A 56,493-nucleotide genomic window follows, 5' to 3' on the forward strand; every position below is an offset into this window, starting at 1 on the left:
AGCGCGGTTTTCGTTCAAGAATAGATGTTTGTTCAGAGAGGCGTGCTGTCCAGAAAGCGCCTGAGAACATTGCCCGTCACCTGACTGACGTTGTTCCGATAGCCTGCATGCGAAAGAGCGCAGACCCAGGCGATGGAGCCAGTCGAAAAGACAGCGCCGCCGTTGGCCGTAGGGAAGAAAGCGAGGTCAGCCCTCACTTGCGCATTTTGGTCGCCCATGATGCCGCGATGCAGCGTGCGCAGTTCTTCAGGGGTCGGCGTTCCGCCGTAACCGAGGCGGTCGGCCGTCGCCAGCCATACCAGGCCGGGCGGCGAGCCCAGCGTTGGTTCGACGCGATCGATTTCGATGCCAGCCGCGCCATTGCCGCGCAGGCCGAAATCGCCCAGCGGCGCGTCGAGATCGACGCCCTCTGTCAGCCACGCTACAGAGGGGTCGCGAGCGCCGTCGAGCCAGCGGTAGAAAGAGGATTCTGTGAATACCTGTCCATCGAAACCGACGCCGAGCAGGCGCTGAGGCGGGCGTCCGTTGCTCCGCCACGTACAGGACGGTTCTCCGGTAAAAGCAAGCGCGGTTTCTCCCGCTTCTCCCTCCCAGGTGCGCAATCCGCTCATGCCGCGTCGCATCTCGATCGTATGCGGCAGCGTCGGATGATAGGCGATGCGCCAATAGAATCCATTGCCGCCAAGATACATGTGGCGACCGCCGCCTTGCTGATAAGCGTCGAAAGCGTCCCATATTTCCCGACTGATATATTCGGGATGCGAGCCTGTGATGACGCAGGCGTAGGGCGCCAGCGTCTGGACGCCATGGCGATGGATATCGTCGTCGGTAATGATATCGTAGGACTGCCCCAATTCCTCGAGCCAATCGAGCAAATGCGTGTCGTTTCCATAGTTGAAAACATTGCCGCGCGGCCGCGTATTAAGGATGGGGCGACGGGCCGTGCTGATGCTCCAGCCGCTTCCGTCGTTGTGGGTGTCGTAGGTGGAGAGGCCGAGCTCGCGATGCTCCTGGAGGTAGAGATCGTCGTGCGATAGCGTGAGCAGCCCCTCCAGCATGGCTTCGGCATGCACCTGGTCAAGACGAAGCGCGCTATTGGCGTAAGCTAGGAAAGTGCCCGTGCTAGCGACGAAGGCGAGCCGCGACTGAGGCTTGCCGAGTTCCGCGCGCACAAAGAACGCGACAAAGCTTTCCACCGGGTCGGCGTTCCCCTGCCTGGCTCGCAACCGCAGCGCATAGAAGCCGCTGCGCCAAGCGCTTGGCGTCGTCAGATGAAGCGTGGGGGCCCAACCAGCGTCCGCCATGTCGTCGCTATGGAAATGGATGGCTCCATATTGCGATGGCGCTTCGGTCCAGCGTTCGCTGCTTCCATTCCAATTGACCCCCGTCATCGCGCGCGTCGGCATCTGGCGCAACACGCCGTGCAGTCGATGCGCCGAGAGATCGCGCACCTGATCGGTCGGGATATCCTGAGAGAAGTCCCAGGCGGCGATCAGAAGAGGATCGGCGGCAGCGGGCGTGGCGGCTTCGCAAAGGCGATGCAGCCCATCGATCGATAGCGCGGCGGCGTAGACGCGCGGGCGATCGATCTTTCCGTCGTAGAAGGCTTCGCAAAGGGCCGCGTCGCCAGCGTCTTTGGCGCGGGCGGCGATGACGAGCGGAGTATCCATGGGCCAGGAAAGCGATGTCGGCCCTTCGCCCTCGACGACAACGCTGCGGTCGCGTCCGGCTTGTGGGTCGAGGCTGCGGACCATCACGCTGATGCGTCCGGTAGCGGGATCGTAGGCGCCGCCGGCCAGCACCCATTCCCGGGTCAATAGAGGAAGCCGCGACGCGACGCGCCAGGACTGGCCCTTGGCGGCCAGCACAAACTCAAGACAACCATCGGCGTCGAGGCCAAGCCGCCAGCCGGCCTTGATATCTTCCCGCCAGCGCGACAGGATCGTCTGCGGACGGGCGCCGGGCAAGGTCGGCCAGAGAAAAGCGCCGACGGTGAACGCGCCAAGCTTCGCCAGCGTCGGCGAATCTGGAATGATGGCGCAAGAACCGGGATAAATGGGCTGATTGGCGAGGGCGACCGGTCCGTTGATCGCGCAGTCGAGTTCCGTCAGCTTCAGACCCGGTCCGTTCGGATCCGGGTCTGCGCATCGCACGCGCACCAGCGTCGCCTCGGCGCCGTCTAGCGTTTTGCTCGACAGGTGGAAAGCGATCGGCTCGCCGGGCGAGACGATCAGCGGCCATGCATAGCCCAGAACGGCCGTTGTATCGGTCATGCCATTGGTTCCTTGAACGATGGGGGCAGGGAGGTCCCGGTCAGCGCCTCCCAACGCCGCTTGAATACTTCCCACTCCGCTTCGGCGATGGAGGTGAAGACCTGGTTGGACAGAATCTCGATCGGCTTGCCGCGCATCCGCGGCAAGCGGCCAAGCGCCCATCGTCGTCCGGGCTCCTTCACGACGAGCACGTAGCGGCCGCTCGCCTCGGAATCGCCGGACCAGCGCATGCGATGCAGGAGCTTTTGCAGCTCATCCCCATGGGGGCCGCGTGGCTTACGGCGGAATTCCTCGACGAGATCGAGGCGGCTCGCATCGATCGGCCAATGAGCGGCCGCCGTATAATTGACCAACATGGTCGGCTACCGCGTCAGCCAGGACACCCAGCGCTCGCGCATCTTGGCGCGCTCGCTGGCGATCCACGCATAGTCGGCGATGATCAGCTTCTCGTAATTTTCGGGATAGCTTGGCCGATAGCGCCGCTCTTCGGGAGGCGCTTGCGCGCTCGCTTCCTTATTGTTCGAATCGAAGCTGACCTCGGTGCTGAACGGCAGGTGCTCGGTGGGGTTCTGCACGAAGAAGTCCAGGAATTTTAACGCGTTCTGCATATTCGGGCTGCCCTTGAGCACGGCCCAATTGCCCGTGTCGCGTATGGACCCGTTCCAGGTGAAATCGAAGTCGCCGCTCTTGGTCAGCGGCACGGCGCGACTGGAATAAAGCATGCTCATGACGGCGTCGCCGCCGCGCAGCACCTGCATCGAATTGTCGCCGCTCTTCCACCACACCGCGACCTGCGGCTTGATGGCGTCGAGCTTCTTGTAGGCGCGGTCGAGATCCATCGGAAACAGCTTGTCGCGCGGCACGCCATCGGCGATCAGCGCCGCCAGTGGGACCCACCATTCGCGGTCGCCCGTGTCCGGCAGGGAGCGCGGCCCGGGGAATTTGGCGGTGTCGAAGAAATCCGCCCAGGATTGAGGGCCGCCGTTGGGGAAGGCTTTCTTGCTCCAGGTCAGCACCATGCCGCCCACCGTGCGGATCAACCCTTTCGGGCCGCAACTGTTGGGCAAGGCATGGGCGACGATCCCCGGCATATTGGCGCAGTCGAGCGTCTCAAGAATGTCCGCTTGCTGGATAAGATCCGGAGGCGTGGCCGTCACAACGTCGAACGGCACGTTGCCGGTACGCTCGCCGGCGATGGCGCGCGCCCATTGGTCCGGGATTTCAATCGCGACGGCGCGGATACGGATGCCGGTCTCAGCTTCGAAGCGCTTGTAAAAATGCGTCTGCAAGCTGTTGGTCATCAGGCCGCCCGTGGTGGCGACAATGACCTCGCCTGGGTCGGCTCGGGCGCTTCGAAGCGCGGGAAAAGCGGCAACAGCTCCCGCTGCTGCGATCAGGCTACGGCGTGTCATCCTCATGGGTGCTCTCCTCCTGTTCGATGGCGCAAAACTAACTTCGGCTCATGCCGCGCCTCAAGAAATGCCCTGCCGTCAGCGCGAGCAAGGTCAATCCCGTGAGCATGGTCGCCACGGCGGCGAGGGTCGGCGAAATATTGTAATCGATATCCTCGAACATCTTGCGCGGCAGCGACTTGTGATCGAGATCAGAAATGAAGAACGAGATGACTGGCTCATCGAAGGAGATGATGAAGGCGAAGAGCGCCGCCGACACGACGCCGGGTGCAATCAGGGGCAATGTCACGTGAAAGAAAGCCCGTAGCGGTCCCGCTCCGCAGGATAGAGCGGCGCGTTCAAGATCGGCGTCGAAGCGATAAAGGGACGCCAGCAACGTGAATATGACGAAGGGCAGGGCGAGCGCCGTATGCGCGACGACAAAGCCGACGGTCGTTCCCGTCAGGCGCAGCCGGTCGAAGACGAGGAACATCGCGATGGCGAGCGCGATATTGGGCACGATCACCGGCCCGACAACGAGAAGTTCGAACAAGGACTTGCCCGGCAAGCGGCCGCGCACCAAAGCAAGGGAGACGAGCGTGCCGACGACGGTCGCGACGATCATCGTCAGCACGGCGATCCTCAAGCTGAACAGCGTCGAGTCGACCCATTCCGGATCTGCGAAGAATTCAGCGTACCAGTGCAACGTGAAGCCGTTGGGCGGGAAGTGCAAATAACGATCCGGACCAAAGGACATCGGAATGATAAGAATTGTGGGCAGCAGCAGGAAGACGGTCACGGCATAAGCCACGGCGCTGACGGTCATGATTCCGGAAGATGTGCGGCGCCGCCTCATACCTGTCCCACGAAGCGATCGAGCCTGATGAGGCGGTTGAAGATCAAGACGAGGCAGAGAACAAAAGCAAGAAGCACGCCGATGATGGCGCCCGAGAAGGGCCAATCGAGCAACTCAGTCACCTGTTGCTGCACCAAAGTCGCCAGCATCATTTGCTGGGGGCCGCCGACGAGCGCCGGCGTCACAAAAAAACCGAGCGCAAGGAGGAACACCATAAGGCATCCCGACGCGACGCCGGGAAGCGTCAGCGGCAAGACCACATGGCGGAAGGCGGCGAAGCCGCCCGCTCCCAGAACCTGGGCTGCTCGCATATAATCGTCAGGGATGCCGCGCAACGCGGCGTAAAGCGGCAGAACCATGAAGGGCAGGAGGACATGGCTCATCGCCAGAACCACCGCGCCTTCCGTGTAGAGGAACTGCACGGGGGCGTCGACCAGGCCGAGCGCGGTGAGGATCTGATTGACCACGCCATTGCGCTGCAACAGCACGAGCCACGCATAGGTGCGCACCAGCACCGAAGTCCAAAGCGGCAAAAGAACGGCGATCAGCAGAAGCCCGAGCAATAGACCGCGGCTGCGCGCGATCAGCCAAGCGAGCGGATAACCAAGCAGTAGCGCCGCGATCGTCACCAGAGCGGAAATGCGCAACGTGCGCAGCATGACGCGCAGATAGACCTCTTGGTCGAAGACCCTCGCGTAATTGTCGAGATTGAATTTGGGAACGGAGAGGCTCTCGTGCAGCAGGGTAAAAAGCGGCAGAAGAAAAGCGAGAATCATCACCAGGATGAACGGCGTCGCCAACAGCAGGCTCGCCGCGGGACTGTAGGTGCGGCCGCCGAGCGTGAAGCTTGTGGGCCGCTTTGTCATGATGTGGGATAAGCCCGCGCATCCTGCGGGCGCCATGTGAGGGATAGGTCCGCGCCAGGCCGCGGTTCCGCTGTTTCATCGCCCGCCGAGAGCCTCGCGCGCAGAATCGGCCCCTTCGTGCGCAGCATCAATGTCGTGACGCTGCCCGCATAGATCGCTTCCTCCACCGTTCCGCCGACCCCGCCCGCCGCCGCCGGTCCGAGCCGGACGCGTTCCGGGCGGACGGCGAGGCGGACTTGGGTTCCCTTGCGAAGCGGGGTCGCCGCGCAGGCCTGGGCGATTTCGCCGCCTTCAAGCTGGACCGCGAGTTGTTCGTTGGCTGCGGCGTCGCTTGTCGCGATTCCGGGCCAGAAATTGCTCTCGCCGATGAAGCCCGCGACGAATTCGGTCGCCGGCGCCTCATAGAGATCTTTCGGGGCGCCGATCTGCTGGAGCGCGCCGAGGTTCAAGACCGCGACCCGATCGGCCATCGTCAGAGCTTCGGTCTGGTCATGCGTGACGAAAATGACCGTGACGCCAAGTTTGCGCTGAAGATGCTTGATCTCGATCTGCATTTCTTCGCGCAGGTTTTTATCGAGCGCAGAGAGGGGCTCGTCCATCAGCAGGACCTGCGGATTGTAGACGATGGCGCGCGCGAGCGCGACGCGTTGCTGCTGTCCTCCCGACAATTGCGCTGGCCGGCGGTCCCCGTAGCCATCGAGACGGACCGTCTGAAGAGCCGCGCGCGCGCGCTTCTCGCGCTCGGCTCGCCCGACTTTGCGCATTCTTAGGGGAAAAGCGATGTTGTCGAGGACGCTCATGTGCGGAAATAGCGTGTAGCGCTGGAACACCATGCCAAGGTCACGCTTGTCAGGCGACATCCAGGTCACGTCGCGGCCGCTAATCTCGATGCGTCCGGAATCGGGAAAGTCGAATCCGGCGATGTTCATCAAGATTGTCGTCTTGCCGGAGCCCGACGGACCCAAAAGCGCCAGAAATTCACCGCCGCGGACATCAAGGCTGACGCCATTGACCGCCACGACATCGGCATAGCGTTTGACCAGGTCGCGCACCGCCACCTGACCCGCGGATCCGACGGCAATCGATGAATTTCGTCGCTCGTGCAAATACTTGCTCATCGAGAGTGTCAATTCGTAATATATAATATATCTTACTCTCTCCGCTCCGCAACCAAAAAGACGCTGGGCCTGATCGCAGCCCTTTTGGCGCCGGATGAGGCGATGCGATGACAGAGAGGTTCTCCTTATGGCGAAGAGCAAAACTCGATCGACTGGACCGGTCGCCATCGTCACGGGCGGAACGCACGGCATTGGGCGCGCGAGCGTCGAATTACTATCAGAGTCAGGTTGGCAAGTCGTGTTTCAGGGGCGCAGCGAGCGGGCGGGTCTCGAGCTTGAAGCAAGCCGCGCGGGCTTGAGCTATGTGCCGGGCGACCTTACGGAAGAAAAAATCATCCAGCGTCTGGTGGCCCGCGCCGAAGAGCTTGGCGAGGGACGTATTGCTGGCCTTGTGAACAACGCCGGCGTCGGCGTTCGCAAGCGCTTCGAGGATTGTGAAGCGTCGGATTGGGATAAGCTGTTCGCGATCAACGCCCGCAGCGCGTTTCTGGTGACGCGCGCGGCGTTGAAGGGCCTCAGAGCGGCGCGCGGCTCTGTTGTGTTTATCTCCTCGGTGGCGGGCCGCGGCGGCGAGGATGGGCTGTCGGTCTACTGCGCCACGAAGGCGGCATTGATCGGGCTGGCCAAAGCGCTCGCCATTGAACTTGGAGAGGAGGTCCGCTTCAATGTTCTGTGTCCGGGCCAGATCGCCACGCGCATGATGGCGCGCGTGGTCGAGGCGCCCGATCTCCTCGCCGCGGTCTCCAGCCGCATTCCGATGCGGCGCCTCGGAGAGGCGGGCGAGGTCGCCTCCGCAATCTCATTTCTTCTGTCTCCCGCGTCGTCCTTCATCAACGGCGTCGTCTTCGCCGTCGATGGCGGCGAGACGGCCGGCATCATGGGTGTCGCCGCGCCGAGCCCTCAACCGCGCAAGCGACGAAGCAAGGCGTCAGTGGGAAACTGACGTTGTTGACGCTATAAATATATCATATATTATCTTAGCGATTGATCGACTGACACAGGTGTGCGGATGACCCGGGTTGATTCAGCACTGAATTTGACGCGGGACGCCGATCTGCGTCGGCGCGCGACGAAAGTCATTCCTGGCGGCATGTGGGGGCATATGAATGTCGCCCGTCTCCCGCCGGGCTATCCCCAATATTTCAGCCAAGCGCGCGACTGTCGGGTCTGGGACGTCGATGGCAATGAATATGTCGACATGATGTGTTCCTTTGGCCCGATCATTCTCGGCCATGCCGATCCGGATGCGGAAAACGCCGCCGCCCAGCAGCGCAGCCGCGGCGATACGATGACAGGGCCGGCCGAATGCCAGGTCGAGCTTGCAGAGCTTCTCGTCGATACGCTCCCTCATGCCGACTGGGCCTTGTTCGCCAAGAACGGGACCGATGCGACGACATCCTGCGTCACCATCGCGCGGGCGACGACGCAGCGCCGCAAAATTCTTGTGGCGAAGGGCTCCTATCATGGGGCTGTTCCTTGGTGCTCGCCTTCCCTCGCAGGCGTCACGGCCGAAGACCGCGCCCATATCCTGACCTTCGAATACAACGACGTCGAAAGTCTCGATCGCGCCGCGCGCGAAGCAGGATCCGATCTCGCGGCGGTGCTCGTTACGGCGTTCCGCCACGACGCAAGGCGCGATCAGGAAATGCCGAGCGCCGCTTTCGCCCTCGCGGCGCGCAGGGTCTGCGACAACGCGGAGGCGGCGTTGATCCTCGACGACGTCAGGGCTGGTTTCCGCATCGATATGAGAGGAAGCTGGGAGCCATTGGGCGTCCGGCCCGATCTCTCGGCTTGGAGCAAGGCCATCGCTAATGGCTATCCGCTCGCGGCCATTACAGGAAATGATCGTTTCCGAGAGGCGGCGCAGCAGGTCTATCTCACCGGTTCGTTCTGGTGCGAAGCATCGCCTATGGCCGCCGCCATTGCGACGATCAACAAGCTCAAGGCGACAAACGCCATCGCGGTGATGGAGGCGTCGGGCAGGCGGCTTCGCGAAGGCCTGGCGGAGCAAGCGCGCCGCCATGGGCTGTCGCTGAAACAGACAGGTCCGGTGCAGATGCCGCAAATTCTGTTCGAAGACGACCGGGATTTCGCGCTCGGCAATCAATTCGTCCTAGAGACGCTCCGGCGCGGCGCCTACATGCATCCCTGGCATAATATGTTCTTGTCAACGGCGCATGGCTTTAAAGAGATCGACCGGGTTCTCGAAGCGACGGACGGCGCCCTGAAGGTCGTTGCGCGATCGATGGGGCGATAGCGGTCCAGGAATATGACGAACGGCTGGCGTTTTGGCCCACAAGCCGTCGGAACGGGAGGAAGGGTCTTTCTGTGCATGGCGAATTGATCAAGGAGCGTCAGCCGGCGTCGCATATTCATGACCCTGACGAGTTGCACGCGATCGCCCAGGAGCTTCGTCGACAGGTGATCCGGATGATCGCCCCGACAGGGCAGGGTTATGTCCAGCAAGGCCTCGGCGCCGCCGATCTTTTCGCTGCGCTTTATTTTTCCGAATTGCGGCTTGATCCTGCCGATCCGACATGGCCTGACCGCGATCGTTTTCTGCTATCGACAGCGCATAATACCGCGATCTTCTACGCGACGCTTGCGGCGCGCGGCTGTATCCCGGACGCGCTCCTTGCGACCTATACGCAGGATGGTTCGCCGCTTGAAATCAACGCCTCCGAAAGGCTTGGGCCTGCGATCGAGGCGACCTGCGGCTCGCTCGGTCAGGGCTTGTCGGTCGGCGTCGGGATGGCGCTTTCCGCGCAGCGTCGTGGACGCGGTTATCGCGTCTACGTCATGCTTGGCGACGGCGAGATGCAGGAGGGTCAGGTTTGGGAAGCGGCTATGGCGGCTGGCAGCCATCGCCTTTCGAATCTTTGCCTCATCCTTGATTACAACAAGATGCAGGTCGGAGGGCATATCGACGCCGTCGTCGATATGAATCCGATCGCTGAAAAATGGGCGAGCTTCGGCTTTCGTGTCGATGCGGTCGACGGCAACGATTTGGAAGCGATCTTGGCGGCGCTGGAACGGGCGCGCCGCCATGAGAAGGGCCCAACCTGCATCATTGCTGAAACGCTCGTCGGCAAGGGAGCGCCTTCGCTGGAAGGCGTGCTTGGCCATACGATGCGGCTGCCGCCCGAACTTGCGCAACGCGCGCTCGCTGAATTGTCGGGAGAACAATTATGACCGCGACGGCGAGCAGCGAAAGCGCCAAGGTCGAGGATTTCATCGCCTGCGGCGCGGCCGACGCCATTCCGCGCTTTTATGGCGATGCGCTCGTCGAAGCTGCGCGGCGCGATCCGCGCATCGTGTGCCTGTGCGCCGACCTCCGCGGCTCGACCGAAACGGATCTTTTCGCCCGCGAACTGCCCGATCGTTTCGTCGACGCCGGCATTGCCGAGGCCAATATGATCGGAATGGCGGCGGGCATGGCGCGTTGCGGCGACATTCCTTTTGTCCATTCCTTTTGCGTGTTTGTGACGCGCCGATGCTACGATCAGGTCGCCGTCCAGGTCGCCTATCCCGCGTTGCCCGTAAAGATCGTGGGCTTCCTTCCCGGCCTGACGACGATGCTTGGCGTTTCGCATCAAGCGATCGACGACATCGCATTGATGCGGGCCCTCCCGAATATGACGATCATCGAGCCCTCGGGTTCTGAGCAACTGGGCGCGGCGGTCGAGGCGGCTCTCACGGTCGATGGGCCCGTCTATCTCCGGATGAAGCGCCCGGACACAGCGATCCCCGGTCTCCTGCCGCGCAGCCTGACGCCAGGCAAAGGAGAAATCTTGCGGCTAGGGCGCGATGGCGTGATCATCGCCTGCGGCGTGATGGTCGCGGCCGCTATGGAGGCGTCGCGCCGCCTTGCCGCAAATGGCATTGACGCCGGCGTCGTGAACATGCCGACCATCAAACCGTTGGATGAGACCCTGGTCGTCGAATCCGCGCGCCGCACAGGACTGATTGTCGTCGCCGAGAATCACTCGATCATCGGCGGCCTCGGATCGGCGATCGCCGAGACGCTGCTGGAAGCGGGCGTTTCTACTGGTTTTGCACGCGTCGGCATCCAAGATCGATTCGCCGAAGGAGGGTCGACGCCCTATCTTCACGCGAAGTTTGGCCTCACAGCCGACGCCATCGTGGAAGCCTATGAACGCGCCGCCGGCAGGCGGAAGGCGATGCTTGCGTCTTCGTCCGCGGCGTGAGGAGGACGGCGTGCGCAACATGATCCGGACACGCGTCAAGCCAACTTCTCCCCGCGGGGCGCGCTGATGGCCCTGCTGTTTGGCGTTATCGCCGATGATCTGACGGGAGGGCTTGAGGTTGCGGCTATGCTGCGCGCCCAAGGCATAGGCTGCGATTTCGTCAGCGATCCGTCGCTGGTGAAATCGTCTGCGCAAACAGAGGCGATCGTCGTCGCGTTACGCACACGCGTTGCGCCCAGGCGCGAGGCGGTCGAAAGTTTCAGAAGCGCCGCGCAGCATTTGATCGACTGCGGCGCCCGGCAGATATTTTTCAAATATTGCGCAACCTTCGACTCGACTGATGAAGGCAATATCGGTCCTTGCGCCGATGTCTTGCGTGAACTCACTCATGCTCGCCAGACCCTGTTCTGCCCGTCCTACCCTGAGGTCGGCCGGCGCGTGTTTCAGGGTCATCTCTTCGCGGACGATCAGCTTATCTCTGAATCGCCTAGGCGTTACGATCCTCTCACCCCCATGACCGATCCCAACCTGGTGAGGGTTCTGCAACGGCAGACGAAGACGCGGGTCGGCCTGCTGCCGCAGCAGGTCGTGCGCGCGGGACTCTTGGCGATGAACGTCTGGAGCGCGGACATGCTGTCGCAGGAGAAGCCCTTCGCGATCGCCGACGCGGCGACGCCGGAAGATCTTGAGGCGATCGCCGAACTGACGGTCGACTGGCCGTTGATGACCGGGAACTCGTCGATCTCGGCCTATTATCCAAAGTTCTGGCGCAAGCAGGGCTTGAGCGACGCCAGCGGCGCGATCGGGTCGACGCTGCCTCCCGTAACTGGTGGAGGCGTCGTATTGTCTGGGAGCTGCGCGGAAAGGTCGCTCAGGCAGCTCGAGATATTCGGCTTACATCGGCCGGTGCGGATTATCGATCTCCAGGGCGCCGCCAATCGCGATGCCGCGCAGGACGCCGTCGATTGGGCCATTCCGCTTCTCGGCGAGGGACCCGTGGCGATCGGCACCTCCGCTCCCGCTGATGTCGTCCGGAATGTTCAGTCGCAGATGGGACAGCGCGAGGCGGCGAACATGGCTGAAACAATCCTCGGGCGCATCGCTGTAAAGCTTCGCGAGGTGGGGGTGACGCGCTTCCTGATCGCTGGCGGCGAGACGTCGGGAGCCGTGTTGGAGCATTTGAACATTCGTCGCCTGCGCGTCGGCGCCTATAAAGCGCCTGGCATCGCCCAGGCCTTATCCGAAGGCTCCCCCACAATGGCCTTCTGTCTGAAATCCGGGAAGCTCGGACCAGAGAACATGTTCTTACCTATGCTGGAAAGCATGGCGCGCGGCGAGAATTAGAATCTGCTCAGACATCGACAGAACGCGCTGTCGATTCGCCTTTTTTCGTTGCGGGACCGCCAATGTCAGAAAACTTCTCCGATGAAGGCTCTTTGCGCCTGGAGCTATGCGCAACCTATCGCGAACTCGAAAGGCTCGGCCTTAGCAGCGGCAGCGCCGGCAATGTGAGCGCGCGTTGGGGAGAGGGCATGTTGATCAGTCCAGCCGGCGCTACCGGGGCAAATATCACCCCGGAATGTTTCGTTCGAACGGCGCTCGACGGCGCGGTTTCCGGCGCCGGCAGACCGTCGAGCGAATGGGCGATGCATGCTGATATCTATCGCCGTAAAGCGGCCGCCTGGGCCGTCATTCATGCTCACCCCGACGCCTGCGTCGCTCTGTCATGCCAGCGCCGCGCCATTCCAGCCTTCCATTACATGATCGCCTCATATGGCGGAAACGACGTTCCCTGCTCGGAATATGCGCCGTTCGGCTCGCTTGAACTCGCAATTGTCGCCACCGACGCCCTCAAAGATCGGACCGCCTGCCTTTTGGCCAATCACGGGATGATCTGCCACGCCAAAAATCTCAGCGACGCGTTGGCGAACGCCTTGAAGCTCGAAGTTCTCGCTAGGCAATATATCTTGTCGCTGCAGATCGGCCCTCCCGTTATCCTGACCAGCGAGGAAATGGCCGTTGTCCGCGAGCGCTACAAGTCGTACGGCCGGTGAGACACGGGGCGTAGTGAAGTTTCCACTAACCGTGCGTTTCAGACCGTACTGTCCTCGTCATCCCATATTCATGGAGAGGAAATCGGGATAGAGAAGTTCGAAGGCGCTGTCCGCTTCGGAATCTCCAGTTTCTTTGGCGACGATCGCGCGTGAACTGATGATCAAGTGGTCGCGCATGGCCACGGCGGCGGCGGATGGATCCTGGGCGGCGATCGCGTCATAGATGCGTTTGTGGTCCTCTGAGATTTCCGCCATTCCACGCGTGAAGCCGCCGGAAGTGCCGTTGGCGATCATCTGCTGGTCGAACAGATTATCCAGGATGCCCGCAAGCCGGCGGCTGCCGGAAATCAGCGCGATGGATCGATGAAAGCGGGCGTCCGGCTCCAGATGCGCGCGGACGTTTGGGGAGTTGGTTCGATAGGCGCTTTCTACTTCCTCGAGGGCGTGGCGCAACCTCTTGATATCGGCCGGCGTCGCTCGCTTTGCAGCCTTATAGGCCGAAGGCACTTCAAGGAGGACGCGAAGGCTGAATATCTCCTCGAGATCATGCACGGTCGTCTCTAATATTCGAGCCCCGCGATTGCGCTCGAAACTGACCATGCCTTGCTCTTCGAGCTTCAATAAAGCTTCGCGCACGGGCGTTCTTGAAATTTTCAGCTTTTCGGCAATCTCCTGCACGGAGTGGAGGCTTCCAGGAGCCAATTCTCCCAAAATGATCGCATTGCGAACGATCCCGAATACTTTGGTCGCCAGGCTCTGATGGCGTATCTGCGAATGATCCATGAACACCTGCGTCATCTTGCGCCGTTCAGGCGCGGCGCTTCACTCTTGGAAGGCTATTGCACGAAACGTGCCTTGCTTCTTTATCGATGATGGGCAGCCCTGATCGCCCCGGCCTGCACAGCAGCAAGGCAGGATGAACTGCTCAAAGAACGCGCATCGAATGTCAAATTTGTTGCACAAAGCGGCATTGACTCGCCGGTAGAGTGTGACATGCTACTCTCATCGGATGGCGTTTGATAGGCATAAAATGCGTGTGGCGGTCGCTCAGTTAGGTGCAACAAAGGGCGACGCCCGTCGCAATGCGAATGCGGCGTGCAACATGATTGAGAGGGCTGCGGCCGAAGGGTGCGCACTGGTGGTGCTTCCCGAATGCTGCCTCACGGGTTACGTCTTTGCGGACCGTATCGCGTTGGAGGCGGCGGCGCTGGATATGGACAGCGCGGAAGTCGCGTCCGTAATCGACGCCTGTAAAATGGGGGCCATCCACGCGGTGGTCGGCCTGTTAGAGAAGGTGGGCGGCGCGGTCTACAACACCGCGCTTCTCATAGGTCCGGATGGAATCATCGGGCGCCACCGCAAGCAGCATCTGCCTTTCCTGGGAGGCGATCGTTTCGTCGACCATCCCGATGGAATCGACCCGTCGGTGTTTTCGACCGCGATCGGCGCGATCGGGATCGCCATTTGTTATGAAATCCGATTTCCGGAGATCATCCGGACGCTCGTACTGAGCGGCGCCGAAATCGTCGCACTGCCCACGAACTGGCCGAACGCCTCACACATTCTCGCTGATCATTTCACGCCTGTGAGAGCCGCGGAGAATTTCGTTTATTTCCTTGCCGCCAACCGGAACGATTCAGAGGAAGGCACGGAATTCATGGGGGCCAGCCAAATCGTTGATCCGCTCGGCGCCGTCCTGACGCACGCTGGCAAGGAGACGGGCCTGTTTGCGGCGGACATCGATCTTGCCCGCTCGCGCAACAAGACGATCGTCTTTCAATCGGGCGAGTTTGAGATATCGCCCTTCAAGGACAGAAAGCCGGATGCCTATCGGCTTTGAACCGATGGCCAACACTGAGGAATTCAACGAGCCGGGAGAAAGCCATGTGCGTTGCATGTTATGTCGACGAGGCGATGAAAGCGAAGATCGTCGCCTACAACGCCGAGTTTCATAAGGTCTCCAAGAGCCCTTATGGGAAAGACGATGAGATCGGCATGCTGAACCTCATTGATGCGCGCTCGCGCTCGGCGATCCTGAGCCGCGCCGACGCCTCAAAGGTGTTTGATCTGTCCGTCGATCATTTCGTCGGCATGCCCGGCTGGTTCGGCGCGGGCGACCAGCCTTATCAGATATGGATGACGCATACGCCGGCCGGCGAAATCGTCGACAACAGCATGGGGGTGAGCCTGGAGGCCAACCAACTCGTCGGCTATTCCGGCGATAGCATCTCGATGTACACCCATTGCGGGACGCACATCGATACGTTCAACCACTTCGGTTACAACGGCCAAATATTCAATGAATTTAGCGCCAAAGAACATCTAGGCAGCCGGGTGTGGGACAGGTGTGGGGCGGAAAAGCACCCGCCGATCTTCGCACGCGGCGTGTTGCTGGATGTCGCCGCCCTGCATGGCGTTCCCACCTTGCCGCCGAGCCACGCGATCGGCGAAGAAGACCTGAAGGGGTGCCTGAAGCGGCAGAGCCTCGCGCTCAAACCGGGCGACGTGGTGCTGATCCATACCGGACAAATGAAGCTCTGGCCCGACATCGCCTTCGTCGCCAATACGCCGGGCCTCAATCGGCAGGGCGCCGAATTCCTGGCCAAGAACGGCGCAATCATGATCGGCGCCGACAACCTGACGCTGGAGCAGACGCCGTCCGCGGAGCCGGTGAATTTCTTCCCGGTCCACACTTATCTCTTGGCCGAGGCGGGCGTTCCAATTCTGGAGATGGCCTATCTCGACGAATTGGTTGAGGAGCGCGTCTACGAGTTCGCCTTCTTCGGGGCGTGCATCAAGCTGCGTGGAGCGACGGGCGCTCCGATGCGCCCCGTCGCCATGCCGCTGACGAACTAGAGAGTTCGGCGGGACACGTGACCCCTAATGTCGTTTCCGCAAACCCGTTGTCCGCCCAAGCCACGACCGGGCGATGAGTTCAACTCTGGTTGGAGATCATGCAGCCGCTGCTCACCCTTAACGGGATCGAACGACGTTACGGCGATGTCGCGGCGTTGGACGGCGTCAGCTTTTCGGTGGCGCCTGGCGCCTATGTGGCGCTTCTGGGACCCAGCGGGTCTGGCAAGACAACGCTCCTGCGCGTCATCGCGGGCTTCGAGCAGCCGGACGCCGGCCATGTCGTTTTTGACGGACGTCGCATCCGCGATATTCCCACGCATCGGCGCGGCATCGGCATCGTCTTCCAGAATTTCGCGCTGTTTCCGCACCTGACAGTGGAGAAGAACGTGTCGTTTGGCCTGCTGAACCGGGAGAGCGAGACGAATATGGATCGCCGGGCGATCGATGCGAAGGTCCGCGACATGATTGCCCTCGTCGGCCTGAAAGGCCTCGAAAGTCGGGATATGCATCAAATTTCGGGCGGGCAGCGCCAGCGTGTGGCCCTCGCGCGAACGCTGGTGACCGAGCCTCGGCTTGTGCTGCTCGACGAGCCGCTCGGCGCCCTCGACGCCAATCTTCGAGCGCGGATGCGGGACGAGCTGCGCAGCCTGCACGACCGCTTGGGCGTTACTTTCTTGCATGTGACCGGGAGCGAAGCCGAAGCGTTGGCGATGGGCGATACGATCATCGTTCTTGACCGGGGGCGGATCGCTCAGGTCGACCTTGCCGAATCGATCTACAATCATCCCGCATCGCCGCAGGTCGCCCGTCTTCTCAATTGCTACAATCTCTTCGAAGGGGCAGTCGAGGGCCGCGAATTCGTGAGCAGCGTGGGGCGCTTCCCGCTTGACGGCGCGCGAGCTCCAGGGCGCCCGGGCAAGGCCAGCGCCTACGCCATCCGTCATGACCGGATCGCCGTACGCCCCGTCGATAGGCCTATTTCCCCCGATGAAGCGGGCCTCGCCGCGACTTTCGTGGCCAGCGAGTACAGCGGCTCATCCGTACTTTCCTTCTTCGCGACGGCGGGAGGGCAAGTCATCGAGGTGGAGGATCACCTCAGTCTCCGCGAGCCGCCGAACTATGCGCAGAAGCAAGGCTACGCTCTCGCGTGGGAGCCGCGCGATGCGCTGGTTTTTGCGTGATGGTCGCCACGAGAGACGAGAGTGAGATGACCACGACAACGACGACGATTGCGGCTGAGAATGCCCATGTTGATCCCCCGCCAAGAAATAACGGCGCCCGAGTCGCTTATTGGCTGATCGCTCCTGGCGTCGTCTGGATGGGGCTGTTCCTCGTCCTTCCGATGCTCATGATCGTCTACGTCTCCTTCTGGACGCAAACCACATTCAAGATCGAGCCGATACTGACGACAAAGAGCTGGGTCACGTTCTTCGCCAGCGACACCTATCTTGGCGCCCTTGGAACCACCGTCAGGATCTGGCTCACAGTTCTCGCCACGACCCTCCTCGTGGGATATCCGAGCGCTCTATTCGTCGGCCTGTTCGTCAAGAACAAGACGATCCAGACGGTGCTTCTGACGCTTTGCGTCATTCCGTTCTGGACCTCCTTCCTGATCCGCGTGCTGGCGTGGCGGCCGATGCTGGGCAAGGAAGGGGCGATCAATCTCATCCTGATGAAGTTCGGAATCATCACTCAGCCGATCGAGGCGCTGCTGTTTTCCGACCTTTCCGTTGTGATCGGCATGACGCAGATCTATTGCGTGTTCATGGTCGGGCCGATCGCCTTCATGCTCGCGCGCATCGACCCCAACATCATCGAGGCGGCGCGCGATCTTGGCGCAGGCTTTTGGCGCATCTTCCGCACCATCATTCTTCCCCTGTCGATGCCGGGCGTGGTGGTCGGCGCGATCTTCGTCTCAGTCATGGTGCTGGGCGAATTCGCCACTTCGGCTGCGCTGTCGGGGCGCAAGGTCAACCTTCTCGGCAACATCATCGTCACCCAGGTCGGCTCGCTGAAATGGGCGTTCGCGGCCGTCGCCGGCGTGATTCTCACCATCGTCATCGGCGCTGTCGTCGCTGGGCTCTTGCGCATCGTCGATCTGCGTAACGAACTTTGAGGGAGCCGTCATGCAATCCGCTGTCATGAAGCCCGCGCTCGCCCTCTACACGACGCTGTTCCTCGTCTTCCTCTACGCGCCTTTCGCGATTCTGGCCATTTTGTCGTTCCAGACCGGGCCCGAGGGCGGACCGCAGTTTCCGATCATCGAATGGTCGAGCTATTGGTACCAGCATCTTTTCGGCTTGGCGCCCCCCTCCCGCGTTGCGCCGTTGCCGATCGGCGAGAGCCTGTTTCGCTCGATGACGCTGGCTTTCATGACGATGATCGTCTCGACCGTCCTCGGCGTGATGTCGGCGCAGGCCTTTCGTAGCCGGTTCAAAGGGTCAGGGATTGTCTTCTACCTGATCGTATTGGGGATGATGGTTCCAGGCGTCCTGGTCGGCCTCGGCATGGCGCTGGTGGCGAATTTTTTCGGCATCGACCGTCACTGGTGGAGCACGGCCTTCGTATTACACGTGGTCTATACCTTTCCCTTTGCCTTCCTGGTGATGCTGGCGATCTTCAACCGGTTCGACAAGAGCGTCGAAGAAGCGTCCTGGTCACTGGGCGTCTCACCTGCACGCACATTCCGGAAGGTGACGTTCCCTCTGATCTTCCCCGGCGTCCTCTCGGCGATGCTATTCGCCTTCACGTTGTCCTACGACGAGTTCTCTCGCACGCTCTTCGCTTCCGGCCGCGATCTCACCTTGCCGCTGGCGATCTACGGCACATTCGCCGTTGAGATCCACCCGAACGTCTTCGCCTTCGGCGTGCTGACGACGCTGTTCTCCTTCGCTTTGCTGGGCGTCTACGCCATCCTGATGAGTCTTTCCGTCCGACGCGCGCGGCGCATCGCGATTCAGGAGGAATGAGGACGACGACACACGAGGATTTGCGGTTCCATTCCGAGCCGCCGCTGGACCCTGCCGCCCGAAGGGTGCGCCGACATGAAGTGGGCACGAGCACAAACATCAGCAACCAGAGGTGAACCATGTCTGACAAAACGGAAGTAACACGCCGATCCCTGCTGAAGGCCTCGGCAGGCGCAATGGCGTTGACGCTGGGGGGCGGCACGCCGTTCCTGTCGTCCAGCCAGGCCTATGCGAAGGCTTCATCGCTCGCGAGCGAGCAACTCCGCACGATCGGCCTGTCCGTGACTGTGCAGGAACGCATTCTCGCCGATTTCAAGGCCGCGTCGGGCGTCGGCGCGACTTCGGGCACGGCGGCGACGACGCCAGACGGTCAGACCAAGATTTTGTCGGGGTCCTCGGACTATGATTGCTGGGAGCCGACCGCCGAGCGGCTGCCCGCCGTCGTGATGACCAAGAGCATTTCGCCAATTCCCACGAGCGCGATCAAGAACTGGTCCGCGATCCGCGACACCTTCACCACGCCTAATCCAAAGTGGGGCCCGAAAGCGCAGATCACCGGACAGATATGGGCCGATGCGAGTCGGACGGAACTTTGGATGGCGCCGGCGGTCTATAATTACGACTCTGTCGGCTACAACCCGGATGTCCTGTCCGCGGAAGAAGCCAATAGCTGGACGGCGATCTTCGACCCCAAATGGAAAGGCAAATCCGGCCTCAACACCGATCCGCTGACCGCTCTTGGCCAGGCTTTCATGGCGATGAATACGCTCGGCCTGTCGAACGTCAAGAACCCGGCCAATCCTTCAGCCGCGGAGATCGACGAAGCGGTGAAGTTCATTGTCTCGAAGAAGAAGGGCGGTCAATTCCGAGCGCTGTGGGGCGATTTCGGCGAACTCGTCAATCTCCTGGTGTCGGGAGAAATGGTGGTTTGCGACGCCTGGCAGCCCGCCGTGATGGCGGTGAAGGCGCAGGGGAAGGCTTGCAAATACGCCGTCCCGAAGGAGGGTTATCGCGGATGGGCGATCGGTCCGACCCTGATCGCCAGCAGCCCCAACAAGGAAGCCGTGTTCGCCTATGCCGACTACTGGCTTTCCGGGCCGCCGGGGGTCGCCGTCTCCGAGCAGGGCTATTATTCGCCGTCCACCAACATCAAGAAGGCGATGTCGCCTGAGAAATATGCTTTCTGGTACGAAGGCAAGCCGTGGGTCGGCGCGACCGAGCGCGGCATCAAGGAAGGCGACCTGCGCGACGGCGGTTCGCTTGAGGAACGCGCGTCGAAGGTCGCCTACTGGCACCAATGGCCGGATGAGTACGACCATCTGATCCAGAAGTGGGATGAATTCCTCAGCGCCTGACGCGGGCTTCGGCGCCGGACGGGGGAGGTCTCCGTCCGGCGCCATTGGCAGAAATATCGGGAGAACAGGCGTGCAGAGCGATCTCGAACTGATCAAGGTGGGCAAAGTCTACGACAACGGCACACCGGCGGTCGTCGACTTCGATCTGACGGTGGCGAGAGGCGAATTCATTGCGTTTCTCGGTCCGTCTGGCTGCGGAAAGACCACGACGCTGCGGATGATCGGCGGCTTTGAGGCGATATCGGCGGGCGACATCCGGATCCGCGGTCAGCGCATCAATGATTTGCCGCCGGAACGGCGGCCGACGTCGATGATCTTTCAAAGTTATGCGCTTTTCCCTCACATGACGGTGCGCCGCAACATCAGCTACGGACTGGAAGTGAAGCGCGTGCCGAAGGTCGAGCGCGACGCCAAAGTCGATCGCATGCTCGCGACGCTCGGCCTTGAGGACATAGCCGACCGACGCGTCAACAATCTGTCAGGCGGCCAGCGCCAACGCATCGCCTTGGCGCGAGGACTGGTGGTGGAGCCCGAGATTCTGCTCCTTGACGAGCCTTTGGGCGCCCTCGATGCAAATTTGCGCAGGACCATCCAGAACGAACTCAAAATCCTTCAGAAGACGCTGGGCATAACATTCGTCTTTGTAACCCATGCGCAATCAGAGGCGCTGTCGCTGTCGGACCGCGTCGTCGTCATGAATCAGGGGCGGATCGAACAGGTCAGCACGCCGCTTGCGCTCTATACGCGGCCAGCAACTCTGTTCGTCGCCCAGTTCATCGGCAACAACATCATCTTCGATGGCGCCGTGACGATGACCCAGGGGACGAACGTCCGCGTCAAGACCCCGCTTGGGTTGCTGACGGGTTCAGCAAATGAAAACTTCGAAGCAGGTCGATTGGCCAAGATCATTGTTCCGACCGAGGCCGTGCAATTGCACCAGGCGAATAAGCGAGATGAGGTGCTTGTTCGAAATGATGGGAATGCGATCTCCGCTGTTGTCGGCCGTTCAAGCGTCGTCGGCCATGTCCAACGTCTGTCGGTCGACCTTCCCACCGGTCGCGCGCTCTCGCTCGAAGCGCATGTCGACAAATATCCTGGCGACCAATTCCAGCGCGGCGGAGAGGTGCTGCTCACCTGGCCGGCCGCCGCGGCGACGGTCATCGCCGCCTGATGGCGCGCTTTTCACGATGCACATGGGGTCTCAGGCCATGAACGGACAATATCCGATTCTCGTAACGGGCGCCGCTGGCCTCGTCGGACGAGCGGTGTTGCGGCGGCTGACGGCGCTGAAACAGGCCTTTGTCGCGATCGACCGGATTGCAGTCCATGTCGACGGCGCCTTGGTCGCAGCGGCCGACCTAACCGATGGCCATCGCTTGCATGCTCTCGTTCGACGTCAACCATTGGCTGGAATCATTCACTGCGGCGCGATTTCCGGGCCAATGCTTGGCAAGGACAACCCATTCTCGATCGTCGAAACGAATATTGTGGGAACGGCCAATCTTCTCGAAATTGCCCGAATCCACGCCATTCCCCGTTTCGTCTTCTGCTCATCATGCAGCGTATATGGATCGCCCGGCAACGTTCCGATAACAGAGCACGCGCCGCTGCGGCCGACCTCAGTCTATGGCGCAAGCAAAGTGGCCGGAGAGCAATTGGTGGCCGCCTATTCGGCCGAACATCGACTGGATGGCGTGAGCTTGCGCTTGTCCTGGGTCTACGGGCCGGAACGCACGACCGACTGCCTTCTTCGGGATATGGTCAGAGCCGCGATCGCCGAACGTCCTTTTTCACGGCCCTGGGGCAAAGGATTTCCTCGCCAGTACATCCACGCCGACGACGCTGCGGTAGCCCTTGTCGCCGCTCTTGGGACCTCGTCTCTCCCACGCACGGAATACGCCATCACAGGAGATCGCGTAGATACGTTAGATGAGGTCGCCGAATTGGTTCGGTCCGTGTTTCCGAAATCCATCATCAGCCTGGGAAGCGGCGTCGATCCTCTTGACGATCTGCAAGGCCGCATCGACATCCGCGCCGCCAGGAGAGACCTGGGTTTTGCCCCGGTTGTCGACCTGCGAGATGGGATCCAAGGCTTGGCGGAAAGGCTGTCGAGCGCGCCACCTTAAACCGGTTCGGGCAAAGCGCGTCTTTCATGCAAGAACGGCCGCGCGCTTCTGGTCGTTATGCCCGCAACGAACGAGGAGACGGCGGCGGTTGTGCGCGTGCGTGCGACGACCGCATTCCAATCGCGCTGCAAGGCGGCAATTTCGACGTTCCTTGTCAGTCTTCTCCGCCGAATTTGCCAATATGCAAATCTGTTTCCAAAATGCCCGCGGCTGCGAGCAAGAACTTATCGGCGTGCCAGCGCCCCGCCATCTGCAAGCCAATCGGCAGACCCGTCCGAGTGCGTCCGCAGGGAAGCGCAATGGCGGGATGCCCGGTCAGGTTCAGCGGGAAAGCATAGGGATACCAGCCGCCGCGCAGCGATCCTGCGGGCGCGCCGTTAATGAGCACGGGCCCGTCGGGCAATTGATCGCCGAGCGGCAGCGGCGGCGCGGTAAGCGCAGGCGAGACGATCAGATCGAAGCGCTGAAACAATTGCTGCAGTTTGCGGAACATGTCGGTGCGCGCAAATCCCGCCTGCTGCAATGCGACCGCGCTATGCCGCATTCCCTTCTCGACGGTGATGATCAGATGAGGGTCGAGCCGATCGCCGAAGCGCTCGAGATGCGGAGCGACGCGGGAGGCGACGCCGGACTCCAGGATCACCAGGAACGAAGGCTCCATGGAGACGAAATCGAGCGCGATCTCCTCGACGATCGCTCCAAGCGCCTCCATTCGCCGTACAGCCGCCTTCGTCGCGGCCTCGACTTCAGAGTCCAGTTTGTGATTCCCGCAACGCGGCAGCCAGGCGATCTTGACCCCCGCAAGGCTCTGGGGCGCACGCTGGGGATCGGGCGCCGCCTGGCCATAGGGATCACGCTTGTCCGGTCCGGCCAGCACATCGAACAAGAGGTTTACATCCGCGACATCGCGCGCCATAGGGCCGACATAGGAATTGGCCGAGAACAGATCGGGGGGCTGAAGGTTCGGGATCGCGCCGAGCGTCGCCTTCAGGCCAACAATCCCGCAACAGGCGGCGGGAATGCGGATCGATCCGCCGCCGTCGGTTCCAAGGGCCAACGGACCCATGCCGGAGGCGACGGCGACGGCGGCGCCGCCGCTGGACGCGCCGCAGGTCACGGTCGGATCGATCGGGTTGAGCGTGCGGCCGAAGATCGGCGCGTCCGTCGATTGCTTGTGACCAAATTCCGGCGTCGTCGTCTTGCCGATGAGAATGGCGCCCGCCGCCTTGGCGCGGGCGACGGCGATGGCGTCCTCCGTCGGCACGAAATTTTCGAAGATCGCCGAGCCCATTGTCGTTCGCACGCCAGCGGTATTGGTCAGATCCTTCACGGAATAGGGAACGCCGTGCAGCGAGGGCAGGGGGTCGCCAGCCATCACTTGCTGTTCCGCGACTTTTGCGGCCGCGAGCGCCGCGTCCGCAGTGACAGTGATAAAGGCGTTGAGTTCGGCGCGCTGGGCGATGCGATCGAGCGCCGCCCGCACCGCCTCTATCGGCGACACCTTCCGGTTGCGGATCGCTTGCGCGAGTTCGACCGCTTTCATATCCGCGATAGCGCTCATGGGGCTGCTCCTTTTGTTCGAAAGATCGGCGCCGTCACAGCATCCACCGTCCGCCGTCGATCAGAATGGTCTGGCCGGTCACAAAACGCGCCTCCGCGCTGGCGAGATAGGCGACCAGTCCGGCGACGTCTTCCGGTTCGGCGATGAAGCCGGCTGGCGTCCCCTTTCGAAGCCGATCCAGAATTTCCGGCGCGATGCGGTCGTGCGCGCGTGTGCGAACGGCGCCTGGCGCAACTGCATTGACCGTGACGCCGTCGGCGGCAAGTTCGCGCGCCAATGCGCGCGTGAAGCCGATGAGCCCCATTTTCGCCGTCGCATAATCGGCAAGCCCGGCGTCGCCTGCAAAGGCGGCGTCGCTCGACATGTTGACGATGCGCCCGGACCGCCTCGCTTTCATGCCGGGAGCGACCAGACGCGACAGGCGCAAGGTGACGAGCAGGGAGATTTCCAGAACGAAGCGCCAGACCTCTTGGTCGGAATCAACAAAAGCGCCGCCTCTCTCTCGCGCGCTCTGTCCGACATTGTTGACGAGAATGTCGATCGGCCCCAGTTTCTGCTCCGCCGTCGCAACGAACCGCCGCAACACATCGTCCTGCGTGCAGTCGCCGGCCATCGTCAGGCAAGACGCCTTGGGCAAACCGGAAAATTCCTTCAGGAGCGCCGCTTCCTCAAGATCGATGACGGCGATACGGGCGCCTTCGGCGGCGAGCCGATGCGCCACCGCCGCCCCGATGCCATTGGCGGCGCCCGTGATCATGGCGATCCGCCCATCGAACCGGCGCATGGTCAATGGAAACTCCGTCCGCCATCGGCCGCCAGAGCAATCCCCGTCACATAACTCGACGCAGCGCTGGTAAGAAACAAGATGCAACTCGCCATCTCTTCGGGATCAGCGATGCGGCGCAAAGCATAGCGATCCCGAATCTCAGACCGCACGGCTTCGGCGTCGGAGGCGTCGTGGAAACTGGACCGGAACAGCTCCGTTTCCACAGCGCCAGGGCAGATCGCGTTGACGCGGATAGATCGCTGCGCAAGTTCGACAGCCATCGCCTTGGCGAACATCACGAGGCCAGCTTTCGAGGCGCAATAGGCGGTGCGATCGGGCAGGGGGCGCAGACCGGCCGCCGAAGATACGAGTACGATCGTGCCGCCTTCGGGGGCAAAGTCGCGCAGCGCCGCGCGGCAGACACGCATGGCTCCCGTCAGGTTGACGTCGAGGATGCGCTCCCAATCTTCGTCGCGCGTTTCCGCGACATTGGCCAGGAGATCGACGCCGGCGCAATAGATGATTCCATCGATCGCCCCCATCCGCCCAGCCGCCGCTTTCACGGCCGCGTCGACCTCTTGGGCGTTGCGGACATCGGCTTGCAGCGCAATTGTCGGCGCGCCGCCGCCGGTCCACGGATCGCGATCCAGAACGGCTGTTTGCGCTCCGGCGTCCAGGCATTGGCGGACCGTAGCGAGGCCGATGCCCGCGGCGCCGCCAACGATGAGAAGGCGTCGTCCCTGCAGCGCCTTCATCGCGGCGCCTTCAGACGCGGCCGTATTTGATCGCTCATCTCGTCACAACGCCCCATCCAGACATTGGCGTGATCGCGGGCGTGCTTGATCAGCCCTTCGAGCACCACGAGTCGTGAAGGTTGGCCGATGATTTCGGGATGCATGCCGACCATCATCATCCGATCTTCATGATAGAGGACGTCGAATTCGGTCTTCCAGGATTCGAGAACGGAGGACGGCGGATGCATCGTTCGTCCTGGCAACACGATCGAATATTGGAAGAAGGGCGCGTCATCCAGAACCCAACGGAACGGTAGCTCGACGATATCGGTCGTCTCCCCGTCTATCTCCAGGAGATAGGGCGAATCGTCGTCGAAGAAGTTCGAGGAATAATCGAAGCCGTATTCCTTCATCAGGCCAAGGCTGATCGGGCTGAACTCGGCGGCGGGAGAGCGGTAGCCGCGCGGCGCCTGGCCGGTTGCCCGCTTGATCGCGTCAAATCCCTTCTGCATCTCCTCCCGCTCTTGCTCGGGGGTGAGATTGACGATCCATGCATGAGTGTGGCTGTGGTGGGCAATCTCATGCCCGTCCTTCAACAGCGCCTCCACGACTTGCGGACGCTGCTCGACGATGATTCCGGGGATGAAGAAGGTTGCGCGGACTTCATAGCGGCGCAGCAATTCCATCACGCGCCAGACGCCGACCTTCCAGCCATAGGCGCCCTGTGACATGAGAATCGGCCGTTTGGCGTAATTGGGGTCGCGCGCGGTCCACATCGTCTCGGCATCGAGATCGAATGTTAGGAACAAAGGAAATCCGCGATCGGTCAGAGACATCTGATGGTCCTCATATAATACGGCGAACGCCAGCCATGCGTTCGACCATGACAAGCAGGATTAATGTGGCGACGATCAGCAGGGTCGAGACGGCGGCGATCGAGGGATCGACGCCAAGATCGATCGCGCTGAAAATGGTGACCGGCAGCGTCGCCTGGCCGGGCGGCAACAGGAACACCGTAACCGGCACTTCATCGAAAGAGGTAATCAGCGCGAATACGAAACCCGCCAGCAGCGACGCTCTTATGCCAGGCAAGACGACGAGGCCGAACGCCGACAGCCTCGTTGCGCCGAGGACGCGGGCGGCCTCCTCAAGCGACGGATCGAAGCCCGCGAGTCCCGCCAACGCCGTGCGCACGACATAAGGCGTCACGATGACGACATGGGCGAGCACGAGCATGACGAAATTGCCGCGCAATCCCATCATGCTGACATATTGAAGCAAGGCCACGCCGATCACGACTGCCGGAAAAATCAGCGGCGACAGGACCAGCGCGGAGATCGCCTCGCTGAACGGCAGCCAGCGGTGATGCAGGGCGTAACAGGCGGGAATAGCAAGCAGCACTGCGAGGATAGTCGAGGCGATCGCGAGCTCCAGACTGAAGCCGATGGCCTGGAGATAATTGGGATCTTGCAACACTTGCGCAAACCAGCGCAGCGTCACGCCTTGGGGAGGCACGGTGAGATAGGCGGTGGCGCTGACGGAGGCGAGCGCGACGACGAGCACGGGCAGCATCAGGAAGGCCAGGATCAAGCCCGCGACGATCTTGAGCGTGAGGGGAAGAGGGCCATCTCTCATTGCGCGGCCGTCCAGCGTCTTGTCAGCAAGCCGGCGCCAGCCACAATGAGAAGGGCGATCAGGGTCAGCACGAAGGCCAGCGCGGCGCCGGACGGCCAGTCGAGATCGCTCAGGAATTCGTCATAGATAACGGTCGCCATCACCTTATAAGCCGGACCGCCGAGCAGCCGCGGCGTCACGAGCGCGCTGATTGTCAGCACGAAGACCAGCACGGAGCCGGCGAACATGCCGGGCGCGGTCAGCGGCAAGGTGACGAGGAAGAATGTCTTCATCGGCCCCGCGCCAAGCGTCGCCGAGGCGGCTTCCGCGTCTTTTGGCAGCGCCTGCAAGGCGGCGACCAGCACCAGCACCATGAACGGCAGATAGATATGGGTCAGCCCGATGATCAATCCCGTGAGATTGAACATGAGATGCAGCGGCGCATGGATCAAGCCAAGCGTCATCAGCAGATTGTTGAGGAGGCCGTGATTGGCCAGAAGCGACATCCAGCCGAACGAGCGCACCACGAGGTTGAGCAGCAGCGGGAACACCACCAGCACCGTCAGCCAACTGCGCGCTGCGCCCGTCGAACGCGCCACCACATAGGCGAGGGGATAGCCGACAACGAGGCAGACCAGGGTCACCAGCGCGCCCATCGTGAAGGTGCGGGCCAGCACTTCGTGGAAATAGGGATCTGTGGCGATCTGGGTGTAGTTTTCGAGCGTCCAGCCGGGCGCGGCGGCGGCTCCCGCCCCATAGTGGCGAAAGCTTGTCGGCAGCATCATCGCGATGGGCGCCACGAAGACGGCGAGCAGCACGAGGCCGAGCGGCGTGATCAGCAGAAAACCGAGTGGGCGCCGCGTCTCCATGATCACCCTGCCTGCGCGGGAGGCGCGATGAAGACCGATTGCGGATCGATGAGGATGCGGACGCGTTCGCCGACGCCGAATGCGGCTTCCGGCGCGCCGGTGCTGCATTCCGACACGAGCTCGACGCCGCCTTGCAACCGTACGACGCGCTGAACCTGCGCGCCCGAGAAGGAGCGCAAAACCACATCGCCGTCGATTCCATCGCCCTGAGCCGAAACAGCCTCCAACCGGATTGCGTGATGCCGGATGATGACATCAACGACGGCGCCGACCGCCAAGCCGCGCGACGCGCTGCGCAACGATGTTCCATCGCTCAGCCGCAATTGCGCGCCGCTGGCGTCGACGGCCTCTATGAGGGCGCGCAATCGGTTGGAGCGCCCGATGAAGCCAGCGACGAAACCGTTGGCGGGGCTATGATAAATTTCTTCCGGCGCGCCGACTTGCTGCACGAGGCCGTTGTTGAGAACGCAGACTCGATCGGAGAGCGAGAGCGCTTCGGATTGGTCATGCGTGACGAACAGGCTGGTGATTCCAAGCTCGCGCTGCAGTCGCTTGATCTCGATCTGCATCTCGTCGCGCAAAAGCGCGTCGAGATTGGAAAGCGGCTCGTCGAGAAGAAGAATCTGCGGGCGCGGCGCGACGGCGCGGGCCAAGGCGACGCGTTGCTGTTGCCCACCAGAGAGCTGACGTGGAAGGCGCGCGGCGACATGGCCAAGCCGGACAAGGTCGAGCGTCTCGCCGACCCGACGCTTTAAGTCGTCGCCGCGCAGGCCCTGCCGGCGCAGGCCGAAGGCCACATTGTCGAAGACCGAAAGATGCGGGAACAATGCATAGGACTGGAAGACCAAGCCAAGCCGACGGCGATGCGGCGGCAGCGGCGTTACGTCGGCGCCGTTGATGAGCACGGCGCCGGAAGTCGGCGTGATCAGCCCGGCGACCATGCGGAGCACGGTCGTCTTGCCGCAGCCCGAAGGGCCAAGCAGCGACACGAATTCCCCTGATGCGACGGCAAGGTCGATGCCGGCGACGACGGGAAGATCGTGATAGCGTTTCGTCAATCGCCGAAGGGCGAGTTCAACCATGGCCGCTGCATCCCAGGGATATCAGGCTTGCTGCGTTCAGTGCGCGACCTCACGCTGCCAGCGATGAGTCCATTCCACGAGATGACTGGCGACCGCCTGCGGATCGGGAAAATAAAGATTTTTGTAGGCGTCGCCGGTCGCCACGATCTTTTTGATCTTGTCGCTCAAATTCACCTTCATATTGACCGGCGCGGCGTATTGCCGTTCGGAAAAGCAGCCTTGCCCTGCTTCCGACAGAACGGCGTCGACATATCTGAGCGCCAGATCGAGGTTGGGGGCGCCCTTGGGGATCACCAGAACGGGCTTGATGCCGACCGCGCCTTCTTTGGGATAGGCGACGGCCAGATCGAGACCCTTGTCGATCTGCGCGCCCGTGCGATCGGGATACCAGGGGGCCATGACGATATCCCCGCGTTGAAACAGGGAGACCAATTGATCGGCCTGAGTGTAGAAAGTGACGGAATTTTCCGCGAGTTCCTTCAGCGCCGCGAAGCCCGCATCCATATTGTCCAGCGTGCCGCCACGCATCTTGTTGATCGCCATGAGAAACTGGACGCCGGAAGTTCCCGTGATATCGCCGAGCGCGATGCGGCCTTTATATCTAGAGTCGAACAAATCGTTCCACGAAGTTGGCGGGGGATTGACGATCTTCGGATTGTAAGTGATCGCCGTTGCCGATACTTCGAATGCGACATAACTGTTGGCGGGACCGAACGCCGTTTTGTCGAGATCGGGATAGCTCGTCAGCTTGCTGACGTCGATGGGCGCGAGCAGCCCTTCATTGTTGAGCTGCGTGGCGAGCGAATTGTCCATATAGGCGACGTCATAAGTCGGGTGGCCGCCCATCGCGCGGATTGCCGCCGCGTGCTGAACGGAATTGCCTAGCTGCGTAATGACTTTCGCGCCTGTCGCCTTTTCGAACGGCGCGATGTTGCACGTCTTCGTATCGTCAGCGAAGACCCCGCCAAAAGTCGCGACAACGACTTGTTGCGCTTGTCCGGCGGACGTGACCGCGGCAGCCGTCCATATCGTCGCGAGGGCGAGGCCCAGGTGGAAAACTCTCATGTCGCGCCTCCCAAGTTTGCGTCACGCAGGGCGCTAGTCTAGATGACTTTCAAAAATCTTTCAAGAAAGGTAAATTGCCTTTTTTATAGCTTATCTGCCACGAATCTGTCCATAGAGAGGGCGGAGAGATCAGAATGAAACCAGGCAAGCGGCTTCCACAAAGCGACAATGAACGCGATGATGTCGCGGCGACGCCGGCTTTCGACCTCGTCGGCCGCGGGATGGCGCAATGGCGGCGTCAGCGCCCGGACATCGACGGCTCGGGCAAGGCGGTGGTGGGCAGGATTCTAGCGCTGCAGGACATTATTCTCCGCACGGTCAATGCCGCGTTGGCGCGGCATGGTTTGCGCTATCCGGTATATGCCGTGCTGGCGACGTTGCGGGTCGCGGGAGAGCCTTATCGCATGTCGCCTTCGCGCCTGCAGGCGACGATGCTGTTCACCTCGGGCGGCATTTCCAATCTGCTGCGGCGCGTCGAGGAGCAAGGCTATGTTCGCCGTTTCGCCGACCCTGCCGACGGGCGCGGCATCCTCGTCGAACTGACCGACAAGGGTTTCGCGGCAGCCGAAGCGGCGATGGCCGATCATGCGGATGCGGAACGGCGCCTGTGTGCGATGTTCGGCGAGCAGGAGCGAGAGACTCTGTCGACGCTTCTGAGCCGCATGATCTTGCTGAACGCGTCTGGCGGCGATTTCGGCGGCGCTCGATAGCGGATTTCTAAAACGCGGCGCCCGCCTCTTCGTCTCCCCGCGTTTAAGCGGTTCCGTTTTCGCAACCCCTTATATCGCCTCAATGCGATCGCGGAACGGAAATCCGCGATCACAATACCCGATACACATTCATGGGCGAAGGCTAAATTGCATCCGTCCAAAGTCAGCGTAATAACGCCGTTCAGTCCTCGAACTGCGTGACGAGCTTCGTGTTGAAGAACGCCTCAAGCGCTTCAGCGCCGCCCTCGCTGCCAAAACCCGAGTCCTTGATTCCGCCGAACGGGATTTCGGGCAGACCAAGGCCAAGATGGTTGATCGAAACCATGCCGCTTTCGATGGCGCCGCCGAGTTTGTTCATTGTCCTGGCCGACTTCGTATAGGCATAGGCGGCCAAGCCATAGTCGAGCCGGTTGGCCTCCGTCACGGCCTCCTCGTAATCGTCAAAACGGTTGATGATCGCGAGTGGGCCGAATGGTTCTTCATTCATGGTCCGCGCGCTGTTCGGGACGTCGGCGAGCACGGTCGGCTCGAAGAAGAATCCCTTGTTGCCGATGCGTTTGCCGCCCGCGCACAGCTTGGCGCCATGGGAAAGCGCGTCGGCGACGAAAGCCTCCATCGCCTCGACGCGTCGCAGATGCGCGAGGGGGCCCATCGTCGTTTCGGGGTCGAGCCCGTCGCCGACCTTGATCGCCTTGGCGGCATCGACGAATTTTTCCAGGAACGGCGCATAGGCTTTCTCCTGCACGAGGAAGCGCGTCGGCGCGACGCAGATTTGACCAGCGTTGCGGTATTTGCCGCTGGCGAGTTGCTTGACCGCCGCGTCAAGATCCGCGTCGTCAAAGACCAGCGCCGGCGCGTGGCCGCCAAGCTCCATCGTGATGCGCTTCATATGCTCACCGGCGAGCATAGCCAGCCGCTTGCCGACCGCTGTCGAGCCGGTGAAACTCACCTTGCGGATGACCGGATTCGGGATGAGATGCTCCGAAATCTCCGAGGGAACGCCGAATACGAGATTGATGACGCCGGACGGAACGCCGCCGTCCGCGAAGGCGCGCACCAATTCGGCGCAGGACGCCGGCGTCTCCTCGGGGCCTTTGATGATAATGACGCATCCGGCAGCCAACGCGGCGGCAATCTTTCGCACAGCCTGATTGATCGGAAAATTCCAGGGCGTGAAGGCGGCGACCGGTCCCACCGGCGTCTTCACGACCATTTGACGGACGCCATCGGCCCGCGCAGGCACGAGACGGCCATAGGCGCGCCGTCCCTCTTCAGCGCACCAATCGATGATATCGGCGCCGTTGAGCGTTTCCAGCTTGGACTGTGCAAGGGGCTTGCCCTGCTCGATGGTCATAATCTCGGCAATCGCATCGGCGCGGGCGCGTAAAACTTCCGCGGACTTGCGCATGATCTTGTAACGCTCAAAGGCCGAGATTTTGCTCCAGGTCTTAAAGGCGCGGTCGGCGGCGGCGAGCGCATGGTCGAGGTCGGCGCGCGTGGCTTTCGCAACGACGCCAATGCGATCGCCTGTCGCCGGATTGAGAACATCGATCGCCGCCCCGGCGCCCGCCACGCTCCATGAGCCGTCGATGAACAGGGAAACGTCTGGATAGATCATGGGCCTGCCTCTTGCATAGGTTTGGGTGAGCCAATTCTGCGTTTCGTAGAACTGTCGCGCAGCAGCGCGATATAATCTCATCCGCTGCTCACGTCCAATAAATCACATCGCGGCGCCGATTTGCGGATGCGCCTCATGCCCGCTGCGCGGAATACATCCCGGTGGTGCGAAAATCGGACGGGCTAATCGCGAAAGTTCTGCGGAAGACTTTGGCGAAGTAATTCGGGTCATCGAAGCCGCAGGCGCTCGAGATGGCCTTGACGCTGAGTTGGCCCGTGACGAGCAGACGCGCCGCGCGCTGCATACGCTCGCGCAGGACGAATTCCGACGGGGAGATTCCTTCGATCTGCGTGAACAGACGGCTGAAATGCGCCCGGCTAAACCCTGCGACGTCGGCGAGGTCCTGAACCTCTAGCGGTCTATCGAGATGGTTGCGTATGTGCGCGGCGGCGCGTCCGATCGCCGCGTGGCGATGGTCGCCGGCGCTGAATTCTTGCCTGGCGAGAAGATCGTCGAAGAGAGCCATGGTGGCGGCATAGGCGGCGCTGGAGGCGCGCCCGGCTTCGAGAGGGCTGTCCGTCAAATCAAGGCTCGTTTGCGCAAGCCGTTCGATCGTGTCGGGTCGCAGACGGAACACCGGTCCAGCTTCGGAAAGGATCGAGCGATGGAGCCGCAGCGCTTCCTGGCCGCTCATGGCGATCCAGAAGAACGACCAGGTTTCGCCCTCTTCGACCCAATAGCGATGCGAATGCGGAATTGTCACGAGCATCGTTTCTCCCGCCTGGATCCGATAGGTCAAGCGCTCGTATTTCAAATGACCGGCGCCGGATGTGGTGTGCTGGAGGACGGAGAAGGGCGTGTGGCCGCGCTTGCGCCCGTTCCAGTCGTAGGAGGCGCCTGTCGCGATCTCATAGCCGGTGCTGGTCGGCATGACATGCAGGCGATCGCGTCGCCGAGGCAGGGAAATCGCGCAGCGAAAAGGCCCTCGCTCAACCAGACTCGTGAGCACAGAATTACCCATAAGAGCACCAATGTCCTCTAGCCACCCAAAGCAAGGGTGATCATAGATCGAAAACTTTCAATAGCTTGATCGTCGGATGTTAGAAAGTGGGAGCAAATGGGCCGGTTCGCTCGTTTGTGTCGCGTTTTTCGATCCTCGCGCAGCCCCGGAGAGCGGAATCAATGGCTTCCATGAAAATTGCGATCATCGGCGCGGGCAGCGTCGGATTTACCCGCACCCTCGTGCGCGACATCCTCTGCGTGCCGGAGCTTCGTGAGGTCGAATTCGCCCTGACCGATATGAACGCCCACAATCTGACAATGATCCGCAAGATTTTGGACCGGATCGTCGAGGTCAACAAACTGCCGACCCGCATCAGCGCGACGACTGACCGGCGCGCCGCGCTGGAGGGCGCGCGTTATGTCATCAATTGCGTCCGGGTCGGTGGGCTCGAAGCCTTCGCCGACGACATACGCATCCCGCTGCAATATGGCGTCGATCAGTGCGTCGGCGACACAATCTGCGCCGGCGGCATTCTCTACGGCCAGCGCTCGATTCCAGCGATCCTCGATTTCTGCAAAGACATCCGCGAGGTCGCGGAGCCTGGCGCACGCCTTTTGAACTACGCCAACCCGATGGCGATGAACACCTGGGCGGCGATCGACCACGGCGGGGTTGAGACGATCGGGCTCTGCCATGGCGTGCAGCACGGCTGGCGCCAGATCGCCGAGGTTCTCGGCGCCGAAAATCCCCAGGAGGTCGAATATATCTGCTCGGGCATCAACCACCAGACCTGGTATATCGACATCCGCTACAAGGGGCGGCGCATCGGCCGGGACGAATTGGTCGAAGCCTACGAGCGCCACCCTGTTTATGCCAAACAGGAAAAGGTGCGAATCGACGTCCTCAAAAGATTTGGCGTCTACTCGACCGAGAGCAACGGCCATTTATCGGAATATTTGCCGTGGTACCGCAAACGTCCGGACGAGATCACGCGCTGGATCGATATGTCCGATTGGATCCATGGCGAGACCGGCGGCTATCTCAGGGTCTGCACGGAAGGCCGCAACTGGTTCGAGGAAGAATTCCCGCGTTTTCTGAGCGATGCCGAAAAGCCCGTCGATCCGGCGCGGCGCACCACGGAACATGCGAGCTATATCATCGAGGCTCTTGAAACCGGCCGGGTCTATCGCGGCCATTTCAATGTCAAAAACAAAGGGCTGATTACCAATTTGCCTGACGACGCGATTGTTGAGACGACAGGCTTCGTTGACCGTTTCGGGCTCAATATGAGGGCGGGCCTCACCCTTCCGGACGCCTGCGCTGCGCCCTGCATCGCCTCGATCAACGTTCAACGCATGGCGGTGAAGGCCGCGGTCGCCGGCGACGTCGATCTGCTCAAGCTTGCAATGCTCAACGACCCGTTGGTCGGGGCCGTCTGCACGCCCGATGAGGTCTGGCAGATGGCGGATGAAATGCTCGTCGCGCAGGCGCAGTGGCTTCCGCAATACGCCCACGCTATCGATGGCGCAAAGGCGCGCTTGCTCAAGAAACAGGTCCCCAAGAGCGATTGGCAGGGCGCCGCGCGTCTTCCGGTGCGCTCGATCGAAGAGATGCGCGCCGCGCGCAATCGCGAAAAAGGGGGCGTCTCGCCCGACCAACAAGTCGTGGCCTGATAGGAGCCGGCGACGGCGCAGACCGGGTCCGCGCTCCGGATAATAAATAAACAACTCAAGGGGAGAAACATCATGAGATTGTTGAAAATCGGATTGCTTGTTGGCGCGCTGATGACGCCGCTTCTTGCAAGCGCGGTTCGCGCCGAGCCCGTCACGCTCGATTTCTGGGTGGCGTGGGATCCGACGCAAGCCGACGCCAAAGCGGCGATCGGGCAGATCGCGGATTTTGAGAAGTCGCATCCCAATATCAAGATCAAGACTCAGACGATCGCTTTCGACGCGCTGCACGATAAGCTGACGGCCTCGGTCGCCGCCGGTCAGGCGCCCGATCTGAGCTGGGGTCTCGTCGAATGGCTCGGCGAACTGAACCGCATGAACGCGCTCGCCGACCTCACCCCCTATGCGGCGAAATGGCCCGAGCGCGACAAGATCTATCCCAACGCGCTGCAGGCGCTGACCATCGACGGCAAGCTCCTGGCCCTGCCGAATTATCTTGGCCTGCGCGGATTGCTCTATCACGAGGATCAGCTCAAGCAGGCCGGCGTCGCCGCGCCGCCCAAGACCTGGGCCGAGTTGCTGGACGCCGCGCAGAAGATCAAACAGACGACCGGGAAATTCGGGTTCGGCATCGCCGGGCGCGGCGTACGCTCGCCGCAGGAACTTCTGATGTATTTGGCGCAGAACGACGCCGAGATCGCCAAACGCCAGCCGGACGGAAAATACAAGAACGATTGGGCGGAAAATTCCGACGAAATGAAGCGCGTCACAGAAGTTTTCGCGCTCTATCGCCAATTGCTCGACAAGGGCGCGATGCCGCCGCAAGCCGCCGGTTGGGGCTGGGAAGAGGAGGACACCAATTTCTCGCTCGGCCAATACGCCATGGTCATCGACGGCGCCTGGATGAGCGGCCGCGCCCAGCAGAATCCGGTGCAGATGAAGGATGTGCGCGTCGTTCCGCCGCCGGCCGGCCTGAAACCCGCGACCTTCTTCGAAATCAATCCGTTCTTCGTGTATAAGGGCAAACATCCCGAAGAGACTTGGGAATTTGCCTCCTTCATGCTCAGCCATGCGTTCCAGGGCGCCGTCAACCCCAACCGCTCGCCGCGCATGGATGTGGAAGGCGACGAAATCTGGGGCAAGCCGTTCACTTCGCTGACGCCGATCGGCGTTTCCTTTCCGCCTGTGGCGCTGGGATCGATCACGCGGGATATGGAGGAATCAATCGGCCGCGTTCTGCTTAAAAACGAAGATCCCGCCTCGGTTGCGGCATGGCTCGGCAAGGCTGTGAACAAGAGTCTGCGTCAGACCGGGGAAATTTCCTCACAGTGACGCAGCGTTCTATAGAACGAGGCCCGGCAGGCGGCGACGCCTTCCGGGTCGCGACTGTTTCGCGGGGGATCGGCGACCAGGACGCCCAACCAATGGCCGCTGTCGAACACGCCACGATCGCTGAAGCTGCTCCAGCACCTAGAGGGATGCTGTTTCGCCACGCTCGCATGCAGCGCGTCGCCGCGTTGTTCCTGGCGCCAGCCGCCGCGTTTCTGCTCGTTCTGATCGCATACCCCCTATGCAACGTCCTTTGGCTCAGCTTCCGTTACGCTAATCTCGTCGATCCCAGCACAGTGGGCTTCGCTGGCTTCGACAATTACGACACGATCCTGAGCGATGAAGAGTTTGCGCCCGCGCTTTGGCATACCTTCACCTGGACAGGCCTGTCGGTCGCAGGCGAATATGCTTTGGGTTTGGCCTCGGCGATCGCCCTGGCCCAACCGATCCGGGGCCGCGCTATTTTCCGCGGGATCGTCGTGGTGCCTTGGGTCATTCCCATCGCCGTCGCCGGGCTGAACTGGATCTGGCTGCTCAATCCCGACTATGGCCTGATCAACTCGTGGATGGTGCGCCTCGGCCTGCTCGCGCATCCGCGCGATTGGCTCGGCGGCATCGACACCGCCTTACTCGCTGTCACTTTTGTCAATGTCTGGCGCAGCTTCCCTTTTTATACGATTAGCATTTTGGCGGCGCTTCAAGCTATTCCTCCCGATCTGCATGAGGCGGCGGCGATGGATGGCGCTGGGCCGATCCGGCGCTTCTTAGTCATCACCATGCCGCATCTCAAAGCGGTATCGCTGACCCTGATCTTCCTGCACATCATTTGGACGGCGATCAATTTCGATTTCATTTGGGTCATGACAGCCGGCGGTCCGCTGAATTCGTCCCAGACCCTGCCGGTGATGATCTACAAATACGCCATGCAGGACCATGACGTCGGCGCCGCCTGCGCTCTTGCTTCGATGTCCATGAGCTTCATGGCGGCGATGTTCTTCATGTACTATTACAGCGTGCGGCGGAAGGGAGCGCGATAAGCGATGGTCGTTTCGCGCAGCCAAAATCTGTTTAGAGCGACGCTCACTTATGCGACGCTTATTTTCTTCTGCTTCTTCTGCCTCTTTCCATTCTTGTGGATGCTGGACACCGCCCTGAAACCGGCAGCCGAAGTTATGAGCGACCGGCCGTCCTTCCTGATCGCCGCCCCGACGCTTGAGAATTTCGAGTCCATTCTGTTTGACAGCGATTTCGCCATCTATTTTCGAAACAGTCTGATCGTGGCGATAGCTTCGACGTTGCTCACGTTGACCGTATCGGTTTTCAGCAGCTACGCGCTCAGCCGATGGGGACGCTACGCCGTCGCCAAAGCGGTTGGCGGCGCTCTGCTCGTGTCGCAGATGATTCCCGGGGTTCTCCTCCTCGTGCCGCTTTATGTCCTCATGCAGCGCCTGGGCTTGCTCAGCACCTATTGGGCGCTGATCCTGGTCTACTGCACTTTCATGATCCCGCTCGTGACGTTCATGCTGAAAGGCTTTTTTGACGGCGTTCCCTTCGAACTCGAGGAAGCGGCGGAAATGGACGGGTGCTCGCGCGTCGGCTTCATCTGGCGAATCCTGTTGCCGCTCTCCGCGCCGGGCGTCTTGGCGACGAGCGCCTTCGCTTTTATCGCCGCGTGGAATGAATTCATGTTCGGCTATGTCCTCATCAACGATGACGGCCATCGCACGCTGACGCCGGGAATCATGCTGTTCCGGGGGTCGCATCAGACCAATTGGGGATTGTTGATGGCGGCTTCTGTCCTTGCGGTTGTGCCGGTTGCGATCGCCTTTGTTTATCTTCAACGCTTTCTGGTGGAAGGTCTGTCCGCTGGCGCGGTCAAAGGCTGATGAATTTTCCCCGCGCGCCCGTCGAGTTCGTTCAGCTATTCAGGCACAGCGCCGGACCCCGCGCGAAGGATCCGCCGATTTGCTGATCGGTCCAGTCGCGCGCTGCCGCGGAGGTGCGCCAACCGACTTCCATTTTTCAGATGGAAGTCAAACCTCGATAGCGTTCGCGTCAGCCCGTCGGCGCGGCCGGATCGAGCAGGCCGGCCGCCTTCAGGTCGGACCAAAAGCCCTTGGGTATCGTGACCGATGCGTCATGGACGTTCGCTTTGACCTCCTCGGGCGTGACGGCGCCAAGCACGATGGAGACGACGGCGGGATGCGCCATCGAGAACTGCAGCGCCGCCTGGCGGATCGTCGTGTCATGCGCTCGGCAGATTTCCTCGATCTTTTTCACTTTCGTCACGATCTCCGCGGGCGCCGAGGCGTAGTCGAATTTGGCTCCCGGCTGCGCTCCTGTCGCCAAAATCCCGGAATTGAAGACGCCCGCGAGCATCACGCCCATGTTCTTCTGCAGGGCGAGGGGGAGGAATTCCTGCAGGCCAGTTTGATCCAGCAGCGAGTAACGTCCGGCCATCATGGCGACGTCAAAATCGCCGGCCTTGGCGAATTTGACGCAGGTGTCGGCTTCATTGATTCCGAATCCGATCGCCTTGACCACCTTCTCGTTGCGTAGCTTATCCAAAGCGAGATAGGCGCCGGCCATAGCTTCCTTGAAGCGGGGACCGGCTTCTTCCGGACCGTGCGTCCAGACATCGCAATCGTGAATCAAAACGATGTCGAAACGGTCCAGCCCAGTGCGCAGCAACGAATGCTCGATCGAACGCATCGCGCCATCGTAGGAATAGTCAAAGCGCGGCGCATGCGGGAAGCCGCCGGCAAATCCAGGCGAGACGACGTCCTTGCGCGGTTCCGGCTTCTTGATAAACGGGTTCATGATGCGCCCGATCTTCGTCGAGACGACGATCTGATCACGCGGCGCGCGGCGCAATCCCGCGCCCATCCGGCTCTCCGCGAGTCCGTTGCCGTAATGGGGCGAACTGTCGAAAGTGCGAATTCCGCTGGCGAGCCCCTGTTCGACGGTGCTGATGCAAGTCCTTTCGTCGAGCAGCGTGAAAAAGTCGCCGAGCGGCCCGGTTCCCAATCCGACGACAGAAAAAGCCAGATTTTCGCCGTTCCGGGCTTTCAGAATTCTCGTTTGCATGAGTAGTTCTCTCAAAGTTGTTGAAGGCTTGGCATCTTGGTGGGGCCTTGACAGGCGACGACGAGTGCGTCGGCGGCAGCGCCGTTAGAGCCGCCCTCCGAGCTCGTCGTCAATATGCGCGCGAATGATCTCGTCGAACGACGATTCGGCGCGGAAGCCGAGCGCAACGGCGCGGCGCGCGTCGAAATTGCGCGGCCAGCCCGCAACGATGGCCTCGATTTTTGCGTCGGGCTCGCGCCGTATGAGCGCGGCGGCCTTGGCGCCCGCGACACGGGTCAGCGCGGCGATCTGTTCGCCGACGGTCGCGGAATAGCCCGGCAGGGTCAGATTGCGGCGCGCGCCAAGCTGGGTCAGATCCATCGTCGCGGCGCGCATGAAGAATTCGACCGCCGCGCGTGGGCTGGCGTGCCAATGGCGCACGTCTTCCGATACAGGCAGTACGGCTTCCTGGCCCGCCAGCGGCTCGCGCAAAATATTAGAGAAGAAACCCGACGCCGCCTTGTTCGGCTTGCCGGGCCGAATGCAGATCGTTGGAAGCCGCAATCCGATTCCGTCGAAGATTCCGCGGCGCGAATAGTCGGCGAGCAACAATTCGCCGATTGCTTTCTGCGTCCCGTAGCTGGTGAGCGGCGTCGTGAAAAACTCGTCGTCGATCTTCTCGGGAAAGGGCGCCCCGAAGACGGCGATCGAGGAGGTGAAAACGACCCGGGGCCGATAGGGGGCCTTTGCCGCCTCGGCGCGGATCGCCTTGAACAGGAAGCGAGTCCCGTCGAGATTGATCCGGTATCCCTTATCGAAATCCATTTCGGCCTCGCCAGAGACGATGGCGGCAAGGTGAAAGACCATGTCCGGCCGGTTCGCGATCAGCCTCGGCGCCTGGCTCGGATCGGAAATATCAGCCGCGCGCGCATGAGTCTCGCCGGCGAAACCGGCGGGAGCTTCGGGCGTAACGACGTCGACCAAGGTCAAGCGCTGGATGGTGCGACCGCCCAACTCCCCAGTGCGAACCAGTCTTTGCGCGAGTTTGCGGCCGAGCATACCCGCTGCGCCCGTTATCAGAATGTTCATGATCAGACCTTTGCTGTGAGTAATGCGTCGTCAGGAGAGCTGGATGCGCGCGACGGCATAGGCGTCCAGTTCAATTTCGGAACTTGTCATTGGCTTCGCCAAACGATCCAGAGCATCCGGGTTCGACGCCGCCGTGACGAAACTATCGGCGTCAAGAAGCGATATGCGGCCCGTCGCTGGTCTCGGGTGAAGACTGACGCGCCTGACGTCGCCCATGAGATTGGCGAGCCATATCTCCTCGCCGCCGGGTCCAGAGGCGGCGATGGCTTGTATCTCGCGCGGCGCCGAAATCTCGACGCGCCGCAAACGGCGGCCCTTCAATCGCGCGAGGCCGCGCAAGACATGGAAGGCCGGGAGCAGACCGCCGTGCTGGTCGAACCAGGGCTGCGGATAAGTCGCCGGACTATGGACAAGGCCAAACGGTCCAACGGCGCCGCCCAAAGCGATCGCCTGCGCGCCGCCCCGAGCGAAATGGGCGAAATAGGCCAGGCTCCACGCCGCGCCGAGCAACCCGCGTTGGCGCGGGTCGTTACGATTCATCGCTTGCCGGACATTGTGTGGATTGGCCATCGGGGCTGCGCCATAAGGATTGTCGCGCATGCCTATGGCGCTGGGTCCGACGGCATAGGGGCGATCGCCAGTGAAGCCGCGAACGCTTCTGGCGATGTGGGGAAGCGATTCCAACCCTTCCGTCACCGATCGGTCATCGCCGGCGTGGACCAGCGCCGAGGTCGTGAAACTGACGAAATCGAGATCGTCGAGCGGGGGACGCTTGCGGTTGAGCTCTGTGAAATAGCTGAACATGCCGCCGCCGAGCTTCGCATGCGGAAAGGCGAGACGCGCCGCGCGATAGAGTTGATCGGCGGGCGGGCAGGGCGGCCAATCGCTGCCGGGCAATGTGCATTTCATATCAGAAGCCGGCGAGACGAGGACGACCGGGAAGGGCGAACCCAATTCACCCACAGTCTTCCCCAGCGCAGCGAGCTCCTGGGCGAAATCTCCCACTTCGGTCACTACGGCTTCCAACCAAGGCGTTGCGCCGAGCGCCGTCGCCGCCTCAAGCGATCGTTGAAGACTATTGCGATCATGGCCGCGCCGCGGATCGAAATGGCAGATCAGATGAGAGGCTCCGACGCTCGCCAGCGCCTCTGCATGGATTAGCGCAGTCTCTGCGTCGTCCGGGTCCAGGCCGAGGCCCAAGGACGGGACGGCGCCGACATGCTCCTCGACGCGCACCGAAATCGCTGTGCTTGCGCCCGTGCGAACCGCCGGCTTGCCGGAGACAGTGAGAGTCACCGTCTGATCGAGGGGCATCCCGGCGCTCAGTGCATAGGGCCACGGCCGCGCGAGCGGCCGGACATAGGTCTTGTAAGAAGCGTCCGTCCAGTTGCGCTGATCTTCCATCTCGTAGGCGTCGCCCTCCATGCGACATTCCACCGTCGCTCCGGGGGCGAAAGCGTGGCGAATGGAGCGAAGATTCATCATCGGCTGTACGGGATCGATCAGTTCGGGAAAACGGGTTTCGACGGATTTGCCCTCGACGTCGACAAGAAGCGCTTCCTTGCCCGCAAGTTCGCCGATCGGATGGAGGACGACGAAACCCGTTCGGTTAGTGACGAAATCGGTGATCGCGCGGCCATGCGCGTGAAAGCGGAGCGCGCCATTCGAATGGCCGACAATTTCTGCTGTATAGTGAAATTCCTGAGTCTCATCCTTCGCAATCGCCTGATAGACGAGGCGAAAGCTCTCCCGTTCCTCAGTGATTTTCAGATCGCTGACGACAGGATTGTAGGTGCCCCAATTCTTGTCCCTCACGATGAAGGAAATCGCCCGAATCATCTCTATTCCGCCAAAGCGGATGTAGCGCAAATTGCCGGCCTCAAGCTCCGCCGCCAGCTCTCCTGCGCGCAACATCCGCGGTGGCGGTACGAGCTGTTCCGTCCCGAACAGGCGGATATGTCGAGAAGGCTCCTCGGACATGGTTACGCACTCCCTTGTTCTGCGGCGCGGTCTATCGGCGCACCTTCGGACTCAACAGTCGCTCGGCCAGCACCGCTGCGATGATGATTCCGCCAATGGCCGACCCCTGCCAGAACGGCGAAACGCCCAAGAGATTGAGGCCGTTGCGGATCATCACCATAATGAAAACGCCGATCAGCGTGCCAATGATCGTGCCGCGGCCGCCATAGAGGCTGGCGCCGCCAATCACAACGGCCGCGATCGCATCGAGCTCCAATAAATTGCCGGCGAGCGGATCGATCGAGAGGATCTGCGCCGACATGAGAGTGGCGGCGACCGCGGAGAGGGCGCCAGAGATCACGTAGGGCAATATGCTGTAAAATAACACGCTGAGACCGGCCGTGCGCGCCGCCTCGCGATTGGAGCCCACCGCATAGATCGTCCGGCCGCCCTTCGTATAGGTCAGATAGGCCCAGGCCAGCGCGTAGAGCGCGAGGAGGGTCAGCACGTTGCTCTGGATGCCGAACAATGTCGTATAGACGAGATCGTTGATCTCGGGCGGAATGTCGGTGATCGAGGTTTGGCCGGAGAAAATATAGGCAAGACTCCGGCCGATCGCCATGACGCCCAGCGTGATGACGAAGGCGGCGAGGTCGAAATAAGCGATCAGGAATCCTGAGAAGAGCCCGATGGCGGCGCCGGAGAGCACCGCCAGAAAAACGGAAACGGGAATCGGAAAATGGTGAAGGGAGAGACCGAGGACGACGCCGGTGAGGCCGGCGACCGAGCCGACGGAGAGGTCGATGCCGCCGGTCAGGATGACGAAGGTCATGCCGATCGCGACAATGCCGACCACCACGGATTGATCGAGCAGATTGAGGAGATTCGCGGTCCTCAAAAAATACGGCGATAGTATCGAAAGAGCGATCGCGATGACCAGCGCAAGACCGAGCATCCGCACCTCGAGACGCGAAAACGCCTTGAGATATGAGCGCGGCGCGCGGTTCATCTCGGGGGCGGTCGAACGCGTCGTTGGCGTCATGCGGGCTTCAATCCTGAAATTCAAACGGCGGCGCGAAATCGCTCGATGATAGACGCGCGAAGGGTGGAGGCGGCCGGAACGGGCTGATTGGGACCAAGCACCAATCCGATAGATCCCAATTCGTGACCGCGATGGCTTTTAACGTCGACCAAAAGGCTGCTGAGACCATTGCTGGGATCAAATACAAATTCATTCGAGCGAGCCGACAGCGCGACGCCGATCGGCGTCTCCTCGAAGCGAGCGGTTGAACCGGCGCGAAACCCGAGATCCGCCGCCGGATTGGCGGCGACGCAATTGAGGCAGAACATTCGCTTCTCGTCTAGTATCGCCCAAAAGGCGGCCCCGTCATGTTCCGCCGCAAGATCGCGAAGAACTCGCTGATTGCGCTCCATCGAACTGCGGGGCGCGGCGAGCAGGGTGAGCTTCTCTTCGTCGAGATCGCCGCTCGGCACATCGGCGATCGAGAGCCCGTCGCTGATGACGACCACGCGATCCGCCAAGCCTAACAATTCCTGGAATTCCGAGGAAATGATCAAAATAGCCGCGCCGCGCGCGGCAATCTCGCGCAGAATCGCATAGATCGACGCCCGGGTTCCGATGTCGACGCCTTTGGTCGGCTCGTCGAGAATCAGAACCTTCGGCTCCAGCAACAGCCAGCGCGCGATAATAATCTTTTGCTGCATGCCGCCAGAAAAATTCAGGAGATTGTCGTCGTCGAGCCGGTCAGGCGACAATTCCAGCTTCTGTAGCAGATCGCGGATTTTCTCATCGAGCGAACGATATCCCAGACCAAATCCGCGGTACGCTCCCAAATGGCCAAGCAGGAGATTTTCGCGCACGGACAGGTCGGGGACGATGCTTTGCCGGCGCCGGTCCTCGGCGACAAATCCGAGGCCTGCGCGAATGGCGTGAGCGGGCGAACGCGGGGCGAAGGGTTCGCCGTCCATCAACAGATCGCCCCCTGCGCGCTGACGCAGTCCGAAAAGGATTTCCGCGACTTCCGACCGGCCCGCTCCGACCAGACCGCCTAAACCCAGAATCTCGCCGCGATGCAGGTCGAATGAGATATCCCGGACGAGCGGCGGCGCTCGAAGGCTGCGGGCCGAGAGGATTGGGTTCTCCTGGATCGGTTTCGGGCCCGTTGCGCTGGCGAATATGGCGCCAAGATCGCGGCCGACCATCAGGCGCACGAGTTCGGTCTGATTGAGCGAACTCGTCGGGCGCGAGGCGGCGACCGTCCGACCTTCCCGCATGACGGTGATCTCGTCCGAAATGGCGAAGACCTCCTCGAGCCGATGAGAGACGAACACGATCGCGCAGGCCGCCTCTTTGAGCCGGCCGATAATGTCGAACAGACGCTCCACCTCGCTGGGGCTCAAAGAAGCGGTCGGCTCGTCGAAGATGATAAGATTGGACTTGAGCGCCAGCGCCTTGGCGATTTCGACGAGTTGGCGCTGCGCGACGGAAATATCTTGCACCTTCGAATCGAGCGAGACGGCGCGATCTTGGCCGAGGTCGGCGAGGATCTCGTCCGCGCGACGACGCATCGAAGAAAAGGAAAGCCGTCCGGGACGACGAAGCTCCGGCAGGAAAATATTTTCGACGACGGACAGATCCGGAGCCAGACTGGTTTCCTGCATCACCATCGCGATTCCGGCGTCGAGCGCGTCGCGAGGCGATCTGAAGTCGAGCGGGCGCCCTTCATAGAGGACCGTTCCGCCATCTCTGCGCACGTGCCCGGAGACGACACGCGATAGCGTCGATTTTCCGGCGCCGTTCGCGCCAAGCAGCGCGTGAGTCTGGCCGGCGCGCAGCGTCAAGCTCGCGCCGACGAGCGCTTTCGTCCCGACGAAGCTCTTCGTTATGTCTCGGGCCTCAAGGAGAATGGAGCCGGAAGTGGCCATCATTTGCGCGCCAGATGAAGCCGGCCGGGGGTCAGTCCGGCCGGCCGCGGTTTCAGGGTAATTCGTTGGCGAACACGGTCTGCTTGATGGTCGGCAGGATTTGATCGATGTTCTTGCTCGTCGCAACCACGATGGGGACAAGGATTTCTTTCTCCGGCTTGCCTCCAGAGAGCGCAGTCAGCAGCGACTCACCTGACTTTTCCCCCATGAGGTAAGGCTGCTGCATGCCCGAGGCGACAATCTCGCCTTTTTTCAGCAGGTCGACGAAATCGGGGATGCCGTCAAACGCGGCGACAAGCAGAGTGCCTTCCCGATGCCCGGCCTTGATCGCGCGCAAGGCGCCGATCGTCGGCTGGTCGGTCTGGATGAACATCCCGCGCATGTCGGGATTGGCGGTCAGCATGTCCTGCGTGAACTTGAACGTTTCGTCGGCGGTATAGGACTGCATCTGCTGCAGCCCGGCTTCCTTCGTGATGCCCGCTGCCTTCATGGCGTCGCGAAATCCTCCGGTCCGCGCCTGGCCGTTCTTGCGAGCCTGGGAGATCGTGATGAGGCCCACTGATCCGTCGGTCCACCCTTTTTCCTTGAGCGCCTCGGCGAGCGCCTGGCCGACGCCATGCGCGCCCTCCTTGTTGTCGGAAATCACGAACGAGACATATTCGCCGCTATTGGTGCCGATGTCGGCGACCACGACGGGAATATGCGCCCGCGCCGCGAGGGCCAGAACGCTCGGCGCGGTCGAACTGTCGGTCGGCGATATGGCGATGCCCGCGACGCCGCGGGCGATAGCGTCCTGCGCATTCTTGAGTTGCGTGTCGGCGCTGTTGTGAGAATCGAGCGCCTGATACGCGTATCCGCCCTTCTTGGCCGCCGCTTCGATCCCCTTGGAGAGATAGCGCCAGAACGGCAAATCGAGACCGGGGGTGAGATAGACGATCTCTTTGGAGTCCGCCCGGGCGGGGTAGACGCTGCCGAACCCTAGGCCAACCGTCGCCGCAATGGCGGCCATTGTCGAGACGAGTATGCGTCGATTCATTTTCGTTTCCTCCATTTGGCCGGTTGCGCCGGCGGTTAAACTCTTATTCTCTCAGCCGTTCCCGTCGTTTCGCCGGGCTACGGTCGAAAGTCACTCGCTTTACGGATCCGATTTCGTCGCGCTCGCATCCATAATCGCGACAGTCGTCGAATAGATGCGGTCGATATGACGCCCGAACGCCGCAGTGACCGCGTCGGAATCGTGCGCGCTGAGGGCGTTGAATATCTCGACATGATCGCGATAGCTCCTCTCGATCGCGCCCGGTTGAGACATTGCGATGCGGCGATGTTCGAGCATGAACGTGTAGAGATCGATGACGAAGTCCGCGAGCAGCGGATTGACCGAGCAGCGATAGATCGCAAGATGGAATTCGCGATCGCAGATGAGGAAGTGAACGGGGTCCTGAGCTATCTCTTTTTGAATCGCCAGCGATCGTTCGAGCCTTAGCAAGGTCTCGTCGTCGATTCGGTTCGCCGCTTCGGCGACGACGGCGCGCTCAACGAGCAGCCGAGCGCCATGGACCGATTCAATGTCGTAAGAATTGATCGCGCTCGGGCTCGTGACCCCTATTTTTTGCGTATCGATTTTCTGGCTGATGACGCGCGTTCGCGCGCCATGCGAAACCTCCAGGATGCCCTTGGCGGCAAGCGTCTGGATGGCGCCCCTGATGGTTTCCCGGCTGACCGACAGCAGCGAGGCGAGCTCCCGCTCGCTCGGCAATTCATCTCCCAGATGTAGGATGCCGGAAGCGATCAGCGAGCCTAGCTTATCGCTTATTTTCTCCCGGACGGTGTGCTTGTTGATCTCGGCCCAGACTCCCGGAGCCTGGGAGAAAACAGGCTGAGGTTTGAAGCGAGCGGGCATTGGAAAGGCGGACCAACGTAAATCTGAACCAGTGGTCGGATGACCAAACCAGTTAGATCACGCCAAATAGCGCGCTGTCAATTCCGAACGCGATATTCCGACGGCGCGAGTCCAAACGAATGTCTGGCTGAATTGTCGAGGACCGATAGCCCACCAGATTCTGCGCCGGCGGCGTTGAGACGGCAGCGCCTTCCTGCTGTCGAGAGCCGCAGTCTTGGCGCCGCCTCTCAAGACCGCATCGGGACTCTCAATAAGCTTCTTGGGATATCGAGGCCTTCAACCCTCTTCCGTTCGAAGAGGCATAGCGAGCGCTCGGGGACCGACGCGCGAACGCGCTGTGAGGAAGAGCACGATCAACGTCATCGCGTAGGGCAGCATCGCATAGAGTTCGCTTGGCAAGCCATTGGCGTGGCCCTGTAGCCGCAAGCTCAAACTCTCGAAGAACGCAAAGAGCAATGCGCCGAATACTGCGCCAAGCGGCGACCAACGGCCGATGATGACGACCGCGATTGCGATATAGCCGCGCCCCGCGGTGACGCCGTCCGAATAGGACCCGAGAAAGCCAATGGTGATCGCCGCGCCGCCAAGGCCCGCCATCGCGCCGCCGAACGCCAAGGCGAGTAGCCGCGTGCGCACAACGTCCACGCCGCGCAGCGCGGCGGCGACGGGATCGTCGCCCGCCGCCTTGATCACCAAGCCGAGGCGGGTGAAACGCAGCGCAAGGAGCGTGGCCGCGAGCAGGACGAGGCCTGCGTCGGTCAGGACGCTTTGCGCGAAGAACACCGGCCCAACGAAAGGAATGTCGGAGAGAAAGGGGATGCGGATCGTCGGGGCGAGGGGCACGAAGGGCATGGTCTGCCCGGTAGGCTGCCAGAGCTGGAACGCGTAAGTCGTCATGCCGACGCTGATGAGCGCGATCGCGATGCCGGTGACGATCTGATTGGCGCCGCCTTTGAGAACGGCGGCCCCCATGCCAAGGCCCAGCGCAAGCCCGGCAAGGGCAGCGAGGAGCAGTCCGAAAGGCCAGCCGGCGAGGCTGGCGCCGACGACGGCGGCGAAAGCGCCTGCCGTCATCATGCCGTCAACGCCGAGATTGAGCGTGCCGCTGCGTTCGACGATCGTCTCGCCGACCGCGGCGAAGACGATGGGCGTCGCCAGGCGCAAGGCGCCGCCGAGCGTCGCCTTCCAGAAGGCGGCGTCAAGCCCCATGATGGCGTCCGGCGCGGTCATCGCGGCAGTCCTCCCGCTGTCTCCGGCAAACTCGGAGCGGCGCGCGCGCGGCCGTTGAAGGCGAGCGCGGCGACGAGAAGCAGCAATCCCTGGATAACGATCGAGAGCGAAGAGGGCACGCCCGTGCCTGTCTGCAGGCCGTCGGCGCCGGTCGTGAGCGCGCCGAGCACCAGCGCCATGGCCAGAATGCCGAGGGGCCGCAAGCCGCCGAGCATGGCGACGAGAATACCGGAAAAGCCGAGCCCGCCGCCGACGCTGGGATAAAGCGTGCCGGCGACGCCCGCCACCTGCATCCAGCCAGCAAAGCCCGCGGCGGCGCCCGCAACGAGCATGGTCGTCATCACGGCGCGCGGCTCGGCAACGCCAAGACGCGCGGCCAGCGCGGGGCGGATCGCAAACGCGTCATAGACGAGCCCGCGCGGCGACCGCAGCCACCAGCCGAGCAACAAGGCGGCGACGGGCGCTGCGACGAGGCCGGCGTGAAGCCGTGTTTCGCCGATCAGCTTCGGGATCAGCGCGGCGGCCGGCAAGGCGTCGCTGCGCGAAATGGCGACGACCGCATGGGCGCCCAGGCTCGTCTTGAGGAGCAACAGCAGCCCGTAGCCCGCGATGTAATTGAGCAGCAAGGTCGAAAGCACCTCGTTCACGCGAAAATAAGCGCGCATGACGGCGGGGATGACCGCCCACAAAGCGCCTCCGGCGACGCCGGCGAGGAGACCCGCCGCAAGCAGGACGGCCGCAGGGGCCGCGCCGATTGCTTCTATCGCCGCCGTCGCGGCAGTGGCGCCGGCGATGAGCTGTCCTTCCGAGCCGATCGTAAACACGCCAGCGCGCACCGCCGGCGCCACGCCGAGCGCAACGATCGCCAGAGGCGTCGCCTGAATAAGGGTTTCGGCAATCGCGTAGCGTTCGCCAAACGCGCCGTCCGCCATCGCGACAAGCGCCGCGAGCGGATCGGCGCCAGCCGCCATCACCAGTCCGGCGGCGATCGCCAGGGCGAGAGCGAGGCCGAGGATGAGACGCGCCGCCGGCCGATCGAGCGAAAACCAATCCCGCATCACTGATAGAGGCCCGGCGGCGGATCCCAGCCCGTGAGCGCGTGGCGGCCGATCTCGGCATTTTTCCAATCGACGGGATCGTGGAGCGAGAGCGTGCGCGCATTGCGCCAGAAGCGATCGAATCCGGCGCTCCGCGCTGCCGCGCGCGTCCCCATAAGAGCGTAGATTTCCGACGTCGCCCGGATCGCCGCGCGCGATGCGGCCGATTTTGCAGCGTAGATCGGGATCGCCACCGAAGTGCGGTCTGTTTCGCCGTGCTCGTAGGCGTCGAGGAGATCGCCCGTCGTCAGCGTGATCGCATAGGCGGCCGCAAGATCGGCGGTCAATTCGCCGACGAGGCGGCGCACATAGGGATCTTCGGCAGCATTGTCGACGCCGGCTGACGGCCATGGGCGGCTTTGCGTTCCGACGAAGACGCTCGCGGCGCGAATGGCCGCAATTCCGATGCCGATAAGGACGGCGGCGAAGCCCGCCTGATAGCGCAGCGACGCGTGAAGCGGCGCCAGCTCGCCGGGCCTATTGGCGCGCCAAGCGGGATCAGTCTCGACATTGGAGAAGGTGATCGTTCCCGAATCGGTCGCGCGCTGCCCGAGCGCATCCCAATCGCGATGGATATCGACCCCCGCCGTCGATGGGGCGACGAGATTGAGCTGGACGCCGAGCAGCGGATTGTCGGCGGCGCCTTCGGCTTTCGGATTGAAAGCCCAGACGGCGATGAGATCGGCCTCCGCGGCGCCCGTCGTATAAATCTTTCGGCCATTGATGAGGAAACCGCCGTCGGGACGAGGTAGCGCGGTCGTGGCCAGGGGATCGTCGACCTTGCGTCCGCTCTCGGCGACGGCGAGCCCGAGGATCGCGTCTTCCTTCAGAACCGCTCGCGCGAGGCGCGTCCGCAATTCCTCCGGCGAATAGACGAAAATCTCACGAATGAGCTCATCGTGAATCTTATAGATTTGCGCCACTGCGGAATCGGCGGCGCCGAGGCGCACCTGCGCTTCAAGCGAAACGCGATGCGGAACGCCGAGACCGCCATAGGCGGTGGGCACGACCGCCTTGAGAAAACCCGACCGTTTCAGCGCCGCGATCGAGGCTGTCGGATAGCGTCCGCGCGCGTCGTTCTCAACGGCGAGCGGCGCGATTTCAGCGTCAAGCACGCTCTGCAGCTCAGCGACAAGGCGCCGATGTTCAGGCATAAGGCCGCTCGGCGGGAAAGCGCTGCCCAACAGGGGCGAAAGCGGTTCGGCAATGGCGCCCATCGTGCTGTCCTGGCTCAAGCGCATTCGAATTGCGACGAAGCGGCGCGGGCCGGATCCATCAGCTGATGCAAGTCGTGCATGTGGCTCGGACACCGGCAGCAGACGAGCCCGCCCTCTCTGCCGAGCACGAGAGCGGCGAAACTCTGCGTCTTGGTCTCGATGAGGCCGCGCTCGGTCAGGCCGAGATCGGGCACGCCGGCAAGCCCGATGAACGACATGATGAGGAACGGCGCCGGCATCTCGCAACCGATCGTCCTGGCCGCCTCGTCGCAGGCGAGCGACTGATCGCGCACGACTTCCCACGGCCGATCGCTCATGCAGCCGGCGATGGCGAGCGGCACGCTGCCGACAATCTCGCCATCCGCCACGACGACATAGCCGCCGCCGATCCGTTCGACGGCCTTGGCGGCGAAGGCGATTTCGCGGTCTGACGTGCCGACGATCACCAGATTCTGGTTCTCGCAATTCGTCGTCGCGGCGATCGCGCCGCGCTTCAGGCGAAAGCCACGTACGAAGCCGACTCCGACCGTTTCGGTGGCGTGATGGCGATCGACGATCGCGACCTTGAGCACGTCGCGCGCGATATCGCACGCGACTTTGCCCTCGACGACCGGCAATTCGGCATGGAAGGCCCGCTTGAAATAGCCGTCATACATTTCCATTGCCTGCACCCAGGCGGAGGCGCCCTCAGCGCGGGTGGCGAAGGACGCTTCATCAATGTCGGGATGGAGATGGATCGTGCCGCGCGTAATCGCCGGAAGCGCATCGCGATTTTCGAACAGAGCCTCACCGTCGCGCGCGACGACTTGGCCGCCAACAAGGACGACCGATGGGCGCGCCTCGGCGAGATCCGGGACGATCTGGAGATCGGCGAGCCGGCTCGGCGTCACCGAGCCGACGAGATGGTCGAGGCGATAGAAAGCGGCGGGCGCGAGCGTCGCCATGCGCCACGCCTTGAGCGGCTCCACGCCGCAGGCGATGGCCTGGCGCACGTGGTGGTCGATATGGCCCTGGCGATCGATATCCTCGACCAGCTTGTCGTCCGCGCAGAAGCATATATGGAAGATGCCGTCCCTGAGGGCTGGAATGTTGGCGAAGACATGAGGCGTATTGTCGTTCATGCTGCCTGCCATCACGGTCAGCATGGCGCCGAGGCGCAGGCGTTCGACGACGTCTTCTGTGCGATGTGCGTTGTGATCGTCGCTCACGCCGCCGGCGAGATAGCTCCAGAGCGGCTCGTTCTTGAGCAAAGCCGTGTGGCCAGTGATGCGCTTGCCCGCCGCGAGCGCCGCCACCTGTTTTCGCGCCGAGGATTCGTCGAAGTTGAACGGATTGGATTCGCCAAGCGTCGCGGCGTTTGGCCATTGCACGCGGTCGGCGATTTCCTCGGTCGACAGCACGGCGCCGCCGAGTTCGAGATCGGGCGTTTGCGGCACTTTGTGCGAGACCTGACGCAGGATGCGCAGCGGCGTTGTGGTGGCGCCCATGAAGTCCAGACCCGGGGCGCCCAGCACGTTGGCGATGCAATTGGCGTCAGCGAGCACCATCGTGGTGCCGCGCGGAATTGACAGGCGCGCGAGTTCGCCAGGTGTGAGCTTGGTGTATTCGATGTGGATATGCGCGTCGATGAAGGTCGGGGCGACGAATTGCCCGCTCGCGTCGATGATCTCGGGCGCGGTGAAGTGGCCGACGGGCGTCACCGCCGCAATATGCCGCCCTGCGATGACGACATCGCGCTCAAGGACCTCGCCGGTATGGAGGGCGAGAACCTTGCCGCCGCGGATGATGCGGTCAGGTGGCGCGAGCCCTGCTGCAACATGGCGCAGGTTCATGAGTTCAGCGACCGATGGCGCAAGATGGGCGCCGGTGGCGGGAAATTTCGCGGTGAAATCGGACATCAGGCGGCTTCCTCGATGCCGGCTCCGGTCATCGCGAGCCCGATGCGATGGACGAAACCCTCCAGGTCGGCATCCGCATCCGCGCAATCGAAACTTGCCGCGACCGCGCCGCTGGCAAGAACGATGATGCGGCTGCTGATCGCCAGAAGTTCGTCAAGGTCAGCAGAAATCACAAGCACCGCGGCGCCGTCGCTCGCCGCTTCGACCAAAGCGGCTCGGATCGCCGATGCGGCGGCGAGATCGAGGCCCTGCGTCGGGCCGTGCGCGACGATCACGCTCGGCTTGCGCTCAAGTTCGCGGCCGACGAGGAGCTTTTGCTGATTGCCGCCCGACAGGCGCCCCGCGGCGAGGTCGCCGCGTGGCGGGCGCACGTCGAAGCGTTCAATCACTGAGCGGCCCAACCCCGCCTCCGCCGAAGGGCGACGCAAGCCAAAGCGTCGGAAGGCGCTTTCGCCCATATGCAGCAGGCTCGCATTGACGCTTACAGTTTGATCGGGCAGCAGCCCAAGCGCGCGGTCTTCCGGCACATAGGCCAGGCCGAGGCGCATCGCCTCCGCCGGCCGCTCCGTCACATCCTCGCCGTCGATGGCGACGCGGCCGCGGATGTCGCCGCGCAGACCCGCGAGCGCCTCAGCGAGCGCCGGCTGGGCGGGTCCCGCGACTCCCGCGACGCCGAGAATCTCGCCGCCTCGAATCGTGAACGATATGCCTTCGAGGAGGCGTCGGCCGTGCGCGCCGACGCCGAGCGCTTCGACCGCGAGACGCGTGCCGACACCCGGCTTCGGCCGCACGGGACGCCCACGCTCGCGAGCGCCGACCATCAGCCGGGAGACGGCTTCTGCATCGAGGCTCGCAGCCTGGCCAGAAAATACGACCTCGCCCTGGCGCAACACCGTGACGTCCTGAGCGCCCTCCAGGACTTCGCGAACGCGATGCGTTACGAGGCCGATTGCGGTTCCTCCTTCGCTCAGAAGCCTCAGCGTCGCGATGAGGCGATCGACCTCGATGGGCCCGAGCGCCGAGGTGGGTTCGTCCAGCAGCAAGGCTCGCGCGCCATGCGCGACGGCGGAGACGATTTCGGCAAGCTGCCGTTCTGAGAGACTCAACGTTTCGACCGGTCGATCGAGAAGAACGTCGATGCCTATCCGGGCGGCGGTGCGCTCGAGACTCCGGCGCGCGGCGGCGCGATCGAGCGCGAAGGCGGAGCCGGCGAGCAAGTGGTTGTCGATCACGCTCAGGGTGCCGACGAAAGATAGGGATTGGGGAACAAAGCCGATGCCGAGCGCTGCGGCGCGTCGCCGGTTGGCGAACGCGACAGCCTTGCCGTCAACGAAAATCCCGCCTTCGTCAGCGCGATAGACGCCGGCGAGAATCTTGGCGAGCGTCGATTTGCCCGCGCCATTCTCGCCGACGATTGCGCCAACCCGCCCGGCCCGCAGGGCGAAATCGGCGCTCTTGAGCGCGACGAGGGGCCCGAAGCGTTTTCCCAGCCCTTTGGCCTCGATGAGCGCTGGGGTTGGCGTCGTCATTGAAAGAAGTTCGGCAGCTTCTTGTCGCCCGAAGCGATCTGGGCGACGAGCGCGTCGACGTTCTTCTGCAGGTCCGCCGGGACGAGTCCGTTCACATCATTGACCTTGGTGAGAACGAGTCCCTTATTGCCAAGCCCGGAGACGAAGAATTTCTTGCCGAAGGCGCCCGAAGCAATGTCATCGACATAAGCCTTGTAGGTTGGGTACATGTCGAGCACGACGCTTGCGACATTGACTTTCTTGGCGAGGCCGCCCGCATCGCCGGTGACGCCGAGCGTCGCGCCATTGGCGTTCGCCGCAGCGGCGGCGACGCCATTGCCGATGCCGTCGCCCGAGGTCCACACCAGTTTGGCGCCTTCCTCGATGAGGCCGCGGGTCGCTTCCGCCGCTTTCTGCGCGTCGTCGAAGGACCCGGTATAGGTCTCCACGAGCTTCGCCGTGCTTCCGGCGTCCTTTACTCCGGCGCGAAACCCGTTGTGCGAGGCCTGAATGAAGGGCAATTGCGGGCCGCCTACCATGCCGATCGTCTCGATTCTCTTGAGCTTTCCAGCCACGAAGCCGTCGAGATAGCCCTGCTGGCCGAAGTCATAGGTCCAGCCGTCGACATTGGCGGTGAGCTTGCCCGCAAGATCGGGACCGCCGGAGGCGGCGAAGCGGGTCTTGGGGAAATCGCCGGCCACTTTGAGGATCGGCTCGGACAGTTCGATGCCGTGCCCGATGATCAGGTCATAGCCTTTGGAGGCATATTGACGGATCGTCGGCTCCGATGTGGCGGGATCGGCCATCTTCTCGCGGATTTCAACCGTGATCAGTCCCTCAGCGACAAGTTTCTTCACGGCGTCGGCCGCGGCCTGATTGAAAGAGCCGTCATTGGTCAACGCGGGAGTCAGCAGCGCGACTTTCAGTTTGCCGGCGGCAAAGACGGGCCTGACCCCTACCGCGAGCGCGCCGCCGGCGAGGATCAGGGCGCCGAACTGGCGACGATTGGGATTAGGGACAGGCGTCATGGATTCATCTCCGTTTATTATTCTATATTATCTATCGACTTAATAGTTAAATGCAACACGAAGGGAAGTGGGCTCAAGGCTCGGGCCGTCGAACCGGCCCGTGAGCCGATGGCGCTGCGCGAGCACAGCGCCCGTGAGCCTGTCGAAACACGGATCGAAAAGCGGCCGCGCAATGCCGATCCGTTCGGCCGGGACGCAGACGATCTGGCGTCCGCCAAACATCGTCGTCGAAGCGGCGCCGTGAAACTGGCCGCGGCGGACCATCGAAACGAGCAAGGCAGTCGCCAGAAAGCCAGTCGGAATCGGGGCGGCGCCGCAAGACAGGCCTGCGGGACAGATCACGTAGCGCAGGGCGCCATCGTGCGAGACGGCGATGCTCTGCTGCGAACGTTCCGCCCAGGCCGGAGCGCCGCCGACAAGCGTGAAGACGTCGCCTTCGCGTCGGATATCGACAATTTCCTGATAGGTCGGCTCCGTCTTGACGCCATGGACCGAAAAGCGCGGCGGAAGATCCGCGGCCCAGCGCGCGAGGTCGATCGGCGCGGCATGCGCGTATGAGGCAGAAAGAATGGCGAGGAGCCCGACCGCCTGCTGCAGAGGGATGCTCACCATGTTGCGACCTTCGCGAGCATGCGGGTCTTCGCCTCGTCGCCGGCGAAACACGCGCGGATCGACGTGGCCGCAACATTGCGGCAGGTTTCCGCGCTCCAATCGAACGCCGCGGCGCAACGCGCATATTCCTTAGGCAAATCAATTTCTAGAAGCTCTGGGTCGTCGGTGTTGACGGAAACCGGCACGCCGGCCTTGCGCAGGCGCTCGATCGGATGCTCCTCAAGCCGGGCATAGAGGCCCAGCGTCAGATTGGAGGTCGGGCACACGCCAAGCGGAATCTGGCGATCGGCCAGGCGCGCGACGAGATCGTCGTCTTCGATGGCGCGCACGCCGTGATCGATGCGATCGGCGCCGAGATAGTCGAGAGCGTCGCGCACCCCTTCAGGCCCGCTCGATTCCCCCGCATGGACCGTTCGCTTCAGGCCCGCCGCGCCAGCGCGCCGAAACGCCTCGGCGAAGCGCGGGCCGGTGCGGCCGGCGAACTTCTCATTGCCGTCGACCGAAAGAGCGACGACCCGCGGATGGCGAAGCGCTGCAAGCAGGTCGACGAGTTCGATCGCCTCCTCGGCGCTCTGTTGGCGCAACAGGCTGACGCACAGCCCGACGGGCGGCAGGCCGTCCAGTTCGGCAGCGCAAAAGCCTGCGTCAAGCGCTCCTATGAAGCCGCCGAGATCGCGACGCCAATGCGGCCAGTGCGTGGGATTGACGATCACATCGGCGTAAAGCGCGCCGCTTGCGCTCATCCGACGCGAAAAGGCATAGGCCGCGGCCGCCACCTGATCCGGCGTGCGGTAAAGGCTGCACGTCCAGTCGAGGAAATCCAGGAAGTCGGAGAGTCCGCTAAAATGAA

The 56,493-nt window shown here is 62.3% G+C and carries 51 protein-coding genes (1 of these 51 cut by a window edge); 19 read left to right on the forward strand and 32 right to left on the reverse strand.

Annotation, left to right across the window (positions count from 1 at the left end):
- Positions 1–32: 32 nt before the first annotated feature.
- From GSQ90_RS09545 to GSQ90_RS09570, 6 genes are read right to left on the reverse strand one after another with little or no spacing between them, the layout of a single operon-like run.
- Positions 33–2,273 carry a N,N-dimethylformamidase beta subunit family domain-containing protein gene (locus GSQ90_RS09545; RefSeq protein WP_158814605.1) on the reverse strand — a complete coding sequence of 747 codons (2,241 nt, stop codon included), beginning with the start codon at positions 2,271–2,273 and terminating at the stop codon, positions 33–35.
- Positions 2,270–2,629, reverse strand: coding sequence for a hypothetical protein (locus tag GSQ90_RS09550; RefSeq protein ID WP_158814606.1), 360 nt, complete (start codon positions 2,627–2,629; stop codon positions 2,270–2,272). Before GSQ90_RS09550 ends, GSQ90_RS09545 begins: the two co-directional genes overlap by 4 nt.
- 6 nt (positions 2,630–2,635) lie before the next feature.
- Positions 2,636–3,691 carry an extracellular solute-binding protein gene (locus tag GSQ90_RS09555; protein WP_158814607.1) on the reverse strand — a complete coding sequence of 352 codons (1,056 nt, stop codon included), beginning with the start codon at positions 3,689–3,691 and terminating at the stop codon, positions 2,636–2,638.
- Between the two features lie 31 nt (positions 3,692–3,722).
- Entirely contained in the window at positions 3,723–4,490 is a 768-nt protein-coding gene (locus GSQ90_RS09560; RefSeq protein WP_158814608.1) for an ABC transporter permease, read from the reverse strand.
- A 26-nt stretch (positions 4,491–4,516) separates the two neighbouring features.
- Positions 4,517–5,386 carry an ABC transporter permease gene (locus GSQ90_RS09565; RefSeq protein ID WP_158814609.1) on the reverse strand — a complete coding sequence of 290 codons (870 nt, stop codon included), beginning with the start codon at positions 5,384–5,386 and terminating at the stop codon, positions 4,517–4,519.
- The gene (locus tag GSQ90_RS09570) at positions 5,383–6,504 is read right to left on the reverse strand and encodes an ABC transporter ATP-binding protein (protein ID WP_158814610.1); all 1,122 of its coding nucleotides are present in this window, start codon (positions 6,502–6,504) and stop codon (positions 5,383–5,385) included. The genes GSQ90_RS09565 and GSQ90_RS09570 overlap by 4 nt, the downstream gene beginning before the upstream one ends.
- A gap of 127 nt (positions 6,505–6,631) precedes the next feature.
- Between GSQ90_RS09570 and GSQ90_RS09575 the strand changes: the two genes are divergently transcribed.
- From GSQ90_RS09575 to GSQ90_RS09600, 6 genes are all read left to right on the forward strand, one after another.
- Positions 6,632–7,447: an SDR family NAD(P)-dependent oxidoreductase gene (locus GSQ90_RS09575; RefSeq protein WP_158814611.1), complete on the forward strand. Its 816-nt coding sequence runs from the start codon at positions 6,632–6,634 to the stop codon at positions 7,445–7,447.
- Between the two features lie 66 nt (positions 7,448–7,513).
- Entirely contained in the window at positions 7,514–8,761 is a 1,248-nt protein-coding gene (locus GSQ90_RS09580) for an aminotransferase class III-fold pyridoxal phosphate-dependent enzyme (RefSeq protein ID WP_158814612.1), read from the forward strand.
- Between the two features lie 71 nt (positions 8,762–8,832).
- A complete protein-coding gene (locus tag GSQ90_RS09585; protein ID WP_210254870.1) occupies positions 8,833–9,696 on the forward strand; it encodes a transketolase in 864 nt (287 codons plus the stop codon).
- Positions 9,693–10,712, forward strand: a complete 1,020-nt coding sequence (locus GSQ90_RS09590) for a transketolase family protein (RefSeq protein WP_158814613.1) — start codon at positions 9,693–9,695, stop codon at positions 10,710–10,712. The genes GSQ90_RS09585 and GSQ90_RS09590 overlap by 4 nt, the downstream gene beginning before the upstream one ends.
- 66 nt (positions 10,713–10,778) lie before the next feature.
- Positions 10,779–12,056 carry a 3-oxo-tetronate kinase gene (otnK, locus tag GSQ90_RS09595; protein WP_158814614.1) on the forward strand — a complete coding sequence of 426 codons (1,278 nt, stop codon included), beginning with the start codon at positions 10,779–10,781 and terminating at the stop codon, positions 12,054–12,056.
- Positions 12,057–12,118: 62 nt separating this feature from the next.
- Entirely contained in the window at positions 12,119–12,766 is a 648-nt protein-coding gene (locus GSQ90_RS09600; RefSeq protein WP_158814615.1) for a class II aldolase/adducin family protein, read from the forward strand.
- A gap of 57 nt (positions 12,767–12,823) precedes the next feature.
- Here GSQ90_RS09600 and GSQ90_RS09605 read toward each other — a convergent pair whose 3' ends face one another.
- On the reverse strand, positions 12,824–13,564 hold the full coding sequence (locus GSQ90_RS09605; RefSeq protein WP_158814616.1) for a GntR family transcriptional regulator: 741 nt from the start codon (positions 13,562–13,564) through the stop codon (positions 12,824–12,826).
- 232 nt (positions 13,565–13,796) lie between these two features.
- On the opposite strand from GSQ90_RS09605, the gene GSQ90_RS09610 reads away from it, so the two are divergent.
- From GSQ90_RS09610 to GSQ90_RS09645, 8 genes are all read left to right on the forward strand, one after another.
- Positions 13,797–14,606: a carbon-nitrogen hydrolase family protein gene (locus GSQ90_RS09610; protein WP_158814617.1), complete on the forward strand. Its 810-nt coding sequence runs from the start codon at positions 13,797–13,799 to the stop codon at positions 14,604–14,606.
- Between the two features lie 44 nt (positions 14,607–14,650).
- The gene (locus tag GSQ90_RS09615; protein WP_158814618.1) at positions 14,651–15,622 is read left to right on the forward strand and encodes a cyclase family protein; all 972 of its coding nucleotides are present in this window, start codon (positions 14,651–14,653) and stop codon (positions 15,620–15,622) included.
- A 98-nt stretch (positions 15,623–15,720) separates the two neighbouring features.
- Positions 15,721–16,803, forward strand: a complete 1,083-nt coding sequence (locus GSQ90_RS09620; RefSeq protein ID WP_158814619.1) for an ABC transporter ATP-binding protein — start codon at positions 15,721–15,723, stop codon at positions 16,801–16,803.
- Between the two features lie 26 nt (positions 16,804–16,829).
- On the forward strand, positions 16,830–17,738 hold the full coding sequence (locus GSQ90_RS09625) for an ABC transporter permease (protein ID WP_158814620.1): 909 nt from the start codon (positions 16,830–16,832) through the stop codon (positions 17,736–17,738).
- A gap of 10 nt (positions 17,739–17,748) precedes the next feature.
- Positions 17,749–18,591, forward strand: coding sequence for an ABC transporter permease (locus GSQ90_RS09630; protein WP_158814621.1), 843 nt, complete (start codon positions 17,749–17,751; stop codon positions 18,589–18,591).
- A 119-nt stretch (positions 18,592–18,710) separates the two neighbouring features.
- Positions 18,711–19,946: a PotD/PotF family extracellular solute-binding protein gene (locus GSQ90_RS09635; protein ID WP_158814622.1), complete on the forward strand. Its 1,236-nt coding sequence runs from the start codon at positions 18,711–18,713 to the stop codon at positions 19,944–19,946.
- A 70-nt stretch (positions 19,947–20,016) separates the two neighbouring features.
- Positions 20,017–21,117, forward strand: a complete 1,101-nt coding sequence (locus GSQ90_RS09640) for an ABC transporter ATP-binding protein (RefSeq protein ID WP_158814623.1) — start codon at positions 20,017–20,019, stop codon at positions 21,115–21,117.
- Positions 21,118–21,154: 37 nt separating this feature from the next.
- A complete protein-coding gene (locus GSQ90_RS09645; protein WP_158814624.1) occupies positions 21,155–22,072 on the forward strand; it encodes an NAD(P)-dependent oxidoreductase in 918 nt (305 codons plus the stop codon).
- Between the two features lie 154 nt (positions 22,073–22,226).
- Here GSQ90_RS09645 and GSQ90_RS09650 read toward each other — a convergent pair whose 3' ends face one another.
- Genes GSQ90_RS09650 through GSQ90_RS09685 form a run of 8 tightly spaced genes read right to left on the reverse strand, consistent with a single transcriptional unit; the run spans position 22,227 to position 29,763 of the window.
- Entirely contained in the window at positions 22,227–23,633 is a 1,407-nt protein-coding gene (locus GSQ90_RS09650) for an amidase (protein ID WP_158814625.1), read from the reverse strand.
- A gap of 34 nt (positions 23,634–23,667) precedes the next feature.
- A complete protein-coding gene (locus tag GSQ90_RS09655) occupies positions 23,668–24,417 on the reverse strand; it encodes an SDR family NAD(P)-dependent oxidoreductase (protein WP_158814626.1) in 750 nt (249 codons plus the stop codon).
- A 2-nt stretch (positions 24,418–24,419) separates the two neighbouring features.
- Positions 24,420–25,154 carry an SDR family NAD(P)-dependent oxidoreductase gene (locus GSQ90_RS09660; protein ID WP_158814627.1) on the reverse strand — a complete coding sequence of 245 codons (735 nt, stop codon included), beginning with the start codon at positions 25,152–25,154 and terminating at the stop codon, positions 24,420–24,422.
- On the reverse strand, positions 25,151–25,969 hold the full coding sequence (locus GSQ90_RS09665; protein WP_158814628.1) for a polysaccharide deacetylase: 819 nt from the start codon (positions 25,967–25,969) through the stop codon (positions 25,151–25,153). Before GSQ90_RS09665 ends, GSQ90_RS09660 begins: the two co-directional genes overlap by 4 nt.
- Before the next feature lie 10 nt (positions 25,970–25,979).
- A complete protein-coding gene (locus GSQ90_RS09670) occupies positions 25,980–26,768 on the reverse strand; it encodes an ABC transporter permease (protein WP_158814629.1) in 789 nt (262 codons plus the stop codon).
- Positions 26,765–27,616, reverse strand: coding sequence for an ABC transporter permease (locus tag GSQ90_RS09675; RefSeq protein ID WP_158814630.1), 852 nt, complete (start codon positions 27,614–27,616; stop codon positions 26,765–26,767). The genes GSQ90_RS09670 and GSQ90_RS09675 overlap by 4 nt, the downstream gene beginning before the upstream one ends.
- Positions 27,617–27,618: 2 nt before the next feature.
- On the reverse strand, positions 27,619–28,698 hold the full coding sequence (locus tag GSQ90_RS09680) for an ABC transporter ATP-binding protein (protein WP_158814631.1): 1,080 nt from the start codon (positions 28,696–28,698) through the stop codon (positions 27,619–27,621).
- 36 nt (positions 28,699–28,734) lie between these two features.
- Positions 28,735–29,763, reverse strand: coding sequence for an ABC transporter substrate-binding protein (locus GSQ90_RS09685; RefSeq protein ID WP_158814632.1), 1,029 nt, complete (start codon positions 29,761–29,763; stop codon positions 28,735–28,737).
- Between the two features lie 134 nt (positions 29,764–29,897).
- Here GSQ90_RS09685 and GSQ90_RS09690 point away from each other — a divergent pair, with 134 nt between their 5' ends.
- The gene (locus tag GSQ90_RS09690; RefSeq protein WP_158814633.1) at positions 29,898–30,473 is read left to right on the forward strand and encodes a MarR family winged helix-turn-helix transcriptional regulator; all 576 of its coding nucleotides are present in this window, start codon (positions 29,898–29,900) and stop codon (positions 30,471–30,473) included.
- Between the two features lie 181 nt (positions 30,474–30,654).
- On the opposite strand, the gene GSQ90_RS09695 is transcribed toward GSQ90_RS09690, so the two are convergent.
- Together GSQ90_RS09695 and GSQ90_RS09700 are read right to left on the reverse strand one after the other, a co-directional pair.
- Positions 30,655–32,091, reverse strand: coding sequence for an NAD-dependent succinate-semialdehyde dehydrogenase (locus GSQ90_RS09695; RefSeq protein ID WP_210254871.1), 1,437 nt, complete (start codon positions 32,089–32,091; stop codon positions 30,655–30,657).
- Positions 32,092–32,224: 133 nt separating this feature from the next.
- On the reverse strand, positions 32,225–33,022 hold the full coding sequence (locus GSQ90_RS09700; RefSeq protein ID WP_246731501.1) for an AraC family transcriptional regulator: 798 nt from the start codon (positions 33,020–33,022) through the stop codon (positions 32,225–32,227).
- Positions 33,023–33,273: 251 nt separating this feature from the next.
- Here GSQ90_RS09700 and GSQ90_RS09705 point away from each other — a divergent pair, with 251 nt between their 5' ends.
- From GSQ90_RS09705 to GSQ90_RS09720, 4 genes are all read left to right on the forward strand, one after another.
- Positions 33,274–34,767, forward strand: coding sequence for an alpha-glucosidase/alpha-galactosidase (locus tag GSQ90_RS09705; RefSeq protein ID WP_158814635.1), 1,494 nt, complete (start codon positions 33,274–33,276; stop codon positions 34,765–34,767).
- Positions 34,768–34,839: 72 nt separating this feature from the next.
- Entirely contained in the window at positions 34,840–36,096 is a 1,257-nt protein-coding gene (locus GSQ90_RS09710) for an ABC transporter substrate-binding protein (RefSeq protein WP_158814636.1), read from the forward strand.
- A 92-nt stretch (positions 36,097–36,188) separates the two neighbouring features.
- Positions 36,189–37,130, forward strand: a complete 942-nt coding sequence (locus GSQ90_RS09715) for a carbohydrate ABC transporter permease (RefSeq protein WP_158814637.1) — start codon at positions 36,189–36,191, stop codon at positions 37,128–37,130.
- 3 nt (positions 37,131–37,133) lie between these two features.
- Entirely contained in the window at positions 37,134–37,979 is an 846-nt protein-coding gene (locus tag GSQ90_RS09720) for a carbohydrate ABC transporter permease (protein WP_158814638.1), read from the forward strand.
- 169 nt (positions 37,980–38,148) lie between these two features.
- Here the strand turns inward: GSQ90_RS09720 and GSQ90_RS09725 are convergent, their stop codons facing one another.
- The 15 genes from GSQ90_RS09725 to add form a co-directional block, all read right to left on the reverse strand.
- The gene (locus GSQ90_RS09725; RefSeq protein WP_158814639.1) at positions 38,149–39,180 is read right to left on the reverse strand and encodes an aldo/keto reductase; all 1,032 of its coding nucleotides are present in this window, start codon (positions 39,178–39,180) and stop codon (positions 38,149–38,151) included.
- Between the two features lie 84 nt (positions 39,181–39,264).
- On the reverse strand, positions 39,265–40,248 hold the full coding sequence (denD, locus tag GSQ90_RS09730) for a D-erythronate dehydrogenase (protein WP_158814640.1): 984 nt from the start codon (positions 40,246–40,248) through the stop codon (positions 39,265–39,267).
- A gap of 30 nt (positions 40,249–40,278) precedes the next feature.
- Positions 40,279–42,228: a hypothetical protein gene (locus GSQ90_RS09735; protein WP_158814641.1), complete on the reverse strand. Its 1,950-nt coding sequence runs from the start codon at positions 42,226–42,228 to the stop codon at positions 40,279–40,281.
- 31 nt (positions 42,229–42,259) lie between these two features.
- Positions 42,260–43,249, reverse strand: a complete 990-nt coding sequence (locus tag GSQ90_RS09740) for an ABC transporter permease (RefSeq protein WP_158814642.1) — start codon at positions 43,247–43,249, stop codon at positions 42,260–42,262.
- A gap of 20 nt (positions 43,250–43,269) precedes the next feature.
- Positions 43,270–45,156 carry a sugar ABC transporter ATP-binding protein gene (locus GSQ90_RS09745; RefSeq protein ID WP_158814643.1) on the reverse strand — a complete coding sequence of 629 codons (1,887 nt, stop codon included), beginning with the start codon at positions 45,154–45,156 and terminating at the stop codon, positions 43,270–43,272.
- Between the two features lie 49 nt (positions 45,157–45,205).
- Positions 45,206–46,189 (reverse strand): substrate-binding domain-containing protein, encoded by a 984-nt coding sequence (locus GSQ90_RS09750; RefSeq protein ID WP_158814644.1) that lies wholly within the window; start codon positions 46,187–46,189, stop codon positions 45,206–45,208.
- Between the two features lie 99 nt (positions 46,190–46,288).
- Complete coding sequence (locus GSQ90_RS09755) at positions 46,289–47,053, reverse strand: FadR/GntR family transcriptional regulator (protein WP_158814645.1); 765 nt, start codon at positions 47,051–47,053, stop codon at positions 46,289–46,291.
- Between the two features lie 276 nt (positions 47,054–47,329).
- Positions 47,330–48,283, reverse strand: coding sequence for an ABC transporter permease (locus GSQ90_RS09760; protein WP_158814646.1), 954 nt, complete (start codon positions 48,281–48,283; stop codon positions 47,330–47,332).
- Positions 48,280–49,341, reverse strand: a complete 1,062-nt coding sequence (locus GSQ90_RS09765; protein WP_158814647.1) for an ABC transporter permease — start codon at positions 49,339–49,341, stop codon at positions 48,280–48,282. The genes GSQ90_RS09760 and GSQ90_RS09765 overlap by 4 nt, the downstream gene beginning before the upstream one ends.
- The gene (locus GSQ90_RS09770) at positions 49,341–50,534 is read right to left on the reverse strand and encodes an acyl-CoA dehydrogenase family protein (protein ID WP_210254872.1); all 1,194 of its coding nucleotides are present in this window, start codon (positions 50,532–50,534) and stop codon (positions 49,341–49,343) included. Before GSQ90_RS09770 ends, GSQ90_RS09765 begins: the two co-directional genes overlap by 1 nt.
- Positions 50,535–50,611: 77 nt before the next feature.
- Positions 50,612–52,495 carry an adenine deaminase gene (locus GSQ90_RS09775; RefSeq protein WP_158814648.1) on the reverse strand — a complete coding sequence of 628 codons (1,884 nt, stop codon included), beginning with the start codon at positions 52,493–52,495 and terminating at the stop codon, positions 50,612–50,614.
- Positions 52,495–54,024: an ABC transporter ATP-binding protein gene (locus GSQ90_RS09780; protein ID WP_158814649.1), complete on the reverse strand. Its 1,530-nt coding sequence runs from the start codon at positions 54,022–54,024 to the stop codon at positions 52,495–52,497. Before GSQ90_RS09780 ends, GSQ90_RS09775 begins: the two co-directional genes overlap by 1 nt.
- Positions 54,021–55,031: a BMP family protein gene (locus GSQ90_RS09785; RefSeq protein ID WP_158814650.1), complete on the reverse strand. Its 1,011-nt coding sequence runs from the start codon at positions 55,029–55,031 to the stop codon at positions 54,021–54,023. Before GSQ90_RS09785 ends, GSQ90_RS09780 begins: the two co-directional genes overlap by 4 nt.
- Before the next feature lie 39 nt (positions 55,032–55,070).
- Positions 55,071–55,643, reverse strand: coding sequence for a hypothetical protein (locus GSQ90_RS09790; RefSeq protein ID WP_158814651.1), 573 nt, complete (start codon positions 55,641–55,643; stop codon positions 55,071–55,073).
- On the reverse strand, positions 55,637–56,493 hold the 3' portion of the coding sequence (gene add, locus GSQ90_RS09795) for an adenosine deaminase (RefSeq protein ID WP_158814652.1). It continues 133 nt past the right edge of the window; 857 of the gene's 990 nt are visible here — the last part of the coding sequence; the start codon falls outside the window, past its right edge; it ends in the stop codon at positions 55,637–55,639. The genes GSQ90_RS09790 and add overlap by 7 nt, the downstream gene beginning before the upstream one ends.

It is taken from the genome of Methylocapsa sp. S129, from assembly GCF_009765995.1.
In the GTDB taxonomy this organism is placed as follows: domain Bacteria; phylum Pseudomonadota; class Alphaproteobacteria; order Rhizobiales; family Beijerinckiaceae; genus Roseiarcus.

What these genes read in the sequence shown, in the direction of transcription:
- GSQ90_RS09545 (WP_158814605.1), bottom strand. Translation starts at nt 2,273, where the DNA reads ATGACCGATACAACGGCCGTTCTGGGCTATGCATGGCCGCTGATCGTC.
- GSQ90_RS09550 (WP_158814606.1), bottom strand. Translation starts at nt 2,629, where the DNA reads ATGTTGGTCAATTATACGGCGGCCGCTCATTGGCCGATCGATGCGAGC.
- GSQ90_RS09555 (WP_158814607.1), bottom strand. Translation starts at nt 3,691, where the DNA reads ATGAGGATGACACGCCGTAGCCTGATCGCAGCAGCGGGAGCTGTTGCC.
- GSQ90_RS09560 (WP_158814608.1), bottom strand. Translation starts at nt 4,490, where the DNA reads ATGACCGTCAGCGCCGTGGCTTATGCCGTGACCGTCTTCCTGCTGCTG.
- GSQ90_RS09565 (WP_158814609.1), bottom strand. Translation starts at nt 5,386, where the DNA reads ATGACAAAGCGGCCCACAAGCTTCACGCTCGGCGGCCGCACCTACAGT.
- GSQ90_RS09570 (WP_158814610.1), bottom strand. Translation starts at nt 6,504, where the DNA reads ATGAGCAAGTATTTGCACGAGCGACGAAATTCATCGATTGCCGTCGGA.
- GSQ90_RS09575 (WP_158814611.1), top strand. Translation starts at nt 6,632, where the DNA reads ATGGCGAAGAGCAAAACTCGATCGACTGGACCGGTCGCCATCGTCACG.
- GSQ90_RS09580 (WP_158814612.1), top strand. Translation starts at nt 7,514, where the DNA reads ATGACCCGGGTTGATTCAGCACTGAATTTGACGCGGGACGCCGATCTG.
- GSQ90_RS09590 (WP_158814613.1), top strand. Translation starts at nt 9,693, where the DNA reads ATGACCGCGACGGCGAGCAGCGAAAGCGCCAAGGTCGAGGATTTCATC.
- otnK (WP_158814614.1), top strand. Translation starts at nt 10,779, where the DNA reads ATGGCCCTGCTGTTTGGCGTTATCGCCGATGATCTGACGGGAGGGCTT.
- GSQ90_RS09600 (WP_158814615.1), top strand. Translation starts at nt 12,119, where the DNA reads ATGTCAGAAAACTTCTCCGATGAAGGCTCTTTGCGCCTGGAGCTATGC.
- GSQ90_RS09605 (WP_158814616.1), bottom strand. Translation starts at nt 13,564, where the DNA reads ATGACGCAGGTGTTCATGGATCATTCGCAGATACGCCATCAGAGCCTG.
- GSQ90_RS09610 (WP_158814617.1), top strand. Translation starts at nt 13,797, where the DNA reads ATGCGTGTGGCGGTCGCTCAGTTAGGTGCAACAAAGGGCGACGCCCGT.
- GSQ90_RS09615 (WP_158814618.1), top strand. Translation starts at nt 14,651, where the DNA reads ATGTGCGTTGCATGTTATGTCGACGAGGCGATGAAAGCGAAGATCGTC.
- GSQ90_RS09620 (WP_158814619.1), top strand. Translation starts at nt 15,721, where the DNA reads ATGCAGCCGCTGCTCACCCTTAACGGGATCGAACGACGTTACGGCGAT.
- GSQ90_RS09625 (WP_158814620.1), top strand. Translation starts at nt 16,830, where the DNA reads ATGACCACGACAACGACGACGATTGCGGCTGAGAATGCCCATGTTGAT.
- GSQ90_RS09630 (WP_158814621.1), top strand. Translation starts at nt 17,749, where the DNA reads ATGCAATCCGCTGTCATGAAGCCCGCGCTCGCCCTCTACACGACGCTG.
- GSQ90_RS09635 (WP_158814622.1), top strand. Translation starts at nt 18,711, where the DNA reads ATGTCTGACAAAACGGAAGTAACACGCCGATCCCTGCTGAAGGCCTCG.
- GSQ90_RS09645 (WP_158814624.1), top strand. Translation starts at nt 21,155, where the DNA reads ATGAACGGACAATATCCGATTCTCGTAACGGGCGCCGCTGGCCTCGTC.
- GSQ90_RS09650 (WP_158814625.1), bottom strand. Translation starts at nt 23,633, where the DNA reads ATGAGCGCTATCGCGGATATGAAAGCGGTCGAACTCGCGCAAGCGATC.
- GSQ90_RS09655 (WP_158814626.1), bottom strand. Translation starts at nt 24,417, where the DNA reads ATGCGCCGGTTCGATGGGCGGATCGCCATGATCACGGGCGCCGCCAAT.
- GSQ90_RS09660 (WP_158814627.1), bottom strand. Translation starts at nt 25,154, where the DNA reads ATGAAGGCGCTGCAGGGACGACGCCTTCTCATCGTTGGCGGCGCCGCG.
- GSQ90_RS09665 (WP_158814628.1), bottom strand. Translation starts at nt 25,969, where the DNA reads ATGTCTCTGACCGATCGCGGATTTCCTTTGTTCCTAACATTCGATCTC.
- GSQ90_RS09670 (WP_158814629.1), bottom strand. Translation starts at nt 26,768, where the DNA reads ATGAGAGATGGCCCTCTTCCCCTCACGCTCAAGATCGTCGCGGGCTTG.
- GSQ90_RS09675 (WP_158814630.1), bottom strand. Translation starts at nt 27,616, where the DNA reads ATGGAGACGCGGCGCCCACTCGGTTTTCTGCTGATCACGCCGCTCGGC.
- GSQ90_RS09680 (WP_158814631.1), bottom strand. Translation starts at nt 28,698, where the DNA reads ATGGTTGAACTCGCCCTTCGGCGATTGACGAAACGCTATCACGATCTT.
- GSQ90_RS09685 (WP_158814632.1), bottom strand. Translation starts at nt 29,763, where the DNA reads ATGAGAGTTTTCCACCTGGGCCTCGCCCTCGCGACGATATGGACGGCT.
- GSQ90_RS09690 (WP_158814633.1), top strand. Translation starts at nt 29,898, where the DNA reads ATGAAACCAGGCAAGCGGCTTCCACAAAGCGACAATGAACGCGATGAT.
- GSQ90_RS09695 (WP_210254871.1), bottom strand. Translation starts at nt 32,091, where the DNA reads ATGATCTATCCAGACGTTTCCCTGTTCATCGACGGCTCATGGAGCGTG.
- GSQ90_RS09700 (WP_246731501.1), bottom strand. Translation starts at nt 33,022, where the DNA reads ATGCCGACCAGCACCGGCTATGAGATCGCGACAGGCGCCTCCTACGAC.
- GSQ90_RS09705 (WP_158814635.1), top strand. Translation starts at nt 33,274, where the DNA reads ATGGCTTCCATGAAAATTGCGATCATCGGCGCGGGCAGCGTCGGATTT.
- GSQ90_RS09710 (WP_158814636.1), top strand. Translation starts at nt 34,840, where the DNA reads ATGAGATTGTTGAAAATCGGATTGCTTGTTGGCGCGCTGATGACGCCG.
- GSQ90_RS09715 (WP_158814637.1), top strand. Translation starts at nt 36,189, where the DNA reads ATGGCCGCTGTCGAACACGCCACGATCGCTGAAGCTGCTCCAGCACCT.
- GSQ90_RS09720 (WP_158814638.1), top strand. Translation starts at nt 37,134, where the DNA reads ATGGTCGTTTCGCGCAGCCAAAATCTGTTTAGAGCGACGCTCACTTAT.
- GSQ90_RS09725 (WP_158814639.1), bottom strand. Translation starts at nt 39,180, where the DNA reads ATGCAAACGAGAATTCTGAAAGCCCGGAACGGCGAAAATCTGGCTTTT.
- denD (WP_158814640.1), bottom strand. Translation starts at nt 40,248, where the DNA reads ATGAACATTCTGATAACGGGCGCAGCGGGTATGCTCGGCCGCAAACTC.
- GSQ90_RS09735 (WP_158814641.1), bottom strand. Translation starts at nt 42,228, where the DNA reads ATGTCCGAGGAGCCTTCTCGACATATCCGCCTGTTCGGGACGGAACAG.
- GSQ90_RS09740 (WP_158814642.1), bottom strand. Translation starts at nt 43,249, where the DNA reads ATGACGCCAACGACGCGTTCGACCGCCCCCGAGATGAACCGCGCGCCG.
- GSQ90_RS09745 (WP_158814643.1), bottom strand. Translation starts at nt 45,156, where the DNA reads ATGATGGCCACTTCCGGCTCCATTCTCCTTGAGGCCCGAGACATAACG.
- GSQ90_RS09750 (WP_158814644.1), bottom strand. Translation starts at nt 46,189, where the DNA reads ATGAATCGACGCATACTCGTCTCGACAATGGCCGCCATTGCGGCGACG.
- GSQ90_RS09755 (WP_158814645.1), bottom strand. Translation starts at nt 47,053, where the DNA reads ATGCCCGCTCGCTTCAAACCTCAGCCTGTTTTCTCCCAGGCTCCGGGA.
- GSQ90_RS09760 (WP_158814646.1), bottom strand. Translation starts at nt 48,283, where the DNA reads ATGACCGCGCCGGACGCCATCATGGGGCTTGACGCCGCCTTCTGGAAG.
- GSQ90_RS09765 (WP_158814647.1), bottom strand. Translation starts at nt 49,341, where the DNA reads ATGCGGGATTGGTTTTCGCTCGATCGGCCGGCGGCGCGTCTCATCCTC.
- GSQ90_RS09770 (WP_210254872.1), bottom strand. Translation starts at nt 50,534, where the DNA reads ATGCCTGAACATCGGCGCCTTGTCGCTGAGCTGCAGAGCGTGCTTGAC.
- GSQ90_RS09775 (WP_158814648.1), bottom strand. Translation starts at nt 52,495, where the DNA reads ATGTCCGATTTCACCGCGAAATTTCCCGCCACCGGCGCCCATCTTGCG.
- GSQ90_RS09780 (WP_158814649.1), bottom strand. Translation starts at nt 54,024, where the DNA reads ATGACGACGCCAACCCCAGCGCTCATCGAGGCCAAAGGGCTGGGAAAA.
- GSQ90_RS09785 (WP_158814650.1), bottom strand. Translation starts at nt 55,031, where the DNA reads ATGACGCCTGTCCCTAATCCCAATCGTCGCCAGTTCGGCGCCCTGATC.
- GSQ90_RS09790 (WP_158814651.1), bottom strand. Translation starts at nt 55,643, where the DNA reads ATGGTGAGCATCCCTCTGCAGCAGGCGGTCGGGCTCCTCGCCATTCTT.